Annotated in this window: 44 protein-coding genes and 4 tRNA genes; 30 read left to right on the top strand and 18 right to left on the bottom strand. The window is 62.1% G+C overall.

From position 1 onward, the window contains the following. Positions 1-544 precede the first annotated feature (544 nt). A complete protein-coding gene (locus VL598_RS03775; protein ID WP_325325364.1) occupies positions 545-769 on the top strand; it encodes a hypothetical protein in 225 nt (74 codons plus the stop codon). A 58-nt stretch (positions 770-827) separates the two neighbouring features. Then, the gene (locus tag VL598_RS03770) at positions 828-1,520 is read left to right on the top strand and encodes a GntR family transcriptional regulator (RefSeq protein ID WP_325325363.1); all 693 of its coding nucleotides are present in this window, start codon (positions 828-830) and stop codon (positions 1,518-1,520) included. 51 nt (positions 1,521-1,571) lie between these two features. On the opposite strand, the gene VL598_RS03765 is transcribed toward VL598_RS03770, so the two are convergent. Next, on the bottom strand, positions 1,572-2,519 hold the full coding sequence (locus VL598_RS03765) for a LysR family transcriptional regulator (protein WP_325325362.1): 948 nt from the start codon (positions 2,517-2,519) through the stop codon (positions 1,572-1,574). Between the two features lie 552 nt (positions 2,520-3,071). Between VL598_RS03765 and oxlT the strand changes: the two genes are divergently transcribed. Further along, complete coding sequence (oxlT, locus tag VL598_RS03760) at positions 3,072-4,385, top strand: oxalate/formate MFS antiporter (protein WP_325325361.1); 1,314 nt, start codon at positions 3,072-3,074, stop codon at positions 4,383-4,385. 400 nt (positions 4,386-4,785) lie between these two features. Here the strand turns inward: oxlT and VL598_RS03755 are convergent, their stop codons facing one another. Beyond that, positions 4,786-5,178 carry a hypothetical protein gene (locus VL598_RS03755; protein WP_325325360.1) on the bottom strand — a complete coding sequence of 131 codons (393 nt, stop codon included), beginning with the start codon at positions 5,176-5,178 and terminating at the stop codon, positions 4,786-4,788. Between the two features lie 228 nt (positions 5,179-5,406). Between VL598_RS03755 and VL598_RS03750 the strand changes: the two genes are divergently transcribed. The 15 genes from VL598_RS03750 to VL598_RS03680 all read left to right on the top strand — a co-directional run bounded on the left by VL598_RS03750 (position 5,407) and on the right by VL598_RS03680 (position 18,032). Further along, complete coding sequence (locus VL598_RS03750; protein WP_325325359.1) at positions 5,407-6,126, top strand: GntR family transcriptional regulator; 720 nt, start codon at positions 5,407-5,409, stop codon at positions 6,124-6,126. Between the two features lie 228 nt (positions 6,127-6,354). Beyond that, the gene (gene oxc, locus VL598_RS03745; protein ID WP_325325358.1) at positions 6,355-8,076 is read left to right on the top strand and encodes an oxalyl-CoA decarboxylase; all 1,722 of its coding nucleotides are present in this window, start codon (positions 6,355-6,357) and stop codon (positions 8,074-8,076) included. Positions 8,077-8,122: 46 nt separating this feature from the next. Further along, a complete protein-coding gene (gene frc / locus VL598_RS03740) occupies positions 8,123-9,376 on the top strand; it encodes a formyl-CoA transferase (RefSeq protein ID WP_325325357.1) in 1,254 nt (417 codons plus the stop codon). 145 nt (positions 9,377-9,521) lie between these two features. Next, the gene (locus tag VL598_RS03735; protein ID WP_325325356.1) at positions 9,522-9,959 is read left to right on the top strand and encodes a PAS domain S-box protein; all 438 of its coding nucleotides are present in this window, start codon (positions 9,522-9,524) and stop codon (positions 9,957-9,959) included. A 74-nt stretch (positions 9,960-10,033) separates the two neighbouring features. After that, positions 10,034-10,282, top strand: coding sequence for a hypothetical protein (locus VL598_RS03730; protein ID WP_325325355.1), 249 nt, complete (start codon positions 10,034-10,036; stop codon positions 10,280-10,282). A gap of 159 nt (positions 10,283-10,441) precedes the next feature. Further along, positions 10,442-11,689: a formyl-CoA transferase gene (gene frc, locus VL598_RS03725; RefSeq protein ID WP_325325354.1), complete on the top strand. Its 1,248-nt coding sequence runs from the start codon at positions 10,442-10,444 to the stop codon at positions 11,687-11,689. Between the two features lie 229 nt (positions 11,690-11,918). Next, positions 11,919-12,704 (top strand): fumarylacetoacetate hydrolase family protein, encoded by a 786-nt coding sequence (locus VL598_RS03720; RefSeq protein WP_325325353.1) that lies wholly within the window; start codon positions 11,919-11,921, stop codon positions 12,702-12,704. Position 12,705: 1 nt separating this feature from the next. Next, positions 12,706-14,271, top strand: coding sequence for a Re/Si-specific NAD(P)(+) transhydrogenase subunit alpha (locus tag VL598_RS03715; RefSeq protein WP_325325352.1), 1,566 nt, complete (start codon positions 12,706-12,708; stop codon positions 14,269-14,271). 9 nt (positions 14,272-14,280) lie between these two features. Beyond that, positions 14,281-15,672 (top strand): NAD(P)(+) transhydrogenase (Re/Si-specific) subunit beta, encoded by a 1,392-nt coding sequence (locus VL598_RS03710; RefSeq protein WP_325325351.1) that lies wholly within the window; start codon positions 14,281-14,283, stop codon positions 15,670-15,672. A 536-nt stretch (positions 15,673-16,208) separates the two neighbouring features. Continuing rightward, positions 16,209-16,284 (top strand) — tRNA-Glu (locus VL598_RS03705). 84 nt (positions 16,285-16,368) lie between these two features. Continuing rightward, positions 16,369-16,445, top strand: a tRNA-Asp gene (locus VL598_RS03700). A gap of 59 nt (positions 16,446-16,504) precedes the next feature. Then, positions 16,505-16,580 (top strand) — tRNA-Glu (locus VL598_RS03695). A 107-nt stretch (positions 16,581-16,687) separates the two neighbouring features. Continuing rightward, positions 16,688-16,764, top strand: a tRNA-Asp gene (locus VL598_RS03690). Positions 16,765-16,952: 188 nt separating this feature from the next. Then, positions 16,953-17,417: a GNAT family N-acetyltransferase gene (locus VL598_RS03685; RefSeq protein WP_325325350.1), complete on the top strand. Its 465-nt coding sequence runs from the start codon at positions 16,953-16,955 to the stop codon at positions 17,415-17,417. A 195-nt stretch (positions 17,418-17,612) separates the two neighbouring features. After that, positions 17,613-18,032 carry a gamma-glutamylcyclotransferase family protein gene (locus VL598_RS03680; RefSeq protein ID WP_325325349.1) on the top strand — a complete coding sequence of 140 codons (420 nt, stop codon included), beginning with the start codon at positions 17,613-17,615 and terminating at the stop codon, positions 18,030-18,032. Between the two features lie 63 nt (positions 18,033-18,095). Here the strand turns inward: VL598_RS03680 and aceB are convergent, their stop codons facing one another. After that, on the bottom strand, positions 18,096-19,688 hold the full coding sequence (aceB, locus tag VL598_RS03675; protein WP_325325348.1) for a malate synthase A: 1,593 nt from the start codon (positions 19,686-19,688) through the stop codon (positions 18,096-18,098). 255 nt (positions 19,689-19,943) lie between these two features. Between aceB and VL598_RS03670 the strand changes: the two genes are divergently transcribed. Then, positions 19,944-20,378 carry a universal stress protein gene (locus VL598_RS03670; protein WP_325325347.1) on the top strand — a complete coding sequence of 145 codons (435 nt, stop codon included), beginning with the start codon at positions 19,944-19,946 and terminating at the stop codon, positions 20,376-20,378. Positions 20,379-20,396: 18 nt separating this feature from the next. Here VL598_RS03670 and aceA read toward each other — a convergent pair whose 3' ends face one another. The 3 genes from aceA to VL598_RS03655 form a co-directional block, all read right to left on the bottom strand. Beyond that, entirely contained in the window at positions 20,397-21,704 is a 1,308-nt protein-coding gene (gene aceA / locus VL598_RS03665) for an isocitrate lyase (protein ID WP_325325346.1), read from the bottom strand. Between the two features lie 543 nt (positions 21,705-22,247). After that, complete coding sequence (locus tag VL598_RS03660) at positions 22,248-23,840, bottom strand: DEAD/DEAH box helicase (protein ID WP_325325345.1); 1,593 nt, start codon at positions 23,838-23,840, stop codon at positions 22,248-22,250. Positions 23,841-24,274: 434 nt separating this feature from the next. Further along, complete coding sequence (locus VL598_RS03655) at positions 24,275-24,544, bottom strand: acyl-CoA-binding protein (protein WP_325325344.1); 270 nt, start codon at positions 24,542-24,544, stop codon at positions 24,275-24,277. Positions 24,545-24,714: 170 nt separating this feature from the next. On the opposite strand from VL598_RS03655, the gene tsaB reads away from it, so the two are divergent. From tsaB to VL598_RS03635, 4 genes are read left to right on the top strand one after another with little or no spacing between them, the layout of a single operon-like run. Continuing rightward, on the top strand, positions 24,715-25,470 hold the full coding sequence (gene tsaB, locus VL598_RS03650) for a tRNA (adenosine(37)-N6)-threonylcarbamoyltransferase complex dimerization subunit type 1 TsaB (protein ID WP_325325343.1): 756 nt from the start codon (positions 24,715-24,717) through the stop codon (positions 25,468-25,470). Continuing rightward, a complete protein-coding gene (gene rimI / locus VL598_RS03645; protein ID WP_325325342.1) occupies positions 25,467-25,961 on the top strand; it encodes a ribosomal protein S18-alanine N-acetyltransferase in 495 nt (164 codons plus the stop codon). Before tsaB ends, rimI begins: the two co-directional genes overlap by 4 nt. Continuing rightward, entirely contained in the window at positions 25,948-26,946 is a 999-nt protein-coding gene (locus tag VL598_RS03640) for a uracil-DNA glycosylase (protein WP_325325341.1), read from the top strand. Before rimI ends, VL598_RS03640 begins: the two co-directional genes overlap by 14 nt. Further along, positions 26,943-28,019, top strand: a complete 1,077-nt coding sequence (locus tag VL598_RS03635) for a DUF1853 family protein (protein ID WP_325325340.1) — start codon at positions 26,943-26,945, stop codon at positions 28,017-28,019. The genes VL598_RS03640 and VL598_RS03635 overlap by 4 nt, the downstream gene beginning before the upstream one ends. Here the strand turns inward: VL598_RS03635 and thiD are convergent. Together thiD and lplT are read right to left on the bottom strand one after the other, a co-directional pair. Beyond that, entirely contained in the window at positions 28,004-28,810 is an 807-nt protein-coding gene (gene thiD / locus VL598_RS03630) for a bifunctional hydroxymethylpyrimidine kinase/phosphomethylpyrimidine kinase (RefSeq protein ID WP_325325339.1), read from the bottom strand. The two genes, VL598_RS03635 and thiD, sit on opposite strands and share 16 nt — an antisense overlap. A 68-nt stretch (positions 28,811-28,878) precedes the next feature. Next, complete coding sequence (lplT, locus tag VL598_RS03625; RefSeq protein WP_325325338.1) at positions 28,879-30,186, bottom strand: lysophospholipid transporter LplT; 1,308 nt, start codon at positions 30,184-30,186, stop codon at positions 28,879-28,881. A 239-nt stretch (positions 30,187-30,425) separates the two neighbouring features. Between lplT and alr the strand changes: the two genes are divergently transcribed. Together alr and radA are read left to right on the top strand one after the other, a co-directional pair. Beyond that, entirely contained in the window at positions 30,426-31,496 is a 1,071-nt protein-coding gene (gene alr, locus VL598_RS03620; RefSeq protein ID WP_325325337.1) for an alanine racemase, read from the top strand. Between the two features lie 72 nt (positions 31,497-31,568). Then, positions 31,569-32,945: a DNA repair protein RadA gene (gene radA, locus VL598_RS03615; RefSeq protein ID WP_325325336.1), complete on the top strand. Its 1,377-nt coding sequence runs from the start codon at positions 31,569-31,571 to the stop codon at positions 32,943-32,945. A 98-nt stretch (positions 32,946-33,043) separates the two neighbouring features. On the opposite strand, the gene VL598_RS03610 is transcribed toward radA, so the two are convergent. Together VL598_RS03610 and VL598_RS03605 are read right to left on the bottom strand one after the other, a co-directional pair. After that, positions 33,044-34,159, bottom strand: coding sequence for a CaiB/BaiF CoA-transferase family protein (locus VL598_RS03610; RefSeq protein ID WP_325325335.1), 1,116 nt, complete (start codon positions 34,157-34,159; stop codon positions 33,044-33,046). Between the two features lie 130 nt (positions 34,160-34,289). After that, positions 34,290-36,257, bottom strand: a complete 1,968-nt coding sequence (locus tag VL598_RS03605; protein ID WP_325325334.1) for an ATP-binding cassette domain-containing protein — start codon at positions 36,255-36,257, stop codon at positions 34,290-34,292. A gap of 169 nt (positions 36,258-36,426) precedes the next feature. On the opposite strand from VL598_RS03605, the gene VL598_RS03600 reads away from it, so the two are divergent. Beyond that, the gene (locus VL598_RS03600; RefSeq protein ID WP_325325333.1) at positions 36,427-36,906 is read left to right on the top strand and encodes a glutathione peroxidase; all 480 of its coding nucleotides are present in this window, start codon (positions 36,427-36,429) and stop codon (positions 36,904-36,906) included. A gap of 221 nt (positions 36,907-37,127) precedes the next feature. Here VL598_RS03600 and cls read toward each other — a convergent pair whose 3' ends face one another. The 7 genes from cls to dapC all read right to left on the bottom strand — a co-directional run bounded on the left by cls (position 37,128) and on the right by dapC (position 44,326). Next, positions 37,128-38,588, bottom strand: a complete 1,461-nt coding sequence (gene cls, locus VL598_RS03595; RefSeq protein WP_325325332.1) for a cardiolipin synthase — start codon at positions 38,586-38,588, stop codon at positions 37,128-37,130. 141 nt (positions 38,589-38,729) lie between these two features. Further along, positions 38,730-39,401, bottom strand: coding sequence for a lysoplasmalogenase (locus tag VL598_RS03590; protein WP_325325331.1), 672 nt, complete (start codon positions 39,399-39,401; stop codon positions 38,730-38,732). 142 nt (positions 39,402-39,543) lie between these two features. Next, a complete protein-coding gene (prmB, locus tag VL598_RS03585) occupies positions 39,544-40,437 on the bottom strand; it encodes a 50S ribosomal protein L3 N(5)-glutamine methyltransferase (protein WP_325325330.1) in 894 nt (297 codons plus the stop codon). Positions 40,438-40,476: 39 nt separating this feature from the next. After that, positions 40,477-41,616 carry a succinyl-diaminopimelate desuccinylase gene (gene dapE, locus VL598_RS03580; protein ID WP_325325329.1) on the bottom strand — a complete coding sequence of 380 codons (1,140 nt, stop codon included), beginning with the start codon at positions 41,614-41,616 and terminating at the stop codon, positions 40,477-40,479. A 237-nt stretch (positions 41,617-41,853) separates the two neighbouring features. Beyond that, positions 41,854-42,213: an ArsC family reductase gene (locus VL598_RS03575; RefSeq protein ID WP_325325328.1), complete on the bottom strand. Its 360-nt coding sequence runs from the start codon at positions 42,211-42,213 to the stop codon at positions 41,854-41,856. A gap of 3 nt (positions 42,214-42,216) precedes the next feature. Next, complete coding sequence (dapD, locus tag VL598_RS03570) at positions 42,217-43,044, bottom strand: 2,3,4,5-tetrahydropyridine-2,6-dicarboxylate N-succinyltransferase (protein ID WP_325325327.1); 828 nt, start codon at positions 43,042-43,044, stop codon at positions 42,217-42,219. Positions 43,045-43,120: 76 nt separating this feature from the next. Then, a complete protein-coding gene (gene dapC / locus VL598_RS03565; RefSeq protein WP_325325326.1) occupies positions 43,121-44,326 on the bottom strand; it encodes a succinyldiaminopimelate transaminase in 1,206 nt (401 codons plus the stop codon). 643 nt (positions 44,327-44,969) lie between these two features. Between dapC and smc the strand changes: the two genes are divergently transcribed. From smc to def, 4 genes are all read left to right on the top strand, one after another. Beyond that, positions 44,970-48,488, top strand: coding sequence for a chromosome segregation protein SMC (gene smc, locus VL598_RS03560; RefSeq protein ID WP_325325365.1), 3,519 nt, complete (start codon positions 44,970-44,972; stop codon positions 48,486-48,488). An 88-nt stretch (positions 48,489-48,576) separates the two neighbouring features. After that, on the top strand, positions 48,577-49,845 hold the full coding sequence (locus tag VL598_RS03555; RefSeq protein WP_325325325.1) for a cell division protein ZipA C-terminal FtsZ-binding domain-containing protein: 1,269 nt from the start codon (positions 48,577-48,579) through the stop codon (positions 49,843-49,845). Between the two features lie 72 nt (positions 49,846-49,917). Next, a complete protein-coding gene (gene ligA, locus VL598_RS03550) occupies positions 49,918-51,957 on the top strand; it encodes an NAD-dependent DNA ligase LigA (protein ID WP_325325324.1) in 2,040 nt (679 codons plus the stop codon). Positions 51,958-51,962: 5 nt separating this feature from the next. Then, positions 51,963-52,496 (top strand): peptide deformylase, encoded by a 534-nt coding sequence (gene def / locus VL598_RS03545; protein ID WP_325325323.1) that lies wholly within the window; start codon positions 51,963-51,965, stop codon positions 52,494-52,496. A gap of 77 nt (positions 52,497-52,573) precedes the next feature. Here def and VL598_RS03540 read toward each other — a convergent pair. Next, the coding region (locus VL598_RS03540) for a pseudouridine synthase (protein WP_325325322.1) at positions 52,574-53,405 on the bottom strand (832 nt) is incomplete at its 5' end.

Here is a 53,405-nt window from a genome sequence, read left to right as displayed (position 1 = left end):
ACCGTGCTGCCGTTGATCAAGCTGCGGGAGCAAATCTTGCAGTCGCCGGCGCCGGTAGCCAGCGCGGTAGTCAAAGCCGCAGCATAAAGCGCATTCCCCCAAAAAGCGCGTCTTTAACGATGGCCGCCGTTGTGCGGCCATCGCACTGATTTCTCTCGACGGCGAGTGTGTCGCTCGCGGCGCTCAGCCGCGCATGTTCCGCCGCTGCATCCCCCCATTTCGCGGACTTGCATAGAGCGCTGCCGATCCTGGCTGCGCAGGTCCATTCCCGTCCCCTTCAACTGGCGTGAGCCAAATTGTCGCTGCCATTGCGTCACCAATGGGCCGAAATGTCGCGCCCATTGCGTCGCTGCCGGCGGTATTCTGTATTTCACCTGATGCACTTGATCCTTCCCTTTATGCATGGCGGGGTCAATCGTCGTGGCTAAACCGCACTTCCTGTAATGATTTCCGTGAAATATCACATACAGTATATTGACGTTTACCGCGACGCAGCATAACATGGTGGTTATGCAAGCGATTGGTAATTTTTGAGGGAGGAATAATGGAACTCGATACTTTGGCCTGGATGAGTATTGCCGCCGTTGGGCTCGGTGCCTTCGTGACTTACACGGTAGGCAAGTGCATTTCCGCACCGTTGGCTGATATGGCCGCCAAACACGGCCGCTTCGCCGGCCTCGGTGAAACGAAGGCACAGCGTCCGGCTTCGGGCTTGGGCCAAGGGCACTCCGGACGCGAGGTCATGCATGTCGCCAGGATTGCTCACTAATAGTAACGCGGCGTTCTCGTCAGAAAAGAACGGGGCGCCTACATCGGGCAGAAGCGGCGTGGCGTCATCGCTCGCGCTGTCGCTCGAATCGATCGGGGGTAGTGCGAGTCTTCGCGATCGCGCCTATGCGGCGTTGCGCAAAGCCGTCGCCGATGCCGATATTTATTCCACGCGGGAACCCGTGCGTCTCGACGAGCGCATGCTCAGTGAAACGTTGGGCGTGAGCCGAACGCCGATTCGCGAAGCGATGACGCTACTCGAGCAGGAGGGGTTTTTGCGCACCGTGCCGCGCCGCGGCATCTACATCGTGCGCAAAAGCAAGCGCGAGATCGTCGAAATGATCCAGATGTGGGCGGCGCTCGAGAGCATGGCGGCGCGGCTAGCCACGCTGCATGCGACTGACGCGGAGATCGCGCAGTTGCGGCATATGTTCGACAACTTCCGCGATACCACGCCGGCCGAGCACATCGCCGAGTATTCCGACGCGAACATTGCGTTTCATCAGGCGATCGTCGATCTGTCGAAATCCAAGGTGATCCGCGACACGATCAAGAACATCTTTGTGCACGTGCGTGCGATCCGTCGGTTGACGATATCGCAGAGCGACCGAGCCGCGCGCTCGATCGTCGATCATCTGCGTATCGTCGAAGCGCTCGAGGCGCGCGATACCGAGCTTGCAGAGCGGCTCGTGCGTCAGCACTCGCTCGATTTGGCGGCGCACGTCGAGGCGAGCTGCGACTTTCTCGATTGACGGGAACAGCACGCCATCGGCGGGCGAATCGGTGGCCAAAACGTGCAGCGCTCAAGCCCGCACGGCCGTCAACGTGTTGATCTGCGTGATTTTCTCGATCAGCCCCGCACCGTCGTCGATCAGAAACTGCTTGAATGCCTCGGCGACGGGCGGGAGCCGCTTGTTCTTCCGATGCACAACGTACCAGTTGAGCATGACAGGGAAGCCTTCGACATCGAGCACGACGAGATGTCCGAGCTGCAGCTCAAGGCTGATCGTATGGGCAGACAGAAAAGCGATGCCCATGCCGGCAATGACCGCCTGCTTGATCGTCTCTGTGCTTTTGATCTCCATCGCGATCTTGGGGTTGTCGAGCCGGCCCGCAAGACCTTCCTTCATTGAATTCCAAGTATCGGAGCCTCGTTCTCTCACGATGAACGGCTCTTCGGCCAACTGCGCCATCGGAATGAACCGCTTGTCCGCCAACGGGTGGTTGGGCGCAGCGACGATGACGTAGGGGTGCGGCGCGAACGGTTCTGTCGTCACATCCATGCCAACCGGGGGACGAACCATGATGGCGAGATCAGTCTGGTTGGTCGCAAGCCGATGGAGCAGCTCCTCTCGATTGTGGACCGCCAAGTTGAAGACCACGCCCGAATACCGTCGAATGAATTCGGCGAGCAGCCGCGGAAAGAAGTAGTCGCCGGCACTGATGACCGCCACATTGAGCGTGCCGCCTGAAATGCCTTTGAGCTGGCTCATCGCTTCGTCCTCCTGCTGGAATTGCTGGAGGATGTTGCGACTGAACTGCAGCATTTCGGCGCCTGCCGGCGTCAGATAGATCTTTTTTCCAAGTTGCTCGAAAAGCGGTAGGCCGGCATGTTCTTCCAGCTGAGCGACTTGGGTCGAGACGGCGGGTTGAGTCAGATGAAGTTCTTCGGCGGCTCGCGAGAAGCTGAGCAGCCGCGCGACCGTCTCAAAGACTTTCAATTGCCGCAGTGTTGCATTTCGGATTGTCATGGCTGATGCATAACGAATAGTTTATCGTTATCGTAACAAAGTTCAGCTTTAAATTAAGGTAGCAATGACCCTAACTCGTCCCACGCTGGCGAACGAACCCCGGGAATAACCCTTAATCGTCTGCCGGAATCGGTCGCCGATGGCCTACCGACGCGGGTTTGCGAGCGCTAACCAATTTTGCCGCTATGGGGTCCGCACCGTTGTCCGGCCAAGGGGCACGCCGGTCAGCGCACGCCGCCATTATCTCAAATATAACGAATTCGTAATCGACACTGTAACAAAGTTTGATTATCGATAACCGATGCTCCCCGCATAGGATGGCAGGGATGCGTTCAAACAGATTCCAAAATGCGGCGGCGCGTCCTGGTGTGAAGAATCGAGCGGCGATGTCCAGTTTCGCGCTCATGTCAGGTTCCGTCCGCTGCTTGACGCACGGTGGCGCATTTTTTTTGGCTCTCGCGGGCATCTCGATTGATGCGTCGCAGGGTTCGATCGGCGATGGTGGAGCCGGCGCCCCTTTTTTAAAACGAGATAGATGGAGACAAGGCACATATGGACGGAACCGTTCAACAACCGCCTGTGTTTTGGAAAAACAGGTGGTTCCAACTCGTAATCGGCATGCTCTGCATGGCGCTCGTTGCCAACCTGCAGTACGCGTGGACGCTGTTCGTGGCACCCATGCAAGCGAGACATCATTGGGATCAAGCCTCGATCCAATTGGCGTTCTCCATTTTCATCGTCACCGAAACGTGGCTTGTGCCAGTGGAAGGCTGGCTCGTTGACAAGTTCGGCCCGCGGCCCGTGGTAGCGGTCGGCGCGATTTGTGCCGGCGTTGCCTGGATCATGAACTCGTTTGCAACGACCTTGCCCGAACTCTATATTGCAGCCGTCATAGCGGGCGTGGGTGCGGGCGGCGTCTACGGCACGTGCGTCGGTAACGCGCTCAAGTGGTTCCCGGACCGTCGCGGTCTCGCAGCCGGCTTGACTGCAGCCGGGTTTGGCGCGGGTGCCGCTGTAACGGTCATTCCGATCGCGAACATGATCAACAGCGCAGGCTACGAGCACGCGTTCCTGGTTTTCGGCGCCTTGCAAGGCATCTTGATCTTCATTCTGGCGTTGTTGTTGACTCGGCCTGTTGCCCGTGCCGTCACGGCGCAAAAGCGCAAGTTTGCTGTTACGAAAGTCGACTACAACACGGCGCAGATGGTCCGCACGCCTGTGTTCTGGCTCATCTACGTGTGTTTCGTCGCAGTTGCTGCAGGCGGTTTGATGGCCACGGCTCAGATCGGACCGATTGCGAAGGATCTCGGTCACGCCAAGCTTCCCATCACCCTGTTCGGCATGACGCTGCCGCTGTTGACGATGACGCTGTCGATCGACAACGTGTGCAATGGGTTCACGCGGCCGCTGTGCGGTTTCCTTTCGGACAAGATCGGGCGTGAAAGCACGATGTTCCTCGTGTTCGTCGGTGAAGGCCTGGCATTGCTCGGTCTGATGCAGTTCGGCTCGAACCCCTACTTGTTCATGACCTTCGCGGCGCTCGTTTTCCTCTGCTGGGGTGAGATTTTCTCGATCTTCCCGGCCATCTGCGCGGATACCTTCGGCAGCAAGAATGCGGCTGCGAATGCCGGGATGCTCTACACGGCGAAAGGCACTGCGGCGTTGCTTGTTCCGCTCGCGTCGATCCTCGCTGCGATGGGGGGCTGGAACGCTGTGTTCATTGTGTCGGCCGTCATCTCGATCACTGCGGGCGTCAGTGCAAAGTTCGTGTTGGCACCGAAGCGCGCGCGTTGGATCGAGGCGCAGGGCGATGGTCACGCGTTCGTGAATCCGACTACTCAATCGTCGTCGCGCACTGCTCACTGATTAGCATGACACCCGAGCTGGCATGATGCCCAAAGCGGGGCGCCTTCTTCCCTACGGAACAAGGCGCCCCGTTTGCTTTGGGCTGGCGTTTTCGAGCGCTGGCTCGCGTGGACTGCCGATCCGCTCGCGTGTTGGTGAGTGGCTGAGCTTGCGTTTGACGGACCTGGCGGCGTGTGCCGCTGCCCATTGCCCGTGCCAGTGTGTAAAGGGAGTGGGAAGTAGGGGGCGAAAAGTGCGACCGCCCCTGAGCGTACGCTAGGGGCAACGCGCACGAGAGAGGTGGTTTGCTAAAGGATTCGCGGGCCGCGAAGAGTGGCCGTCTGATCGTGTTAAACGCGCTAAAAAGCAAAACGCCGCGTGTGCATCACGCGGCGTCGGCAGAGTGAGCGGGGCTTCGGTGTCAGGCGCCGCCGAGCATGGGTAATGCGAAGTCGCCCGAGAAACCGTCGGAGGCTCGCATTTCGCGCGTGCGGACCTGCACGGCCGAAGGGCGCTTGGTTTCCGCTGCGATGGTTTCGCGAATCGGCAGCGGTTCCGGCCGCTGCGCATTCTTCTTCGAAAGAATGGCTTGACTCAGGAATTCGGCGGTGTAGGCCGTCAAGAGGTGCGGGTGATGTGCTTCGATGTACGCAATGATGCGCTTGGCTTCGTCGGCGATCGACGCGAGGGCCGCGAGCGTTTTCGCATCCCAGCGAAAGCGCAGTCCCAGTTCCTCGAATGCCATGTTGTATGCGCTGACGTGTGCCTGCCAATCATGGCTGTTGCCGCGCTCGTCCAATGCTGTGTGGCTCATCTCTGCTCCTCCTTCCATCGTCAGTCGATGATGTGTCAAAGCATAGAACTGCATTTCAATAGGCGATAGTTAAAGTTTTATTTGAAAATCATTACCTATCGGTTATGATACGCCGCAGCCACTAACATGCGCCACTCCTATCTGCAACGGCCATTTTCTAAAAAGTGCTTTGGTGCGCCCTGGTATCTGATATACAGTATTAGAAATATGCAGTTGGAGAGAGGGCAGATGCCTGAGGAAAGAGAACTCAATGCTGAACGGGTGCCCGTGGCGCTCACGCTGGCGCCTATCGGTGCGTCGGCGTCGTTGCGGGACCGGGCCTACGCGAGTTTGAAGCGGGCCATCGCGGAAACTGATATCTATCGGTCGCGCGAGGACATTCGGCTAGACGAGAAGGAACTGGCGGAGGCGCTCGGCGTGAGCCGCACGCCGGTTCGTGAGGCGATGACGCTGCTTGAGCAAGAAGGGTTCTTGCGCACAGTTCCGCGACGCGGGGTCTACATCCAGCGCAAGACCCGGCGCGAGATCGTCGAGATGATCTACATGTGGGCCGCGCTCGAGAGCATGGCGGCGCGCCTTGCGACGCTGCGTGCCTCCGACGAGGACATCGCCGGCCTGCGCCGGATCTTCGACGATTTCTCCGGGGCGACGCCCGGCGACCACCTCGACGAGTACTCCGACGCGAACATCGCGTTCCACCAGTCCGTTGTCGAGCTGTCGAAGTCGCCGTTGCTGGTCGAAACGATCAAGAACATCTTCATGCACGTGCGGGCGATACGCAGGATGACGATCGCACGCAATGATCGGGCGGAGCGTTCCATTGGCGATCACATGCGCATCATCGAGGCGCTCGAGGCGCGCGATACCGAGCGCGCAGAACAGTTGGTGCGGCAGCATTCGCTCGATTTGGCCATGTTCGTCGAAATGAACTGCGATTTCCTCGAGTGAGGCGTTGCACCACAGATTTCTATGAAGTAACCAACATCATCGCGCGACACGTGTCACGCGGTTTTGCAATGCAAACTGGGAGGCTCGCGCCGCCAAGTTTGTTGAGGGTCCAAGGCGGATTGCACTGCAGCATGGTGCGGCAGACCGCAAAAAAGCCTTGACTAATACTGTGTGTGGAATATTGTATATCACCAGCCACACCAATCTCTGCGCCCAAGGAGCAAACACATGGCAGAAGTAGTTGGGACGATCTCCCCGGAAGAGTCCCCGATGACCGATGGTTTCCACCTCGTCATCGACGCACTGAAGTTGAACGGTATCGAGAACATCTACGGCTTGCCCGGTATTCCGGTCACCGACTTGGCGCGTCTCGCCCAAGCCGAAGGAATGCGCGTCATCAGCTTCCGTCACGAGCAGAACGCAGGTCACGCGGCTGCAATCGCTGGCTACCTGACGCAAAAGCCTGGCATTTGCTTGACGGTTTCGGCGCCTGGCTTCCTGAACGGCCTCACCGCGCTGGCTAACGCGACGACGAACTGCTTCCCGATGATCCTGATCAGCGGCTCGAGCGAGCGCGAGATCGTCGATCTCCAGCAAGGCGATTACGAAGAGATGGATCAGCTCGCCATCGCTAAGCCGCACGCTAAGGCTGCCTTCCGCGTGCTGCACGCTGAAGACATCGGTGTCGGCGTCGCACGCGCGATTCGCGCTGCTGTGTCGGGCCGTCCGGGCGGTGTTTACCTCGACCTCCCGGCGAAGCTGCTGGCCGAAGCGATCGACGCCGCAAAGGGTGCCAAGTCGCTGATCAAGGTTGTCGATCCGGCGCCGCGCCAAATCCCTGCACCGGATGCAGTCAAGCGCGCAGTCGATCTTCTGAAGAACGCCAAGCGTCCGCTGATTCTCCTCGGCAAGGGTGCGTCGTACGCGCAAGCCGACAAGGAAGTGCGCGACCTCATCGAAAAGACGGGTATCCCGTACCTGCCGATGTCGATGGCCAAGGGTCTCTTGCCCGACACGCATCCGCAATCGGCATCGGCCGCGCGCTCGTTCGTGCTGGCTGAGTCCGACGTCGTCATGCTCGTCGGCGCGCGCCTGAACTGGCTGCTCGCACACGGCAAGGGCAAGACCTGGGGCAAGCCGAAGCAGTTCATCCAGATCGACATCGCACCGACGGAAATCGACAGCAACGTCGCGATCGCCGCACCGGTGATCGGCGATATCGGTTCGTGCGTTTCGGCGATGCTCGGCGAGATCGGCTCGAGCTTCACGAAGCCGGGCGCAGAGTGGCTGGACGCAGTGGCCGAGCGCAAGAACAAGAACCTCGGCAAGATGGCCGAGACGCTGGCTAAGGATCCGACGCCGATGAGCTTCCACAGCGCGCTGCGCGTGCTGAAGGACGTCGTCAAGGCAAATCCGGACATGCTGTTCGTCAACGAAGGCGCCAACACGCTCGACTACGCACGTGCAGTCATCGACATGTACGAGCCGCGCAAGCGCCTCGACGTCGGCACGTGGGGCGTCATGGGCATCGGTATGGGCTTCGCAGTTGGCGCAGCGGTCGAAAGCGGCAAGCAAGTGCTGGCAGTTTGCGGCGATAGCGCGTTCGGCTTCAGCGGCATGGAAGTGGAAACGATCTGCCGTTACAACCTCCCGATTTGCACCGTCGTGTTCAACAACAACGGTGTGTATCGCGGCACGGACGTGAATCCGTCGGGCGGCGCAGACGTTGCACCGACCGTGTTCGTCAAGGACTCGCGTTACGACAAGCTGATCGAGGCATTCGGCGGCGTTGGCTACCACGTCACGACGACTGCAGAACTCGAGAAGGCTGTGAACGAAGCGATCAAGCTCGGCAAGCCGACCCTCATCAACGCAGTCATCGATGAAACGGCAGGCACCGAAAGCGGCCGTTTGACGAACCTCAATCCGCAAAGCACGGCGAAGAAGTAATCTCGTCTTGCGCAATATGCCCGGATATTTTTAGGAGAGAAACGAAGTGAGTAATCTTCCGCTTAAGGGAATTAAGATCATCGACTTCACGCACGTGCAGGCTGGCCCCGCCTGTACGCAGCTGCTGGCATGGTTCGGCGCTGATGTGGTCAAGGTCGAGCGTCCCGGCTCAGGCGATGTGACGCGTAGCCAGTTGCGCGACATCCCCGACGCTGACGCGCTGTACTTCACGATGCTCAACAGCAACAAGCGTTCGCTGACGCTCGACACGAAGACGCAGCAAGGCAAGGAAGTGCTCGAAAAGCTGATCCAAGAGTCGGACGTGCTCGTCGAGAACTTTGGTCCTGGCGCGCTCGACCGCATGGGCTTCTCGTGGGAGCGAATCAACGAGATCAACCCGAAGATGATCGTGGCGTCGGTGAAGGGCTTCTCGGAAGGCCATCACTACTCCGACCTGAAGGTCTATGAAAACGTGGCGCAGTGTGCAGGCGGCGCGGCTTCGACGACGGGTTTCTGGGACGGTCCCCCGACCGTCAGCGCGGCAGCTCTCGGCGACAGCAACACGGGTATGCACCTTGCGATCGGTATTCTGACGGCCATCATCGGCCGTGAGCAGACGGGCAAGGGCCAGAAGGTGGCGGTGTCGATGCAAGACTCCGTGCTGAACCTGTGCCGCGTGAAGCTGCGCGACCAGCAGCGTCTGGACCGCGTCGGTTACCTCGAAGAGTACCCGCAGTACCCGCACGGTGAGTTCACCGACGTGGTGCCGCGTGGCGGTAACGCAGGCGGCGGCGGCCAGCCGGGCTGGGTGTTGAAGTGCAAGGGCTGGGAAACCGATCCGAACGCGTACATCTACTTCACGATCCAGGGTCATGCTTGGGAGCCGATCTGCCGCGCAATCGGCAAGCCGGAATGGATCAACGATCCGGACTACGCGACGGCCGAAGCACGCCAGCCGCATATCTTCGACATTTTCGCGACGATCGAAACGTGGCTCGCCGAAAAGACGAAGTACGAAGCGGTCGACATCCTGCGCAAGTTCGACATTCCTTGCGCACCGGTGTTGAGCATGAAGGAACTCGCTAACGATGAATCGCTGCGCAAGACTGGCTCGATCGTCGAAGTGGATCACCCGGTCCGCGGCAAGTACCTGACGGTTGGCAGCCCGATCAAGTTCTCGGACTTGCAGCCGGAAATCACGGCTTCGCCGACGCTGGGTCAGCATACGGACGACGTGCTCGCTGAGCTGGGCTACAGCGCTGAGCAAATCGCCGCAATGCGCGATTCGAAGTCGGTTTAACGGTGGCAATTCGGGCGGGCGCGTCGGGCCCGTCCGAATGTACCGAATGAACCTTTGAAGTTGTCCGTTGTGGCGCCCGAAAGGCGTTGCAACGGATTTTTGATGAGCCCCGCCCACGAGGCAACGAGTGGCCAGGAGCAACGACATGCAAACGACCATCGATTTAGACCAGCTGGTCGCGGCCGTCGGTGATGCGATCATCGTTTCCGATTCAGAGGGCAAGATCACGCTCTGGAATCCGGCGGCGGAACGCATATTTGGCTTTACCGAGGAAGAGGCGCTGGGCAAGTCGCTCGACCTCATCATTCCTCAACGTCTGCAAGCTCGTCACTGGGAAGGCTATGAGAAGACGATGCAGACGGGGCAGACGCGTTACGGCAATGACGTGCTGAAAGTGCCTGCTGTGCACAAGGATGGGCGCGCCCTATCGATTGCCTTTACCGTGGCGCTGCTTCATTCCGATTCGGCTCCCGAACAGGTGAGCGGAATCGTTGCTGTCATTCGCGATGAAACGAGCCGCTTTCAGGAAGAGCGCAATTTGCGCAAGCGGATCGCTGAACTGGAGGCTCGCACTGGGGCGTAAGTCGTAAGCCCTGCAAGTGTTACCGGCTGGCGTCCTTCGCCAGAGACTCGACCATTAATCAGGAGGGGCATCCCATGCACGTTGAAATTTTGGGGCCTTACCGGCTCGAGGTAACTGCCAGGCAGCATATCGACAACGGTGGATGGACCGCATTTGCGGCGGTTCACAACGCAGAAGACGACGGCGATACGAAGACGGATTTGTTGCCCGACCGTATCGTTGACGACGCGGTATTCGAAAGCAAGGCGGCTGCTATTGCAGCGGCACGGCGAGCGGCAATCGAGCTCGTCAGTGCGGCCGGCGGACAGGTTTCTGATCACTGAGGCAGCATGTAGTGGTCGGTGATCTGGAATTTATTTAGTAGTGCAAAAAAAAATTATTGAGACTGGTTTCAAGTGGCCGATCCGCTCGATACGAGCGCCTCGTAGAGGCTCGAAGCGGATGCGGCCTCGGCGCAGATAAACGAGTTTAGGAGACTTCAATTGACACAGGCATTAAAGGGTGTGCGCGTTCTCGATTTCACGCACGTGCAGTCCGGACCGACTTGCACACAGTTGCTGGCGTGGTTCGGCGCGGACGTGATCAAGGTTGAACGGGCGGGGGCGGGCGACATCACGCGTGAGCAACTGCGTGACATTCCCGATGCCGACAGTCTCTACTTCACGATGCTCAATCACAACAAGCGCTCGGTGACGGTCGACGCGAAGCATCCTGAAGGCAAGAAGGTGTTGGAGTCCCTGATTCGCCAATGCGACGTGATGGTCGAGAACTTCGCGCCTGGTGCGCTTGACCGGATGGGGCTCAGCTGGGAGCGCATCCAGGAGTTGAACCCACGCATGATCCTTGCATCGGTCAAAGGGTTTGGGCCTGGGCCATTCGAGGACTGCAAAGTCTATGAGAACGTCGCGCAGTGCGTGGGCGGTGCGGCTTCTACAACCGGCTTCGACGACGGCCCCCCCGTCGTGAGCGGCGCGCAGATCGGCGATAGCGGCACCGGGCTCCATCTCGCGCTCGGCATCGTCACGGCGCTCTATCAGCGCACGATGACGGGCCGTGGGCAATATGTTCTCGCGGCGATGCAAGACGCTGTGCTGAACCTGTGCCGCGTGAAGCTGCGCGACCAGCAGCGCTTGGAGCGCACGGGCGTCATGCGCGAGTACCCGCAGTATCCGAACGGGACGTTCGGGACCGCTGTGCCGCGCGCGGGCAATGCATCGGGCGGCGGGCAGCCGGGCTGGGTCTTGCGCTGCAAGGGTTGGGAATCCGACTACAACGCCTACATCTACTTCATTGCCCAGGCGCCCGTGTGGGCGAAGATCTGCAACGTCATCGGCAAGGAAGAGTGGATCACCGATCCCGACTACGCGACCATCGAAGCGCGTTTGCCGCGCCTGAAGGAAATCTTCGCCGAAGTCGAACGTTGGACGATGTCCAAGACGAAGTTCGAGGCGATGGAGATTCTCAATAAGTACGACATCCCCTGTGGGCCGGTGCTGTCGATGAAGGAGATCGCTGAGGACGAATCGCTGCGCAAGACGGGCACGATCGTCGAAGTCGATCATCCGGTGCGGGGCTCCTATCTGACGGTTGGCAATCCGATCAAGCTCTCGGACAGTCCGACTGTTGTCACACGCTCGCCGCTGCTCGGCGAGCACACCGAAGAGGTCATGGCCGAGTTTGGTTTCACGGCCGAGCAAGTGGCGCACTTGCGCTCGGTCGGCGCGATCTGACCTCGGTTCGACGTCGTTCTGACGTCGGTCTGACCACCTAGGCAACTTTTCCTGGCGTTTTCCCCTGATACGGCCGCACGGCGGCTCGATGACCGATTGTCTCGAGCTGCCGTGCGAGCCGTTGTCGTTGGATTGTCAGGCGTTGTCCGGCTTGACCGGTTTGCCGGATAGGCAATTCCCGCATTCGCAGCAATCAGTCACTCACTTTTCTAATCGAGGAGATATCCCGATGACATCGTGGATACGCTTTCAATCGAGCGAGGGGGGCGTCGGCTTCGGCGTACTCGAAGACGACAGCATCGCAGAGTACACGGGCGACATGTTCGGTGACGCGCAGCCGACTGGCGCGCGCCGAAACCTGAAGGATGTGAAGCTTTTGAGTCCATGCGTGCCGAGCAAGGTCGTCGCGTTGTGGAACAACTTTTATGCGCTTGCCGAAAAGCTCGGCAAGGCGCCGCCGACGCATCCGCTTTTCCTTATCAAGCCGCCGATGTCGGTAATCGGTCCTGACGAGCCGATTCGTCGCCCGAAGGCTTATAGCGGCAAGATCGCCTATGAGGGCGAACTCGGCATCGTGATCGGCAAGCGTTGCAGCGACGTCTCGGAGGACGAGGCCGAGCAATACATCTTCGGCTACACCTGCATCAACGATGTCACCGCCATCGAGCTGCTGAACGAAGACCCGAATTTTGCGCAATGGTGCCGCGCGAAGGGCTTCGACACGTTCAGCTGCATCGGTCCCGTGATCCGGCCGCGAGCCGACTTCGACTGGCGCGCCGCGCATGTCAAGACGCACCTCGATGAGACGGAGCGGCAGAACTATCCGCTGTCGGACATGATTTTTACACCTGCTCAGCAGGTGAGCCTGATCTCCCAGGACATGACGCTCATGCCCGGCGACGTCATCGCGATCGGAACGTCTGTCGGCGTCGGCTCGATCAAGGATGGCTCGAGCGTGACCGTGTCGATCGACGGCATCGGCTCGCTCTCGAATGTTCTTTCGGCAAGGGTGTGAGATGACAACAATAATTGCAGTGCCACGCGAGGTCTACGCGGGGGAGCGCCGCGTGGCGGCAACGCCCGATACGGTCGGCCAACTGAAGAAGCTCGGGTATGCCGTGAGAATCGAGGCGGGCGCCGGTGCAGCCGCCTCGTTCGATGACGAAGCCTATCGCGCCGCGGGCGCGGAAGTCGTCGCTGATGCGAGCGCCTTATGGGCCGAGGCGGATGTCGTCATCAAGGTGCGTCCGCCTGCCGTCGAAGAGACAACGCTTTTGAAGCCGGGTGCGACGCTGATCGGTTTCGTCTGGCCGGCACAGAACCCCGCATTGATGACGCAGCTGGCCGAGCGCCGGGTGAACGTGCTGGCGATGGATTGCGTGCCGCGCATTTCGCGTGCGCAAAAGGCCGACGCGTTGAGCTCGATGGCGAACATGGCCGGTTATCGCGCTGTCATCGAGGCCGCGCATCACTTCGGCCGTTTGTTCACCGGACAGATCACTGCCGCGGGCAAGATGCCGCCGGCCAAGATGCTGGTCATCGGTGCGGGTGTCGCGGGCCTGGCCGCCATTGGGGCGGCTCGCGGGCTCGGCGCCATCGTTCGCGCATTCGATACGCGTCCGGAAGTCGAACAGCAGGTCCAGAGCATGGGCGCTGACTTCCTGACGGTCGACATCGAAGAGGAAGGCGGCGGCGGTGGCGGCTACGCGAAGCAAATGAGCGCGGCGTTCATCGAAGCCGAAATGGCGCTTTTCGCCGCGCAGGCGAAAGAGATCGACATCATCGTCACGACGGCGCTCATTCCTGGCAAGCCGGCGCCGAAGCTGATTACGGCCGACATGGTGGCGTCGATGCGGCCGGGCAGCGTGATCGTCGACATGGCTGCCGAGCAGGGCGGCAACTGTGAACTCACGAAACCCAACGAAGTGGTCACGGTCAACGGCGTGACGATCGTCGGCTACACCGATCTGCCGAGCCGGATGGCGACGCAATCGAGCCAGCTCTATGGGACCAACATCCGTCATCTGCTGACCGATCTCACGCCTAACAAAGACGGCGCATTGCGGATCGACATGGAGGATGACGTCATGCGCGGCGCGACGGTCATTCACCAGGGCACTGTCACGTGGCCGCCGCCGCCCCCGAAGCAAGCTGCGATTGCTGTGCACGTCCCGAAGGCGAAGTCGGCCGGGCATGGGGAAAAGGCCGACGAAGAGGCGAATGCGTCGCGCGGGCCGGGCGTCGGGACGTTCGCGTTCGTCGTCATCGCGGCACTGGCATTGCTTGCCCTGGGCGCGGTAGCGCCGCCGGCTTTCGTTGCGCATCTGACGGTGTTCGTGCTGGCCGTGTTCATCGGATACCAGGTGATCTGGAACGTGACGCCTGCACTGCATACCCCGCTCATGAGCGTGACCAACGCCATCAGCGGCATCATCGTTATCGGTGCACTGCTTCAGCTTGGCTCGTCGAATGCGCTGGTGGCGACGCTGGGCGGTATTGCACTCTTCGTTGCCACCATCAACATCGCGGGCGGGTTCCTCGTCACGCAGCGCATGTTGAAGATGTTTCAGCGTAATCAATAAGGAGACATCATGTTGAACGGAATTGGCAACGTCGCGTATCTCGGCGCGAGCACGCTGTTCATCTTGAGCTTGCGCGGACTCAGTCATCCGCTCACCGCACGCAGGGGCAACTTCTACGGCATGCTCGGCATGGTGATTGCGGTGGCGGCCACGCTCGTGATCGCACCGGGTGTCAGTCTCCCGGTCGTGCTGGGCTGTGCTGTAGCGGGAGCGGCGATCGGTGCGCTCCTCGCGCAGCGTGTGGAAATGACGCAGATGCCGCAGCTCGTGGCGATCCTGCACAGCTTCGTGGGTCTTGCCGCGGTGTTGACAGGCGTCAACAGCTATCTTGCGCCGGCAGCGGGCGAGAGTAGCGTGCAGCAGGTGATTCACGAGTGCGAAGTCTATCTTGGCGCGCTGATCGGCATGGTGACCTTCTCGGGTTCGATCATCGCGTTCCTGAAGCTGCAAGGCACGATCGGCGGCAAGCCGCTCGTGCTGCCTGCTCGGCACCTGCTCAACCTCATCGTCGTCGCGGTGTGTATCGTGCTCGGCTACCGCTTCCTGAGCGCGTCGTCGACCGCGGACGGTTTGATCGCGCTCATCTCGATGATCGTGCTCGCCGGCTTGCTGGGCGTGCATCTCGTCATGGCAATCGGCGGCGCGGATATGCCTGTCGTCGTCTCGATGCTGAACAGCTACTCCGGCTGGGCCGCTGCGGCGACGGGCTTCATGCTCGACAACGATCTGCTGATTACGACGGGCGCGCTAGTCGGTTCGAGCGGTGCGATTCTGAGCTACATCATGTGCCGTGCGATGAACCGCAGCTTCTTGTCGGTCATTCTCGGCGGGTTCGGTACAACGAGCGGCGCGAGCGCAGCCCAGATCGAGGGCGAGGTGGTTGCCTCGAGCGTCGATGAAGTCGCTGCGATGCTGCGTGAAGCGTCGGACGTCATCATTGTGCCGGGCTATGGCATGGCCGTCGCGCAGGCGCAATCGACGATCAGCGAAATCACGCGCAAGCTCTCCGCGATGGGTGTACGGGTGCGCTTTGGCATTCATCCTGTCGCGGGCCGGTTGCCGGGGCATATGAACGTCTTGCTTGCTGAAGCGAAGGTGCCCTACGACATCGTGCTCGAGATGGACGAAATCAACGACGACTTCTCCCATGCGGATGTTGTGCTCGTGATCGGGGCGAACGACATCGTCAATCCGGGTGCGCTGGAGGATCCGGCGAGCCCGATCGCAGGGATGCCGGTGCTCGAGGTATGGAAGGCGCGTACGGTCATCGTGTCCAAGCGCAGCATGGCGTCCGGTTATGCCGGCGTCGACAATCCGCTCTTTTACAAGGACAACACGCGCATGCTGTTCGGCGACGCGAAGAAGAGCGTCGACGCCTTGTTGCAGTCCTTGGCCGCCTGACGCCTGGCGATGGCGGTCGCTTGCAGCCGCATGGGTTGCTGCAAGCGACGGCCGGAAGCTGTGGCCGGTTCATGGGCAGTTGGCTCTCCATTGCTTCGTAGTGCGTTCGATCGCGGCTGCATGCCGTGATCGAACGATCAGGATGGTCGAAAACCCGCTGAGTAGATAGATCCGCAGAATGCACTTGCAAAGAGGCGAGAAGGGTGCGTATAATCGCTGGCTCTGCACTTCTCACAGTGTTTTGTTACAAAACGCTGATGAGGGGCGGTAAGAGTAGGTAGGAAGCGGGTAGGTAGGAAGTAAGCGTAGGTAGTAAGAGTTGCTTCAGGGCAGCGGGCAGCTGTGAAAGTTGCCGGCGAGGTTGGCAGAAGAAGTAGTGATTGCCGAACTGCCCTGTGAGTTGAATGTGACGAAAGAAAATACTTCACAAACGACTAGCAACCAGATAGAATATCGTTCTTCGCTTTTGAGGCAAAGGCCGAAACGAAAGCGAAGAACAGCAGTAGAAGTTGAGCAGTAGTAACGACGAAATTTTTGTCCCCTTCGTCTAGAGGCCTAGGACATCACCCTTTCACGGTGAGTACAGGGGTTCGAATCCCCTAGGGGACGCCAGACATCGGTGGATTTCTTGCGTTAGGCAAGAGGTTCGCAGCTCGAGAGACGAGACCGACGCTCTCGAGTATGATGTGGAAGCATGGAGTGGTAGTTCAGTCGGTTAGAATACCGGCCTGTCACGCCGGGGGTCGCGGGTTCGAGTCCCGTCCACTCCGCCAGACAAAGCCCGTTCAGTATTGAGCGAGCTTTTAGAGTAGAAGTTGTAAGCAGTAATTTTGTCCCCTTCGTCTAGAGGCCTAGGACATCACCCTTTCACGGTGAGTACAGGGGTTCGAATCCCCTAGGGGACGCCAGACATCAGCGGTGTTGATGCCTGACGTGCACAAGAGAGCACGAAAGCGCGTGAGACACTGCGTGCAGCGAGACTAACCGACGCTCGCTGCATAGGATGTGAAAGACTGGAGTGGTAGTTCAGTCGGTTAGAATACCGGCCTGTCACGCCGGGGGTCGCGGGTTCGAGTCCCGTCCACTCCGCCAAACGAAAAGCCCGTCGAGCGAAAGTTCGTACGGGCTTTTTTCATAGCTTGTCTTTTATCGCTCCTCGTGAAATGCTGACGGCGCAAGCCCTCATGCATCAGGCCGTCGCCAAGCGGCAGGGCAAATCTCGGTTGCAAGCTGCAGCTTGGTGCCGTACCGTCATTCCGAAATATCCTCTTCGCGCTGCGATGTTCGCTCCGACCGAAGCCCCATCTCCGTTTCACCTGCGTAGTGCCGCGCCCGGTGATTTTCCCTTCGCCGAGGCGCTGACTCGCAACAACATGAACGGCTATTACCAACGTCACGACCTCGTCTGGCGCGCCGATCTGTTTTTCGCGAGCTGGCAGGAGTCTGAAAACTTCATTCTCGAGGCTGGCGACCAAGCAATTGGACTCCTGCGTCTCACCGAGGAGGGCAATTCCCTGCATATTCGCGATGTTCAAATCGCGCCTGGCTATCGGCGTCAGGGGGCGGGCACCTATCTGCTCGAGACGTCGCATCGCTGGGCCCGCGAGCGCGGATTGAGCGAGCTGCAGCTTCGCGTCTTTGTCGATAACCCCGCCGCGCGTCTCTATTTGCGCATGGGCTACCGTGTCGCGGGCCCGCGGCTCACGCAATTCGGTGCGATCCGTCATATGACGCGGCACGTTTGAACGCGGGACAGGCACGTCGCTGGGCACCGAAGGCAACGTCCATCATTCGATCGTATCGACTAGGTAGTGCCCACGCGGCGTGCCGGCATGCATAATTTGCGTTCGGCGAGCGTGACGCGAAGACGGGGAAGGTGCGGGAGAACGCGGTAACGTGCTGCATTTCGTCGATCGAGGCAATATCGGGGGACGAGATTAATGCGACATGTGTTCGTGTACGGCACTTTACGCTCAGGCGAAATCAACGACATAGCGTGCGCCGCAGCGCGCCATCGGATCGATGCGCCGCATTGGATCGGCAGCGCCACGGTGTCCGGGCGGCTCTACGATTTCGGGGCTTATCCGGGGCTCGTGCCCGACGCCGGCGGCCCTGTGCGTGGAGAGGTTTATGCGATTGACGACACCCTCGTGCCCGTGCTCGATGAAATCGAGGAGATTTATCCCGGCGTCGATAGCCTGTTCCAGTCGAGCGAAGTGATCGTCGCGTTGGGGGGCGGCGAGGTGCTGTGCTTGCTTTACGTTGTCGCCGGCGATTCGGTGCAAGGCCTGCCGCGGATCGAGAGTGGCGACTGGGTCCTCCACCGGCTAGCACGCGATGTGGAGCCGGCGATCGACTGAGGCGGCGAAGTGATGAGAACGAAGCGCGGCAGCACGTAGGTGCGCTCGCCGCGCTTGCAGTCTTTAAAGCGCCTCGTAAAGCGGAAGCGTCAGAAACTCGGTGTACTGCTCCGAGGTGGACATCTGCTCGATGATCTGCGCGGCTCGCTCGTAAGTGGCCGTATTACCTCCGACGGCTTTCTTGACGTTGCCCAACTCCTCTTGGATCATCGCGCGCACAAGGTCGACTGTGACCTTCCTGCCGTCGTCGAGCTTACCCTTGGGCGAGCGGATCCATTGCCAGATCTGTGAGCGCGATATTTCGGCGGTTGCGGCGTCCTCCATCAAGTTGTGGATCGGCACGCAGCCATTGCCTGCTAGCCACGAGCCGAGGTAATGAATGCCGACGTTCACGTTGTTGCGCAAGCCGGCCTCTGTAATAGGGGCTTCCGGTCGGAAGTCGAGCAAATCTGCCGCGCTGACGTGCACATCGTCGCGTTGCTTGGCGATCTGATTCGGCCGGTCGCCGAGCACCTTGCGAAACTCTTCCATAGCAACCGCAACGAGCCCTGGATGGGCGACCCAGCTTCCGTCGTAGCCGTCGGACGCTTCGCGAGCTTTGTCGGCACGTACTCCGGCCATCGCCTTTTCGTTCGCTTGTTCATCATGCTTGATCGGGATCAGCGCGCTCATGCCGCCGATCGCCGGCGCGTTGCGTCTGTGGCAGGTCTTCAGCAGATGAAGTGCATAGTTGCGCATGAACGGCACGGTCATCGTGATGCGGGAACGATCGGCAAGGCAAAAGCCCGTGTCGTTCCTGAATTTCTTGATGGCTGAAAAGATGTAGTCCCAGCGGCCCGCGTTGAGCCCCGCGCTGTGCTCGCGCAGCTCATAGAGGATTTCGTCCATTTCGAACGAAGCAAGAATCGTCTCGATCAGCACGGTTGCGCGTATCGTGCCGCGTGCGATCCCGAGCGCTTCCTCAGCCGCGACGAACACGTCGTTCCAAAGGCGCGCCTCGAGATGACTTTCAAGCTTCGGGAGATAGAAGTAAGGGCCGCTGCCCCGCGCGAGCAATGCCTTGGCGTTGTGAAAGAAATAAAGCGCGAAATCGAAGATGCCGCCCGACACGCGCGCGCCATCGACTTTCACATGCTTTTCGTCGAGATGCCAGCCGCGCGGACGCACGATGAGCGTAGCCACCTGATCGTTGAGGTGGTAGCGCTTGCCGTTCTGTTCGAAAGAGAGAGTACGGCGCACCGCCTCCATTAGGTACAGTTGCCCGGTGATCTGGTTGTGCCAGCGTGGGCTGTGTGAGTCTTCAAAATCGCTCATGTACGCGTCGGCACCCGAGTTCAACGCGTTGATGATCATCTTGCGTTCCGCCGGGCCGGTGATTTCGACGCGTCGGCATTCGAGGTCTTTGGGAAGCTGTGCGATTTTCCAGTCGCCCTCGCGAATGGCGCGGGTCTCGGGAAGGAAGTTGGGGCGAAGGCCTGCGGCGAGCAGCTCGGCGCGCGCTGCGCGAGCCCGCAGCAGTTCGCGTCGGCGTGGCTCGAATGTGCGATGAAGATCGGCTACGAATTCGAGCGCTGCGGGCGTCAAGACGGTCTCAAAGCCAGGCTCGATCTCGCCGGCCACTTCGACGCCGGTGGGCAAGGACAGAAGCGGGGTCATCAGTGTCTCCTGGTGCGGTCGGATGCTGCATCGTCGGTTGGGTCACTGCGTCATCGGAGGGTGTTCTGATATGACTACGGGCAAGGCGGCAACAAGGGCATCGGGCGGGTTTTCCATATGCGGGCTGTCCCGTATTTCGAGCGGAAGCGGCGCAGCCGCGCACTACAATCGGAGCTGAAGGCGCGGGCGGTGCGCGCGGGTCGCTGGCGACAACGCGCTCTCGCACAACGCAGTCGACAAGGAGGGCATGGCACTATGTTTAAGCACATCCTCATCCCGACCGATGGTTCGGAACTGTCGCGAAAAGCAGTTGACGGCGCGATTGATCTGGCGCAATCGGTCGGCGCGCGCGTGACGGCCTACGCGTGCCTGCCGCAGTACCCCTACGCAACGTATGCCGACGTCGTTATCGAGCAGCCCGAAGACTTCCTCGCACGTAGCGAGCGCGAGGCCCGCTTGCATCTGCGCGAGGTCGAGGATGCGGCCCGACAAGCGGGCGTCGTCTGCACCTCCCAAACCAGCGTCCACCCGTCTCCTTACTTGGGCATCATCGAGGTGGCCGAGCACGCCGGCTGCGACGTCATCTTCATGGCGTCGCATGGCCGGCGCGGGCTCGGCGGCCTGCTCATCGGTAGCGAGACGCAGCGGGTGCTCACGCACTCGAAGATCCCCGTTCTCGTTTACCGATGAATGACGCCTTGCCCTCGCTCATGCGACCTTCTTGCCGTCGAAGAACTGCTCGTCTTCGGTTGAGCCGTGAAGGGCCGTTGTCGACGCTTCGCGCTCGACCGTCTGCGTGACGGCGTCGAAGTAGCCCGTGCCGACTTCTCGCTGATGCTTGACCGCCGTGAAGCCCTGGTCGGTTGCGGCGAACTCCGCTTCTTGAAGCTCGACGAACGCGCTCATTTGCGTGCGCGCATAGCCGTGGGCGAGGTGGAACATCGCGTAGTTGAGCGCGTGGAATCCGGCGAGTGTGATGAACTGGAACTTGTAGCCCATTGCGCCGAGCTCCTTTTGGAACTTGGCGATCGTCGCGTCGTCGAGGTTTTTCTTCCAGTTGAACGACGGCGAGCAGTTGTAGGCAAGCATTTTGTCCGGGAACTGCTTATGAATCGCCTCGGCGAACTTCTTGGCGAATCCGAGATCCGGCTTGCCCGTTTCGCACCAGAGCATGTCGACATAGGGGGCGTAGGCGAGGCCGCGCGAGACGGCCTGCTGCAGCCCTGGCTTCGTGCGGAAAAAGCCTTCGACGGTGCGCTCTCCAGTCAAAAACGGGCGGTCGTTGTCATCGACGTCGGACGTGATGAGGTCGGCCGCCTCGGCATCCGTGCGCGCGATCAGCACGGTGGGAACGCCGCAGACATCGGCTGCAAGCCGCGCGGCGATCAGTTTCGCGATGTTTTCACGCGTGGGCACGAGCACCTTGCCGCCCATATGACCGCACTTCTTGACCGACGCCAACTGATCTTCGAAGTGCACGCCCGCGGCGCCGGCTTCGATCATCGCCTTCATCAGCTCAAACGCGTTGAGCACGCCGCCGAAGCCCGCTTCCGCGTCGGCGACAATCGGTGCGAAGTAATCGATGTAGCCTTCGTCGCCGGGGTTTTTACCTTCGCACCATTGGATCTGATCGGCCCGTGCAAAGGTATTGTTGATACGCTTGACGACGAGCGGCACCGAGTTGGCCGGGTAGAGCGATTGGTCGGGATACATCTCGCCGGCGACGTTGGCGTCGCCCGCCACCTGCCAGCCCGATAGGTAGATGGCTTTGAGACCGGCCTTCACCTGCTGCATCGCCTGATTGCCCGTCAGCGCACCGAGCGCATTGACGAACGGCTCGGTGTGAACATGTTTCCATAGCTGCTCGGCGCCGCGCCGCGCGAGCGTGTATTCGGGTTGCAACGAGCCGCGCAGACGGACCACATCCTCCGCGCTGAAGCCGCGCTTGACACCTTTCCAACGCGCGTCCGTTTCCCATTGCCGCTGAAGTGCCTGGATCTGCTCTTGACGGGTCATGATGTGCTCCTGGTTGCCTAAGAGGAAACTAAGTCTGCTTGTCGGCCGGTGGTCGACGTGTCTTATATAAGAGTCTAGGCAAACTCGAGGCACGGCAATAGCTGTCTTTGTGGCCTTTATCGGATCAGAAAAGCGTTAAAAATCAGTGGTTTGATTCGATTGTTTTGCAATGTGAAACGTGCTTTTCTATCGCGCAACGCAAATCCTTGTGCCACGCAGCATGCTTTTTGCGACGCAAAAGAAATTTCCGCAATGTGAAATATCGGGAGGGAAAGCGATGGAGGCGAGCTGACCTTGGCGAATTTGGGCAGCGGGCGTGGAAGCGGGAAGTATGCCGACGGAAGCTGGCTTGAGCCAGGGTGTCGGTGCTGGACGGGAGAGGGGGGGCGCAACGCTGCCTGGAATCCGACCGTGGATCAGAGCGCCGACTTTCATCGGCGGCAGCGTTGCTGGGGGGACCTGCCTGGCGCTGACGCGCTCGATCGTTGCAAGGGGCTCGTCGCCGCGTCATTTTCGTCGCAGCGATGAGCCCCATAACATCGATCAGTTGCCACGCCGTGGGCCGCGATCGTTGTCACTGCGACGGCCGCCTGTAGGGGTGCCGCGCGAATTGCCAGACGGCCGGCCGCCCCATCCATTGGCGCTGCGACCGTCACCGCCCGCATGGCTCTTCCCGCGATACTCGCCCGAAGTGCCATTGCCGCGCGTGTTGCTCGAGCCCGTATTCGAGCCGAAGCGCCGACCGCCGCTGCCGTTACCGCCGCCGCTGCCGCTGCCGCGGCGGTTGTTGCCGGGACGCGCTTTGGCGGCCGGTGCCCTGCGCGGTTCGAAGCCTTCGATCACGTTGACGGGAAGCGGCGAGCGCACGAAGCGCTCGATGCGCTTGAGCGCCCCTTGCTCGGCGTGATGGACCAGACTGACCGCCGTGCCCGAACGGCCCGCGCGGCCTGTGCGACCGATGCGGTGAACATAATCCTCGGCAAATTTCGGCAAGTCGTAGTTGAACACGTGCGTGATGCCGGGGATGTCGATGCCGCGCGCCGCGACGTCGGTCGCGACCAGGACCCTCACGCGGCGCTCGCGCAGCGCCTTGATCGTCCGGTTGCGCGCGCCTTGCGGGAGGTCGCCATGCAGTGCCGCAGAGGCGAAACCCGCATCGGCGAGACGACCGGCGATCACATCCGCGTCGTTTTTGGTCGCGGTGAAGATGATGGCCTGATCGAGGGCGGTGTCGCGCAGCAAGTGGTCGAGCAGGCGGTCCTTGTGATCGCGGTCATCCACGTAGTGAACGGTCTGCGCAATATTGGCGCGCGATTCGGGGCGCTGCTGGATCTCGATGCGCTCGGGATCGCGGAGCAGACGGCCCGTGAGCGAACCGATCTTGCCGTCGAGCGTGGCCGAGAAGAGCATCGTCTGGCGTGAGGCAGGCGTAGCGGCGACGATCGCATCGATGTCGTCGATAAAGCCCATGTCGAGCATGCGGTCGGCTTCGTCGAGCACGAGAATCGACAATTCCGACAGGTCGATGCGCCCGCGCTGCAGGTGATCGAGGAGGCGGCCCGGCGTGGCCACCAGAATCTCCGGATTTTTTGCGAGCAACATCAATTGCTGGCCATAGGCGACGCCGCCCAGAATGCTGACCGTGCGCAGGCGGCGCAGATGCTTTCCGTAGGTCGACGCCGCGGTTGTCACCTGCATCGCGAGCTCGCGTGTCGGCGTGAGCACCAACAGGCCCGGCTTGGCGACAGGCGGGCCACGGCGTGCGCGGCGATCCCCGCCCGCTTCGCGCGGGGCTGCCGGCGCTTTTTGCATTTGAGCGAAGCGCTCGATCGCGGGCAGCATAAATGCGGCCGTCTTGCCCGAACCGGTCGGACTCGAAACGAGCAGATCTCGTCCCGCAATGCCTGCCGGGATGGCCTGCTGCTGGACCGGAGTCGGCGTGACATAGCCGGCGGCCGTCAGTGCTGAAACGATCGCGGGTGACAGGCCAAGGCTCGTGAAGCCCGATTCGGCGGTCGCGGGATCAGCCTGTTCATCGGCTGCGGCGGCTGCCGGGGCGTTATCGAGACCCAGTGCGCGTTCAGCGATTGCGTCCAGCATAGAGGCGCTAGGGGAGGTTGAGCTGCTCGAAGTCATGCAAGTCCTTAAGACATTGGGAAACAACGTCGGCGCCAATCGACATCACCCGAGTCGTGGGATTCGGCATGCAAGCGTACAGCGAGCAAATCGAAAAAACGGGGGCAGCCCGCTGACAGCGGCGAGCTATGCATTAGAAGCTGTATCGAAGCGGAATACCTTGAAAGTATTGCCGCAGCCTGAACAAGACGGTCCGTAGGACCTAGGCGGAAGGGACAGGTTCTAAACTGGATTGGAGCGAAACGTACTGAGCGTCCGGCGCAGTGCAAGTCGACGACGACCTGCGCTTTGACGAAACGCAAGGCGCGAGTATATCGGCTTCTGCCGCGGCGCGCCACAGCGACTTGACTTCACCGGCAATTTTCGCGTCTCGCGCGGGAATAGCGCTCTACACGCGCAGTCGCATACCCTTGAAGCAGAATTCCGGTTCGTCTTCAATGACTCGCGCCGCTTTTGAGCGACTGGACGAGTTCGACGTACTGCTCCTTGGCCTGCTCTTGGCCCATGCCTTTGAGCGAGGCCCAAGCCTCGTACTTGTATTTGCCGACGATGTCCGCAAAGCCCGGTTTTTCGCCGTGCGCGTCGCCGTGTGTGGCTTGCTTGAACAGGGCATAAAGCCGCAGCAGCGTCATGTTGCCCGGCTTTTCCGCTAGCGCTTTGACGTCGATCTGGGCCGATTCAAACCGTGCATCGAGCGTGCTCATGAGATTGTCCAGATTGGAGCGATAAGACGGCCGATCATACAGGTCGCTGCCGTGGAAAGCCTGGAGCAGTGCCTCCAAACCGACAACCGCCGGCGCGCACAGGGTCGCGCTTCGCTGTGCGTGTTGGCAGACAGTGAGTAGAGCGCGGGCGCCGCATTACAATAGCGTCCATGACCCGGACTGTCTTGCTTGCTATTGATACCTCGACCGAGTATTGCTCGGTCGCGTTGCTTTCCTCGGACGAACGCCACGCTTCGGCGTCGCCGCCCATCTGGAGCCGTCACGACGCCACTGGCGCCGTTTCGAGCGCGCGCGTGCTGCCCGCCGTGCGCGAATTGTTCGACGAAGCGGGGCTCTCGCTCGCCGATTGTTCCGCCGTTGCATTTGGCGCCGGGCCCGGCTCGTTTACCGGCTTGCGTACCGCAGCGGGTGTCGCGCAGGGGCTCGCGTTCGGGCTCGGTGTGCCGGTCGTGCCGGTCGGCACACTGCTGGTATGCGCGGAAAGCGCCCGCCTGCGCGATACGACGGCCTCGCGAGTGCTCGCCGTGCTCGATGCGCGCATGGATGAAGTCTATTGGGCCGATTACGGATGGGATGCTGTTCAAGGCGAATGGGCGGTGTTGTCTCGACCGTCACTGGCGGCGCCGGATGCGCTCGTCGCTCCGCCGTCAGCCTTTACGCTGGCGGGCAATGCCGCTGCGGCGTTTGGCGAGCGCCTACCCGTCGCCTCGGCTGCCCACGTTGTCGACCATGAGGCCGTTCCGCACGCCGTGCCGCTTGCACACGTCGCATTGCGTGCCTATCGCGCCGGCCGAACGGCGCCGGCCGAGCAGGCCGCGCCCGAGTACATCCGCGACAAGGTGGCGCAGACGACGGCAGAGCGGCTCGCTGCGCGCACGGTCTCTAACGGAGAGTTGGCCCGATGAGCGGTGTTTTGCTGGCCGACCGGTACCTGTCGCCGATGACGGAGATTGACCTCGACGAAGTCGCGATCGTCGAGCGTGACGCCTACGAATTTCCATGGAGCCGCAACAACTTCGAGGATTCGCTGCGCAACGGCTATTTCGGTGTCTGTCTGCGGCATGTGACCGGCGCGCTGATGGGCTATTGCGTATTGATGCCCGTCGTCGACGAAATGCATTTGCTCAATTTGTGCGTCGCACCGCGAGCGCAGCGTACGGGCGCGGGCCTTGCGCTCTTGCGAGAAGCGGTGCGTATTGCGCGCGGCGAGGGGCTCTGCGGCATGCTGCTCGAGGTGCGACCGTCGAACTTGCGTGCTGTGCATCTCTATCAGCGCTTCGGCTTCGTCACGATCGGCTGCCGCAAGAACTACTATCCGGCACGGCACCGGGGCCGCGAAGACGCGCTCGTCATGCGATTCGGATTTGAAATGGAGGGGCAGCATGGCGCTCGATGAAGCCGTCCTCGAAACGTTGGGACTGGCACCGTTGTGGGTGCGGCGCGGCTCGAGCGAGACCGTGACTGCACACGCGGACGCCCCGCTGCAGGACGGCACGAGTGCCGCGGGCGCTTCTAATGCCGCTCATGCTGCTCGTATCTTTGAGCAATCCGGGGCGGCCGCTGACGGGGCGCATACGCCTTCGTCAAGCAAGCCGGCAAGTCTCGACACAGGCGGCAGGAAAGAAGACGCTGATTCAACCGACGCGAGGCGCGTCGCGGTGGCGCGAGATGCCGTACTGCCCGATGTCGCAGCAGATGTGCCGAGCTCGACGCATATCGACGTTGATCGCGCGCTCACATCGGCACCTGCCGCCGCAATCGAACCTGCGCCGCCAAGCAACGTCGACAGGGCACAGTCCGTCGAGGCGCTCGATTGGGCGGCGCTCGAAGCGCGCGTCGCCGGCTGCGAACGCTGCCGCCTTTGCGAGAATCGGACGAAGACGGTGTTTGGCGTGGGCGATCGCGAGGCCGACTGGATGTTGATCGGCGAAGCACCCGGTGAGAACGAGGATAAGCAGGGCGAGCCCTTCGTGGGGCAAGCTGGCAAGCTGCTCGACGGCATGCTGCATGCGCTGGGTCTTGCGCGCGGCAACAACGTCTACATCGCGAATGTCGTCAAATGCAGGCCGCCGGGCAACCGCAATCCCGAACCCGATGAAGCGGCGAGCTGCGAACCCTACTTGCAGCGCCAAGTGGCACTCGTCAAGCCGAAGCTGATCGTGGCGCTGGGACGTGTCGCCGCCCAGAATCTGCTGAAGACGGACGCCAGCATTTCTTCGTTGCGCGGGCGTGTTCACCGGTACGAGGACGTGCCCGTCGTCGTCACCTATCATCCCGCGTATTTGCTGCGTAGCTTGCCTGACAAAGCCAAGGCGTGGGTCGACCTGTGCCTCGCGCGTGAGGCGTACCGGCAGTCGCTCGCGCAACGGGCCGGCCAATGAATCAGCACGAGCCGGCCGCGCAGACAGCCGCGCTCGAAACGTTGCTTGACAACGTCCGCGACAGTACGGTGCGCGACCTTGCGTGGCTCCTTTTCAGTCGGTCGCTGCTACGCGAGCAGCCGCCGCTCGGCAAAGTCGCCCGCCCCTTCGAAACCGCAGACGAGGCGGCTGCCGTAGAGGCGTGGCTCTTGGCCCTCGATCGCGACGCACAGCCGCTGCGAGAAGCGATGGCTGCCTCCCGGCCGACGAGGCTCGGCCGCTACGCCGAGTGCCTGTTGGCGTACTTCCTCACCCAGGGTCCGGCGCCGCGGCTGATCGCGGCCAATGTGGCATTGCGCTCGGCGGGCCGAACCATCGGGGAATGCGACTTTCTTGTCGAGTCGGCGCTCGGGCGTCGAATGCATTGGGAGCTTGCCGTCAAATGCTATCTGCACGTGGGCGGCGATCGAGGGGCGCTTGCCGACTATGTCGGGCCAAACCTGCAAGACCGGTTCGACGTCAAGCTCGCCCGTCTGCTCGACCATCAGCTGCCGCTGTCGGCACGCGACGAATTTGCTTCACTCGGCCATGCCGGCCCGTGGGAGGCGCAGATGTTCGTCAAAGGCTGGCTCTTTTACCGATGGGAGGAAGGGCGAAGCCATTCGCTGCGCGGTGCGCCCGATGCCGTTGATCCGCTTCATGCACGCGGTTTCTGGGTGACACAGGGGCAATGGCTGAGCTTCGCTGAATCGGTGCGCCTATCGGCGGCGCAGTCGGCGCCGCAATCGCGGGCGCAATGCGGACCGGCTGTTGCATGGTCTGTGCTGCCGCGCCTTGCGTGGCTCGCGCCGCGGCGGCTCGCCATGGGCGGTGATGACGGAGAGGTCGACCTCAATGCGGCGCACTCGCTTGCCGAGCGTTTAGCGCTAAGTGGTCCGACGATGGTCGCGGCGTTCTTGCCTGAGGAGGGCGAGGGCGGCGAAGGCGACGGCGCCCCAGCGACTTGGCGAGAATACGCACGCGGCTTCGTGGTTCCCGACGATTGGCCGCAGCACGCCGAGGCCTTCGCGACGGGCGCCTACCACCAACGGTGAAAGTGATGGAGCGGCCCGACGCCGCTGCCCACTTGGAGCCGCTCGCTTTGCTTCAAGGCGTCGAGCAGGTAAGCCTTGGCATCGCTAATGGCGCTAGGGAGATCGGCGCGCTGTGGCGTGAGTGCGGCGATGGCCGACGAGAGCGTGCACCCGGTGCCGTGCGTGTTCGAGACGGCAATGCGCGGCCCATCGAAGCGCCGCGCGCCGCTGCCGTCGATGAGCCAATCCGGGCTGTCGGATGCAGCAAGGTGGCCGCCTTTCATCAGCACCGCGCGTGCCCCGAGCGCGCGCAGCGCCTCGCCTTGGCGCAACATGTCGGCCTCATCGCCCGCCGGTGCCACGCCGAGCAGCGCACCGGCCTCCGGCAAATTCGGGGTGACGAGCGTGGCGAGCGGGAGCAGCTCCTCGCGCAGGGCGGCGATCGCATCGGGCTCGAGCAGCGCATGCTGGCTCTTGGAGAGCATCACCGTGTCGAGCACGATACAAGGCGGCTGGTAGCGCGCTAACGCGGCGGCGACCGCACGCACGACAGCGGCGTTGGCCAGCATGCCGATCTTGACCGCGTCGATGCGGATATCGCTGAGCACAGCGTCGAGCTGCGCCGCGACGAACGCCGCATCGGGGGTGTGAATGGCTGTCACGCCGCGCGTGTTTTGCGCGGTGAGCGCGGTGATGACGCTCGCGCCATAAGCGCCGAGTGCTGAAAACGTCTTGAGATCGGCCTGGATACCGGCGCCGCCACCTGAATCGGATCCGGCGATCGTGAGGACGTTGGGAATAGAACGGGGCATGGCACGGCCTGCAAAAGAACGAAAGGTGTCGAAGCGGTAAAGCTGCTTAATAGTTACTTTGTGGCTGCTTAGTGCTTGACTTCGCCGATGAGGGCGACGGCGTCGAACGCGCGCTGATTCGCTTGATGCCGGCGCATGACCATCCACATCATCAGGCATACGAACGTGCCGAACAGCACGATGACGACCGACACGGGGACGTCGAGCCAGACGAGCACCGCATAAAGGCAAAGCATGACGAGGACCGAGAGATTCTCGTTGAAGTTTTGCACGGCGATGGAGTGACCGGCCGAGAGCAGCACATGTCCGCGGTGCTGCAGTAGCGCATTCATCGGCACGACGAAGAATCCCGAAAGCGCACCGACAATCATGAGGAACAGATACGCGATGATGAGATAGCCGGGCACATGCATGCGCCCAAAGTACACGCCCCAGTTTGCGGGAATGAGATCGCGTGTATAGAAAGCCATCACCATGACGGCGATGCCCATCGCGACACCAACGGGCAGCACACTCAGCGATTTCTTCAGCGGTACTTTCGCCGCTGCGAGCACGGCACCGAGCGCCACGCCGAGCGCGACGATGGCTTGCAAGATGGCGCCCTCCGAAAGCGACATGCCGAGCGAGACCTCGGCCCATTTGAGAACGATGAATTGCAGCGTGGCGCCTGCACCCCAAAAAAGGGTCGTCACGGCCAGCGAAATTTGCCCTAGCTTGTCATGCCACAGAGCCAGAAAGCAATCGGCGAACTCGGTGACGAGCCTGATCGGGCCATGCGCCTGTCTCGGATAGCGTGCGCCGGTATCGGGAATGCGCAAGTTGAAGACAGCCGCGACGATGTAGATGCCGACGATGATGAGCATCGCCGCCTCGGCGGGCGTGGCGACGAACGGGATTTTGTGCCGGACGATATGGGCTGCGATATGCGGGCTGATCAGCGCGCCGCCGAGCACGGTACCGAGGATGATCGACGCGACGGTGGTGCCTTCGATCCAGCCGTTGGCGGCGACAAGCCGCTCGGGCGGCAGCAGCTCCGTCAGGATGCCGTACTTCGCGGGCGAGTAGGCGGCGGCGCCGAAGCCGACGACGCCGTACGCGGCGAGCGGGTGCGCGCCGAACAGCATGAAGAGGCACCCCGCGATTTTGATCGTATTCGTGATAAACATGACGCGTCCTTTCGGGCGCGAATCGGCAAATGCGCCGACGAATGCGGCCAGGACGACGTACGACAGCACAAAAAAGAGCTTGAGCAGCGGCGTCATCCAGTTCGGGGCGTGGAGGTCTTTCAGCAGGGCAATGGCAGCGATGAGAAGGGCGCTATCGGCCAGCGACGAGAAGAACTGCGCGGCCATGATGGAGTAAAAACCTTTTTTCATCTGATGCGATGTTGTCCTCGCTGCGGTCGTCCGCCGCGCGAGTGAGGCGTTCGGGACCTATGCCGTTCGAAATGGGTTGTGCGCACGGCTTTATATCACGAAAATAGGTAGCTTCGGACTGCCGCAGCGCCGCCGACAGCGCGCGCGCTGACAGTTCATTCTATTTTGCGTGAAAGGGCGCCGCACGTCCTTGTGCACGGCTATCGCCCTTGACGCCCTTTACCCAGACGAAAACGCCTATGCCGCGCCCGTTGCTCGCCACCATCCATACTGCCGCATTAGCCAACAACCTTGCTGTCGCCCGCCGTCACGCACCGCATTCGAAGGTCTGGGCCGTCGTCAAGGCCAATGCGTATGGACACGGGCTCGCGCGTGCTTTCCCCGGATTGCGCGCGACCGACGGATTCGGCCTGCTCGATCTCGAAGAGGCGGTCAAGCTGCGCGAGCTGGGCTGGGCTGGGCCGATTCTTCTGTTGGAGGGCTTCTTCCGGCCGACGGACATCGACGTCATCGACCGCTACAGCCTCACGACGACAGTGCATAGCGACGAGCAGCTGCGCATGCTGGAAATGGCGCGCCTGTCCAAGCCTGTCAACATTCAGCTCAAGATGAACACCGGCATGAACCGGTTAGGCTACACGCCCGAGAAGTTCCGCGCGGGCTGGGAACGCGCGCGCACTTGCTCCGGCATCGGTCAGATTGTGTTGATGACGCATTTTTCGGATGCCGATAGCGAACGGGGCATTGGCGACCAGATGGCGGCGTTCGAGCGTGGGGCGGAAGGGATAGCGGGCGCGCGCAGCCTTGCGAACTCGGCTGCGACACTGTGGCACCCCGAGTCGCATTTCGACTGGGTTCGGCCCGGGATCATGCTGTATGGTGCGTCCCCATCGGGGGTGACGGCGGCCATCGAGGGGATTGGGCTGCAGCCGGCGATGACGCTCGCCTCGGAATTGATCGGCGTGCAGGCTATCGCCTCGGGGCAGTCGGTCGGCTATGGCGCGAAGTTTGTCGCGCAGGGGCCGATGCGCATCGGCGTAGTGGCTTGCGGCTATGCCGACGGCTATCCGCGCTCAGCGCCCGAAGGCACGCCGATTGTCGTCGATGGCGTGCGCACACGCGTCGTGGGGCGTGTGTCGATGGACATGATCACCGTCGATCTGACGCCTTGCCCCACCGCAGGTGTCGGCTCGCGCGTCGAGTTGTGGGGCACGCAGCTGCCCATTGACGATGTCGCCCGCGAGTGCGGCACAATCGGCTACGAGCTAATGTGCGCGGTGGCGCAACGGGTGCCTGTGCGCGCGGAGTAGGCCGATTCCCGGTTTTTGACGCTGGCTGCGCACAGCGCGCACCAGCACCACAACGACAAAGAGCAAAGGCGCGTGGCAAAACAGAAGACGACGTACAACTGCACGGAATGCGGGGGACAAGCCCCGAAATGGCAAGGGCAATGCCCAGCGTGCGGGGCGTGGAACACACTGGTGGAAACGGTCGAGCAGGCCGCAAGCGGCCATCGATTTCAATCGCTCGCCAAAAGCGCGCCGATACAGCGCCTGGCGGATATCGAGGCGGCTGACGTTCCGCGTTTTTCGACCGGCATCGGAGAGTTCGACCGCGTGCTGGGAGGCGGTTTCGTCGCAGGCGGCGTCGTGCTGATCGGGGGCGACCCTGGCATCGGAAAATCGACGCTGCTGTTGCAATCGCTCGCAACGCTTGCCGACGACCGCCGTGCGCTATATATCAGCGGGGAGGAATCGGCGGCGCAAATCGGGTTGCGCGCACAGCGTCTCGCGTTGCTGGAGCCGGGCTCGAAGGCCGCTGAGCTCAAGCTGCTTGCGGAAATCCAACTCGAGAAAATCCAGGCGGCCATCGAGACTGAGCGGCCTGACGTGGCCGTTGTCGATTCGATTCAAACCATTTATTCGGAAGCGCTGACCTCGGCTCCGGGATCGGTCGCGCAGGTGCGCGAGTGCGCGGCGCAACTGACGCGCGTTGCCAAGCAATCGGGGACGACCGTCGTCATGGTCGGGCATGTGACGAAAGAAGGCAGCCTCGCCGGCCCGCGTGTGCTGGAGCATATCGTCGACACTGTGCTCTATTTCGAAGGGGATACACACTCGTCGTTTCGCCTCGTGCGTGCGTTCAAGAACCGCTTCGGGGCGGTCAACGAGCTCGGCGTTTTCGCAATGACGGAGCGCGGCTTGCGCGGCGTCGCCAATCCGTCGGCGCTTTTTCTGTCGCAGCACGAGCAAATCGTGCCCGGCTCTTGCGTGCTCGTGACGCAGGAGGGCTCGCGGCCCCTGCTTGTAGAGATTCAGGCGCTCGTCGACACCGCCCATGTACCCAACCCGCGGCGCCTGGCGGTCGGGCTCGAGCAAAACCGTCTCGCCATGCTGCTGGCCGTGTTGCACCGGCACGCCGGCATCGCCTGTTTCGATCAGGACGTGTTTCTCAACGCCGTTGGCGGCGTCAAGATCGCCGAGCCGGCGGCCGATCTGGCCGTGCTGCTCGCGATCCATTCGTCGATGCGCAATAAGCCGCTGCCGAAGGGACTGATTGTGTTCGGGGAAGTGGGCCTTGCGGGCGAAATCCGACCGTCGCCGCGCGGCCAGGAACGCCTCAAAGAGGCGGCCAAGCTCGGCTTCACCGCCGCGCTGATCCCGAAAGCGAATGCGCCCAAGCAAGGCATCGATGGCCTGCAGGTGCTGGCCGTCGAGCGCCTCGAGGAAGCGATCAGTCGCGTCAAAGAGCTCGAGTAGCGGGGCGCTGCTACCGCGCGGCGTTTTGGGATGCTCTCATGGGGACAGCCTTTGACGTGCCTGGGCGTCGCGCGGTGAACCCTTTCCCCTTGACCCTCTTACAGGTCGACTGCTTCAGAGCCGTCAGACCACCCCACCTCATCGCCACAAAACAGCACGTGACGACGAGCCTCTTCCAACGTCAAGACCGGCGAGACGCAGCAATCGAGTGGTTCCAGTAATTCGAGCCAATCCGCGAGCGGTTGCGTCGCGATTCGCTCGGCGAACTCGCGCGTGAGCGCGGCTGCGTCGGGGCCACCGATCGCCTGCCCGAGGCTCCAATGGCGGCTCGCCCAGTCTTCGCGGCCGAGCGTACGGCATAGGCGTTCCCAGAATTTCAGTTCGAGCGCGCCAACCGCAAGCCATCGCCCGTCGGCCGTACGGTAGACGTTGTAGCAAGGTACCCCGCCGTTGAGCAGACCGACGCCAATGTCAGTGAGTTGGGGACTGGGACTCTCGCTGTCGTCAGCAGGTATGCCTGCCGCGCTTGCCTCCGTTTCCTTGTCCTCGAGCATGGCTCGCGCGACGACATCGTTGTCGTGTAGGGCATGCGTCATCGAGATGTCGACAAACGTGCCGTCGCCGCCGCGAGCGACCTGCCAGAGTGCCGCCAGGATCTGCGTGGTGGCCGTCGCGGCACCGCCGAGCAGATCGGCGATCGGGATAGTCGGGATGACGGGTTTGCCGTCGGCGGCCCGCATCGCGTCGAGTACACCCGCATAGCTCAGGTAGTTGAGGTCGTGTCCGGGCCGATGCGAAAGGGGGCCGTGTGAGCCGTACCCGGTGATGGCGCAGTAGACGAGCTTGGGATTGATCGCGGCGAGGCTCGCATAATCGAGCCCGAGGCGTGCCATGACGCCCGGCCGAAAGCTTTCGACGAGTACGTGCGACTCGCGTACGAGCGCGCGCAGCACCGTACAACCTGTTTCTGTCTTCAGATCGAGCCGCGTTTCGCGCTTGCCGCGATTGGCGATCCGGTAAAGGGCGCTCGGTCGGCCCGCGGCGCGGTCGGCGGCGCCTTGCATCATTGTGCGCGCGCCGTCTCCGTTACCTGGCTCCTCGATCTTGAGCACATCGGCTCCCAGCTCTGCGAGCCGCAGTGTGGCGAGCGGGCCGGGCAAAAGGCGCGTGAGGTCGAGCACGCGTAGACCTCGCAACGGGGCATGCGTCGTCAAAAGTCACCTCCCATTGAGAGCAGTGTCGTTCAGAATGAGCGCCCGAGCGCTGACTCTCGTCCCTGCGAAAGCAGCGCATCGTACCCAGGGCCGTATGAAAGAGGGCCGGGGCAATGGCGTCCGTTGAATACTAGCCAATCTGCTCCAATTCCTCTTGCGCCTCTAGCCATTCGGCTTCCAGCGTTTCGAGGCGCGCGTGCACATCCGCCTGCTGCCTGATGGCCTGCGTGAGCTTTGCTTTCATTTCAGGCGCATAGCTGGCGGTATCGGCAACGAAGGCATCGAGCGTGGCCTTTTCCGCGTTTAATGCGTCCATCTCCTTTTCGAGCCGTGCGATGCGTGTTTGAAGCGGCTTCTTCAGGTGCGAGAGCTTTTGCCGCGCCTGTGCTTCCAGGCGCCGCTGGTCTTTGCGGTTCGCACTCGCGTCTGCCTCCGCGTCTGTGCTGCCGAGCGCGGCGGATGCATTCGTGCGGCCACCGGCGCTGGCCGCTTTGGCCTCTTCGCGGGCTTGCGCGGCGTGCGCGAGGAGCCAGTCGCGGTAATCGTCGAGGTCGCCGTCGAAGGGCTGCACGCGACCGTTGGCTACGAGCATGAACTGGTCCGTGCTCGCGCGCAGCAAATGGCGGTCGTGAGACACGAGGATCAGCGTGCCTTCGAACTGCGCGAGCGCCATCGTCAGAGCATGACGCGTTTCGAGATCGAGGTGGTTAGTAGGCTCGTCGAGCAGCAGCAGGTTCGGCTTTTGCCAGATGATGAGCGCGAGTGCGAGTCGTGCTTTCTCGCCGCCCGAAAACGGCGCGATGGGCGAGCTGGCCATGTCGCCCGAGAAGTTGAAGCTGCCCAGGTAATCACGCAGCTCTTGCTCGCGGGCGTCAGGCGCGATGCGGGCGAGATGCGCGAGCGCTGAATCTTCGGCCCGCAGCGTTTCCAACTGGTGCTGAGCGAAGTAGCCGATTGCGAGCCCACGGCCTTGCCGCATTGCGCCGGCCAGGGGCGCAAGCGTGTCGGCCAACGTTTTCACGAGCGTCGACTTGCCTTGCCCATTCGCGCCGAGCAATCCGATGCGCTGACCGCCCTGGATCGAGAGCGAGACGCCGTGGACGATCGGGATTTCTCGGCCGTCCTCGGCGAGGTAGCCGCACCGGACGTCCTCCATGACGAGCATGGGGTTGGGTGCGGCATCGGGCGTGCGGAACTCGAACGTGAAGGGCGATGCGCTATGCGCAGGCGCAATGAGTTCCATCTTCTCGAGCGCCTTCATGCGGCTTTGCGCTTGCCGCGCCTTGGTGGCCTTGGCCTTGAAGCGGTCGATAAAGCTTTGCAGGTGCGCAATCGTCTTCTGCTGCTTCTCGTAGGAGCTTTGCTGGAGCATCAATTGCTGCCCACGCAGTATCTCGAACTGCGAGTAGTTGCCGCCGTAACGCTTGACTTGCTGGTTCTCGAGGTGAAGTGTGACGTTGCAGATCGAATCGAGAAATTCGCGATCGTGCGAGATCACGAGGAGCGTGCCCGTGTAGCGGTGCAGCCAGTCTTCGAGCCAGACGATGGCGTCGAGATCGAGGTGGTTCGTCGGCTCGTCGAGCAGCAGTAGATCCGAGCGGCACATGAGCGCCTGGGCGAGATTGAGCCGCATGCGCCAGCCACCCGAGAAGCTGGCGACGCTTTCGCGCGTTTGCGCGAGCGTGAAGCCGAGCCCGAGCAGCAGTGCTTGGGCACGTGCCGGTGCCGTGTAGCCGTCGGCATCCGCAAACGCGGCGTGGGCATGGGCGAGCGCCTCGCCGTCATGCGCGGCATCGGCTTTGGCCATTTGCGTTTCGATTTCGCGCAGGGCGGCGTCGCCGTCGAGCGTGTATTCGAGTGCAGACCGCTCGACCGCGGGCGTTTCTTGTGCGACATGCGCGATCTGCCACGAGGGCGGCAGCGAGACGTCCCCGCCATCGGGGTGCAATTCGCCGCGCAGGACGGAGAAAAGCGTCGTTTTGCCGGCCCCGTTTGCGCCCACGAGCCCGGCTTTCTCGCCGGGGTTGAGTGCAAACGTGGTGGATTCGAAAAGCGGCTTGACGCCGCGCGCGAGACTGAACTGATTGAACCGGATCACGACGGAGTTGGGCCGTTGGAAGCGAAAAGCGCTATTTTAGACGGCTCTCGCGGCGCGAACGTGAGAGAAGTGGCATCGCTTGGTCAGGCAGGCACGGAGAGAGACGCAGATGCCATGGTCACCCTGTCCCTGTTTCGCATAGACTGCGTGTTTTATTGCGGAGGCGTCGATGGACTCGGTCTACACTTTTTCGGCGCAGAGGCTGGGCGGCGAAACAATCGGCCTCGATGGCTATCGCGGCAAGGTGCTTTTGATCGTGAACACCGCAAGCGAGTGTGGCTTCACGCCGCAGTACGCGGGGCTGCAGAAGCTTCATGAGCAGTACGGTGCGCGCGGTTTTGCGGTGCTCGGGTTTCCATGCAACCAATTTGGCAAGCAGGAACCGGGCGATGCTGCGCAGATCGGCAGCTTCTGCGAAAAGAACTTCGGCGTGACATTTCCGATGTTCGACAAGATCGACGTTAAAGGGCCGAACGCCCATCCGCTCTATCGTTACTTGACGAGTGCGGCACCGGGGCTTTTGTGGACCAAAGCGGTCAAGTGGAATTTCACCAAGTTTCTCGTCGACCGCAATGGCGAGGTGGTGAAGCGGTACGCGCCTCGGACGAAGCCTGAAGCTTTGCACCGCAGTATCGAAGCGTTACTTTAGCGATGGCAGAGGAGGAGACCCTGGTGGTTCCTTACACTACGCCTGGACGTCGGAAAGTGGGGCGCACAAAAAATTGATAGCCAAGCGTTTGTTTGTTTCCTGGGAAGGAAGAGTCGCTCTGCTACAAGACTGAGATCGAGCGGTCTTTCTGCCTCGTACTCTTGGCGGATCCAATTCAGCGCTCGCGAGCCAGAGTAGCGCTCGCAGAGCGTCGCGAATGGTCAAAGAATCGGTGAAAAAAGCCGCGCCAGATGCATGACAACGCGTCGCATCGCCGGCGCCTCACGGTAGTGCCTTGGTTCGACTTGATCCGCTTGTGCGAAGTCTTTGGCGAGCATCCGCTCGACTTCGGCTGCGAATTGACGATCCACCGTCAACACCATAATTTCGAAGTTGAGCCGAAATGAACGATTGTCGAGATTGGCGCTGCCGATGGCCGCTGCAACGTCGTCAATAAGGATGACTTTCTGGTGCAAAAAGCCCGGCCGGTATCGAAAGACGCGCACGCCGGCGCGCACCAGATCGTAGGCATAAAGCTTGGACGCTTCGAAAACGACGTAATGATCGCGCCGGCTTGGAATCAGGATCCTCACGTCGACCCCCCGCATGACGGCTAGTCGAAGCGCCGCAACTACGGCTTCGTCAGGAATCAAGTAGGGCGTGGTGATCCAGATTCGCTCTTGTGCCGCGTTGATGGCCTCGACGAAGAACAGCGAGCCCGTTTCGGCCTTGTCGGCAGGGCTCGGCGCGACGACGAGACAATGCATATCGTGCGTGCTGCCCACCGCCTTGGGCGCTTCGGCTTGCGGGGGCTCGAGATGCGGCAGCCGTTGCGTTGCCCAATGCCAATCTTCGAGAAACACGAACTGCACGCTCGCCACGACGGGCCCACGCATTTCAATGTGCGTGTCGCGCCAGGGCGAAAGACGCGGATCGCCTCCCATATATTCGATACCGACGTTGTGACCGCCGACGAACGCGCGTTCGCCGTCGACGACCACGATCTTGCGATGGTTGCGAAAGTTGAGCTGGAAGCGGTTGACAAAGCGCTCGTCGGTCGCGAAGGGGTGAACATCGACGCCGCCCGTCAGCAGTTCTGAGACGTAGCGCGTCGGCAAATCAAAGCAGCCGATGCTGTCGTAAAGAAAATACACGTGCACACCTTCGGCGGCCTTGGCGATCAGAAGATCCTTCAACATCCTGCCAAGCGGGTCGTCGCGCACGATAAAGAACTGTACGAGCACGTAACGGCGCGCGTCCTCAATGGCGTCGAGGATCGCGGCGAACGTCGCGTCCCCGTCGACGAGCGTGCGCACGGCGTTGCCGGGCAAGAACGGCATGCCGCTCAAGCCTGTCAACGCTCGGACAACGTGGAGCCCGAGTGCCTCGGAGGGCCATGACGACGAGGAGGCGCGAACCTCCCAGTCGTGGGGCTGAGCGCGCGTGCGCAGCAACTCGTTTCCGAGCCGGCGCGCATCGACGTACCCCGAAAATTTGCTGCGCCCGAGAAAGAGATAAGGCACGAGCGTCAGGTAGGGCATCGCGACGAGCGAGACTGCCCAAGCCACTGCGCCCTGGGAGGTACGCGTGTTCAGAACGGCGTGAATCGCGGCCACCACGCCGAGCAGATGCGCGACGAAGATCAGGCTGCCGAGAGAAAGCCAGTTGAATTCAAAATGCATGCGCGCGTGAGATTCCCGGTTTGGTTCCGCAGGAAGGCGGACCACGTGTTGCTGCCCTTCTCGCATCTTACAGAACGCGTTCAATCAGGGGCAGATGCCTATTCGAATTGAGACACTCCGACGCTTAAGGTGGTGCGATGCTCAGTTGCCACGGCGCAGCACGATGCCGTCGACGAGCGAAAGCTGCGCAATCGCGTAGGTGGCCCAGATACCGTAGCCGCTGCCCGGGAACGTGCCGATGAAGCGATCGATGGCGATCATTGCGTCTGAAGAAACGAAGGCGAGGCCACCGAGCGCGACGGTGACGTGCGGCAGACGCGCGCTGACAGCGAGGCTCGCCATCGCACATAACACGAGCATATAAGCTGCGACGGGTGCCTTGAGTTCGCCCAAATGCGGCAGGAACCCAACGTAGGCGAGAAGCGCGGCGCCCCAGAGGAGTGGTAGCGCAATGCGTCGCCAGCCTCGCGGCTGCCCCGCGAGCGGTGCGAGCAGCGCGCAGTAAGCGACGTGTGCGATCAGAAACGCGGAGAGACCGCCGATAAACGAAAACGACAGCTGAGGCATCGCAAGCAGTGCGTCGCCCATTGTCGAGGCGGCGAGCGCTGCGCAGAGCCATGTTCGCTCGCGCGTCGATGCGTGATGTCTGCTGGTTAGCAGGAGCAGCACGGGCATCAGCACCTTCGCCGCAGCTTGGTCAGGGTAGGGCGCGTCCCGCAGCGATACGCCATAAGCCACCGCCGCTAACGCGGCGGCGAGCCAAAGGCGGCGTGCTTGCGACAGGGTTTCGGCGGCTTCGCGTTCGCGGGGCATTGTCGATGGCATGACCTGAGGCGATGAGCGACATGGCGCAATCGATGAGGCTGCCGAGGCGAGCTTGCCAAGCCCGTTCGCCTCGCGTGCACAAAGGCACGCCGCAAACGCGCTTATGAACGCACGCTAAAAACGCATGCGATCATCGGCTCGACGGCAAATCCTGCGCCTGAATCAAAAACACGCTGTTCTCGCCGGCGCTCGTGGGCAGCCAAACGAGCTCGAGCCCGCCGAGCGCAGCTTCCACGTTCGCCCGCTCGTTACCGATTTCGACGACGAGCACGCCGTTGTCTTCGAGCCAGTCGCGCGCCTGCCTGACGATACGGCGCACGACGTCCATGCCGTCCTCGCCGCCGGCGAGCGCAAGCTCGGGCTCGTGGCCGTATTCGGCGGGCAGGCTTTCCATCGACGCACGATTGACGTACGGCGGATTGGCGAGGATGACGTTGTAACGCCGTTCCGGTAGGGGTGCAAAGAGGTCACCCTCGAAAAGAGCGACGCGATCGTCGAGGCCGTGATCGGCGACATTGATCTGCGCAACTTCGAGCGCCTGTGGCGAAATGTCGACGGCATCGACATCGGCATTCTGAAACGCGTCGGCCGCAAGAATAGCGAGGCAGCCAGAGCCTGTGCAAAGCTCGAGTACCGCGCCGACTTCGTCGGGATCGGCGACGTACGGCTGCAGGCCGTCTTCGAGCAGCTCGCCGATGAACGAACGCGGCACGATTACGCGCTCGTCGACGTAGAAACGCCGTCCGTGCATCCATGCTTCGCGCGTGATGTAGGCCGCGGGCAACCGATCGGTCGCGCGGCGGTCGATTACCTTGACCACGTCTTCGATTTCAGTATCGAGGAGCCGTGCGTCGAGAAACGGCTCGAGCAGATCGAGCGGCAAATGCAGCGTGTGCAGGATGAGATACGCGGCTTCGTCGTAAGCGTTCGTCGTGCCGTGGCCAAAGGCAAGTTGTGCGGCAGTGAAGCGCGATACGGCATAGCGCAGTAGGTCGCGCACGGTGGCAAAGGGCGTGGTCGTCATGGATATCGTCATGGCTCGGAAAGGGGGCGGCGCGTTTTGCTACGCGATCAAGGCTTCAAGCACGCGCCGGTAAACGTTCTTCAGCGGATCGATGAAAGCCAGCTCGATGTGCTCGTCGATCTTGTGGATGCTGCCGTTGGGCGGCCCAAATTCGACCACCTGCTTGCAAATGCGCGCGATGAAGCGGCCGTCGGACGTGCCGCCCGTCGTCGAAAGCTCAGTGGCGACGCCCGTCTCGTCCTTGATCGCCTGCGCGAGGGCATCCGAGAGTTCGCCGCGCGGCGTGAGAAACGGCAGACCGCTCACTGTCCACGCGAGCTCGTAATCGAGGCCGTGTTTGTCGAGAATCGCGTGTACGCGCTGTTGCAGGCCTTCGACGGTGCTCGCCGTGGAGAACCGGAAGTTGAACAGCAGCTCTGCATGGCCGGGGATGATGTTGGACGCGCCCGTCCCGCTATGCATATTCGACACTTGCCAGGTGGTTGGCGGAAAGTACTCGTTGCCGCTGTCCCAATGTTCGGCGACGAGATCGGCCAGGGCGGGTGCCAGCAGGTGGATCGGGTTTTTTGCCAGATGCGGATAAGCGATGTGGCCTTGCAGCCCCTTGACCGTCAGTTTGCCCGACATCGAGCCGCGCCGGCCGTTTTTGACGACGTCGCCGAGCGTCGCAGTTGAGGTGGGCTCCCCGACGATGCAGTAATCGAGCGTCTCCCCCCGCGCCTGCAAGGCTTCGACGACCTTGACCGTGCCGTCCGTCGCGGGACCTTCCTCGTCGCTCGTGATGAGAAAGGCAATCGAGCCGCGATGGTCGGGATGCGCAGCGACGAATTCCTCGCTCGAGACGACGAAGGCGGCGATCGACGTCTTCATGTCCGCGGCCCCGCGACCATAGAGCTTGCCGTCACGCTGCGTCGGTGCGAAGGGCGGCGAGTTCCATTGCTCGAGCGGCCCGGTCGGCACCACATCGGTATGGCCCGCGAAGGTCAGCAGCTTGCCGCGTGCGCCTTCCGTGCCGCGCTTGACGGCCCATAAATTGGTGACGCCGTGAGAAGCGATCGTTTCGCAAGCGAAGCCGATCGCTTGGAGCCGTTCAATCAGAATCTGTTGGCAATGTTGATCGTCAGGCGTGACGGAGGCGCGCGCGATCAGCTGTTCGGTGAGGGCAAGGGTGCGGGACATGGATGCGAACCCGTTTCGTATAAAAAATAGCCGGCTCTACTGGCCGGCAAGTTCAAATAGCGTTGTTGCTGATCCGCGGTGCTCAGGCGCTTCTACCAGCGCTTCTACCAGCATTACGCCGAGCACACGCCGTCGTGCCAATCGTTCCACCAATCCGCTCGTCGCTCTTGCGATCGACGGATCGACCGCGGGGGGCGCTCAGACGGCCGAACGGTAGGCGGCTCGCGAATCGAGCAGTCAACCGAAAAGCGTCTCGTATTCCGTTGCCGAGAATCCGAGCGACTTCACGCGCCCGTCGACGACTACAACGGGCCGCTTCACGATGGAAGGCTTCTCGGTCATGAGCGCGATCGCGCCGTCCACGGTTTCCGCTGCGGCCTTGGCTTCGTCGGTCAGCCCGCGCCAGGTCGTGCCGCGCCGATTCACCAGGGCGTCGAGCGACACGTCGGCGAGCCATGTTTGCACAAGCGCCGCGCTCAATCCCGCCTTTTTGAAGTCGTGAAACTCGAACGGCACGCCGTGGGCTTCGAGCCAAGTGCGCGCCTTTTTCACGGTATCGCAGTTCGGAATGCCGTAGACGACAGTTCGCGCTTTCATCTGTCAGTCGCCTCGCAGCAGCTCGTTCAAGCCGACCTTCGCGCGCGTCTTCGCATCCACTTTCTTCACGATGACAGCGCAATAGAGGCTGTGCGAGCCGTCCTTCGAAGGCAGGTTGCCCGACACGACGACGGAGCCCGGCGGCACATAGCCGTAGCTGACTTCGCCCGTCTCGCGATCGAAGATCTTCGTGCTCTGGCCGAGGTAGACGCCCATCGAGATGACGGAGTTCTCACCGACGATCACCCCTTCAACGATCTCGGAGCGCGCGCCGATAAAGCAGTTGTCTTCGATGATGACGGGGTTCGCCTGGAGCGGCTCGAGCACGCCGCCGATGCCGACGCCGCCCGACAGGTGCACGTTCTTGCCGATCTGCGCGCAAGAACCGACGGTCGCCCATGTATCGACCATCGTCCCCTCATCCACATAGGCGCCGATGTTCGTGTACGACGGCATCAGCACGACGTTGCGTGCGATGAACGCACCGCGACGCGCGATAGCCGGGGGCACCACGCGAAAGCCGCCCGCGGCGAAATCTTCGGCCGTGTAGTTGGCGAACTTCGACGGCACCTTGTCATAAAACTGCGAGTAGCCGCCGGCGGGCATCGGGACGTTGTCCTCGAGGCGGAACGAAAGCAGCACCGCTTTTTTCAACCACTGGTTGACGACCCATTGGCCATTTTCTTTCTGCGCGACGCGCAAGAGGCCTTTGTCGAGCTGCTCGATCGCATGCGCGACTGCCTCGCGCACTTCCGCGGGCGCCGCCTTCGGCGACAGCTCGGCGCGGTTTTCCCATGCGTTATCGATGATTTGCTGAAGTTGTTGCGACATATTCGTGGTTTCGCTGAGTGGGGTACAGATGGGGGCAGGCGGCGCGCCTCACGCGATGCGCAAAGCGCTGGGCGGTTCAGGCTCCGAGAGCGCGGCAGAACTCGACGATGCGGCGGGCGCCTTCGACGCACTCGTCAACTTCTGCGACGAGCGCGATGCGGACGAAATCGCGGCCTGGGTTCGCACCATGCGCGGTGCGCGCGAGATACGACCCTGGCAAGACCGTCACATTATAGTCGGCGTAGAGCCGATGGGCGAATTCGGTATCGGAGAGGCCGGTGCGCGCCACGTTAGCCCAAAGGTAGAACGCCGCGTCCGGCAGGCGTACGTCGAGCACATCCGCGAGCATGGGCGTCACGGTGGCGAATTTCTGCGCGTACTTGGCGCGGTTCTCACGTACGTGTGCTTCGTCGTTCCATGCCGCAATGCTCGCCGCCTGATAGACGGGCGAAAGCGCCGCGCCGTGGTAGGTCCGGTACAACAGGAAGCGCTTCAGCAAGGCGGCATCGCCGGCGACAAAGCCCGAGCGCATCCCCGGCACATTTGATCGCTTCGACAAGCTCGAGAGCATAACGAGGCGCTCGAAGCCGCGGCCGAGCCGGTGCGCGGCCTCGAGCCCGCCGAGCGGGGGCTGCGCTTCGTCGAAGTAAATTTCCGAGTAGCACTCGTCCGAGGCGATGACGAAGCCGTACCGGTCCGACAGCGAGAAGAGCTCGCGCCAGTCCTCGAGCGTCAGCACGGCACCCGTCGGGTTGCCGGGCGAGCAGACGTAAAGCAGCTGCGTGCGCGCCCAGACGTCGTCGGGCACGGCGCTGTAGTCGCAGGCGAAGTTGCGCGCCGGATCGCTGTTGACGAAATAAGGCTCAGCGCCGGCGAGCAGCGCTGCGCCCTCGTAGATTTGGTAAAACGGGTTCGGGCAGAGCACGACAGCGCCTGCGCGTGTGCCGTCGACCACCGTCTGCGCGAGCGCAAAGAGCGCCTCACGGGAGCCTGCAACGGGCAGCACTTGCGTCGCGGGATCGAGTGCGGGCAGGCCATAGCGGTTCGTCGCCCAGCCTGCGATCGTTGCGCGCAGCGCGTCCGTGCCTGCCGTCGCCGGATAGCTCGCGAGCGCGCCCAGCGAGGCGGTTACGGCGTCGCGGATCAAGGCCGGCGTGGCGTGTTTCGGTTCGCCGATGCCGAAGCTGATGTGCGGTACATCGGCGGGCGGCGTCGCGTCTTTCAGCAGCGCACGCAGCTTCTCGAACGGATAGGGCTGAAGGAGGTCCAGTCTGGGATTCACTGAAGTCACTTTAAGGTTCTGCGGATGCGGACGATCAAGTACGGCGAGTCAATCCGGAGCGGGCCATTATAGCCCGATAGGCGGGCGGCCCGGCGCGGGCTTTCGCCTGTTGCTGGTGCGTGCCTGATGTATCGCCGGATGCTCGTTCGACGCTTATTGCGGGATCGATATCGACTGGGACCGACATCGGCGAAAACAAATGTCCCAAACGCTCAATGGGTCATTTTATCGGAGCCCTCGGCAAAGGAAGTCGCATCAATGCGCTAACTAGCCGGCGTTATCTGGCTTCGGGGCGCGCCGAGCAGGCGTCCCCGGCCAAGTAGAACTTTCGGCCGGTTTGAGTTCGGTAGAAAGCAATGCCCTAATTTGGCAAACCATGCCGTGAAAGCTCGACGCGCCTTCTTATGCGTTTAAAGCAAGCCGATTGCGATGGTATGATTGCCGCCTGTAAGCGAGCCGGACGTGGAATGCTTTGGGTACACGGCTCGCGTTTCAATTGGCCGGGATCGCGGCGATGGCCTGCGTCTTGAACCCGCGCGCAGCGTGAAACCTGTCTATGGCAGGCAGCCTGCGTTTCGGCGGCATGGGCGCCGGGATTGCCGCAATCCGTTCGATCATCTCGTTAAAAAACAGCGATATCGCCGTGCGTCTCACCTCGATCAAACTCGCTGGCTTCAAATCCTTCGTCGACCCCACGCATTTTCAGGTGCCCGGCCAGTTGGTGGGCGTCGTCGGGCCGAACGGGTGCGGCAAGTCCAACATCATCGATGCCGTGCGCTGGGTGCTCGGCGAGTCGCGGGCCTCGGAGCTGCGCGGTGAATCGATGCAGGACGTCATTTTCAACGGCTCGACCGCGCGCAAGCCGGGCAGCCGCGCGAGCGTCGAGCTCGTGTTTGACAACGCCGACGGCCGGGCGGCCGGCCAGTGGGGCCAATACGCCGAGATTGCCGTGAAGCGCGTGCTGACGCGCGACGGTACGTCAAGCTACTACATCAACAATCTGCCCGCGCGGCGGCGCGACATCCAGGACATCTTCCTCGGTACAGGCCTCGGGCCGCGCGCCTACGCGATCATCGGGCAGGGCATGATCGCGCGCATTATCGAAGCGAAGCCCGAGGAGCTGCGCGTGTTTCTCGAAGAGGCGGCCGGTGTCTCGAAGTACAAGGAGCGCCGCCGTGAAACCGAGAACCGGCTGCACGACACGCGGGAGAACCTGACGCGTGTCGAGGACATCGTGCGTGAGCTTGGCGCCAACCTCGAAAAGCTCGAAGCACAGGCTGTTGTCGCGACGAAATTCAAGGAGTTGCAGGCCGACGGCGAAGAAAAGCAGCGCCTTTTGTGGCTGCTGCGCAAGAACGAGGCCACAGCCGAGCAGGCGCGCCAGGAGCGCGCCATCGGCGAAGCGCAATTGGCGCTCGAAGCGCAGACGGCGAGACTCAGGGAAGTCGAAGCCGATCTGGAGACGCTGCGTGTTGCGCACTATGCAGCAAGCGATGCGATGCAAGGCGCGCAGGGCGGGCTTTACGAGGCGAATGCCGAGGTGAGTCGCCTCGAGGCCGAGATCAAGTTCATCATCGAATCGCGCAATCGCGTGCAGAGCCAGATCGCAGCGCTTACGGCCCAGCGGGAGCAATGGCAGGCGCAGGCTGAAAAGGCCCGTGGCGATCTTGAGGACGCCGAGACGCAGCTTGCCATCGCCGAGGAGAAAGCTGCGCTCACCGAAGACGACGCGGCGGCGAAGCAAGACGCGCTTCCGGCACTTGAGACGCGCTGGCGAGATGCGCAATCGCAGCTGAACGACGAGCGTGCGTCCATAGCTCGCACGGAGCAGGCGCTCAAGCTCGAGGCCGCGCATCAACGCAATGCGGACCAGCAGTTGCAGCAGTTGCAGCAACGCCATGAGCGCCTGAAGGCCGAGGCGGGCGGGCTGGACGCGCCCGACGAGGCGCAGCTTGAAGAGCAGCGGATGCAGCTGGCCGAGCAGGAAGCGATCGTCGCTGAAGCTCAGGAGCGGCTTGCCGACGCACAGGAGGCGCTGCCGGCGCTAGACGCAGCGCGGCGCACCGCGCAGGAGCGCGTACAGGCCGAGAGCGCGCAGATCCATCAGCTCGAGGCGAGGCAGCTCGCGCTCAGGCAACTGCAGGATAACGTTCAGACCGAGGGCAAGATCCAGCCCTGGCTCGATAAGCACGAGCTTGGCGCCCTGCCGCGCCTTTGGAAGAAGCTCCATGTCGAGGCAGGCTGGGAAACGGCACTCGAATCGATCTTGCGCGAGCGCCTTGCCGCGCTTGAAGTGTCGAACCTCGATTGGGTAAAGGCCTTCGCAAGCGATGCGCCGCCCGCCAAGCTCGCGTTCTACGCGCCGCCGGCGGCAGCGGTGCCGCGCGAGACGCCAGTGGGGTTCACGCCGCTTCTGTCGCTGGTTCGCATCGATGACGCGGGTTTGCGCGCCGTACTGACGGACTGGCTGGGCAATGTGTACATTGCCGACGATCTGACGCAGGCGCTCGCGACGCGTTCGCAGTTGCCCGAGGGCGGAGCGCTCGTCGTCAAGGCGGGTCACGTCGTGACGCGCGTTGGCGTCCAGCTTTACGCGGCCGACTCCGAGCAGGCCGGCATGCTCGCGCGCCAGCAGGAGATCGAAAATCTGGTGCGTCAGGTGCGCGCGCAGACGCTGCTTGCCGATGAGGCGAAGACGGCGGCGATTCGCACCGAGGCGGCGCATACGCAAGCGTCGCAAACGCTCGCCGACGCGCGCTCGCAACTCGAGCGCGCCACGCAGCGCGTGCATGCGTTGCAGATGGAAGTGCTCAAGCTCACGCAGGCTCATGAGCGCTATACGCAGCGCAGCACCCAGATTCGCGAGGAACTGGCGGAGATCGGGGCGCAAATCGAGGAGCAACGCGCCCAGCGTGCCGAATCGGAGGAGAACTTCGAGCGGTACGATGGCGAACTCGCCGAACTGCAGGCGCGGTTCGAAGATAACCAACTGGCATTCGAGGCGCTCGATGAAGCGCTGGGGGATGCGCGTACAACGGCGCGCGAACTCGAGCGCGCAGCCGCGGATGCACGTTTTGCCGCTCGCAACATGGCGAGCCGGATCGAGGAACTCAAGCGCAGCATCCAGGTTGCGCATGATCAGAGCGAACGCGTCGCCGTCTCGCTTGAGGACGCACGCGCCGAGCTCGAGACGATCAATGAGCAGACAGCGCATACCGGCCTGCAAGACGCACTCGAGGTACGCGCGGCCAAGGAGGCCGCACTGGGGGCCGCGCGAGCGGAGCTCGATGATTTGACGACCAAGCTGCGCCAGGCCGACGAGACGCGGCTCGCGGCCGAGCGCTCGCTTCAGCCGCTGCGCGACCGAATCACTGAGCTGCAGCTGAAGGAGCAGGCCGCGCGCATCGCCGGTGAGCAGTTCATCGAGCAATTGACAGAGGCTGGCGTCGACGAGGCGCGCTTGCAGGAAAAGCTGACGCCCGATATGAAGCCGTCGTACCTGCAGGGCGAAGTGACGCGCATCAACAACGCGATCAACGCCCTCGGTCCGGTGAACATGGCGGCGCTCGACGAGCTCGCCGCTGCGAGCGAGCGCAAGACGTTCCTCGACGCACAATCGGCCGATCTCACGCGTGCGATCGAGACGCTCGAGGATGCGATTCGCAAGATCGACCAGGAAACCCGCACGCTGTTGCAGGGCACGTTCGAGGAGGTCAACCGGCACTTTGGCGAGCTTTTCCCGCGCCTCTTTGGCGGCGGGCAGGCGAAGCTGATCATGACCGGCGACGAGATTCTCGATGCCGGCGTGCAAGTGATGGCACAGCCGCCGGGCAAGAAAAACTCGACGATTCATTTGCTCTCGGGCGGAGAGAAGGCACTCACCGCGACGGCGTTGGTCTTCGCAATGTTCCAGCTCAACCCGGCGCCGTTTTGCCTGCTCGACGAGGTTGATGCACCGCTCGATGATGCCAACACCGAGCGCTTTGCCAATCTCGTTCGGGCCATGTCGGACAAGACTCAGTTTCTCTTCATCTCGCATAACAAGATCGCAATGGAAATGGCGCAGCAGCTCATTGGCGTGACGATGCAAGAGCAAGGCGTGTCGCGTATCGTCGCGGTCGACATGGAAACGGCTGCGGGTTTCGCCCAGAATACGGCTTGAGGGAGTAAGCCGTACGAGGCAGCGTGCGTTTGTGCCTCACGTGCGGCGAACGGCAGTCGCCAATAAAAGAATGCTTGATGGAGCGTGCATGGACGAGTTGACACTCGGGTTGATCGGCGCAGGCGCCGTGGTCGTAGCGGGAGTGGTCGCATATAACGCGTGGCAGGCAGCGAAGCTGCGGCGCCGGATGCCGAGGCCTATGCCGTCGGAGACAGCCGATTCGCAGCAGCGTCACGATCAAGAGGAAGAACCGCCGTTTATCGAGCCGGCGCGCTCGAACGTGCGCCGCGAGCCCGCGATAACCGATGAGGCGCACGCAGCCGAGCGAGCGCGCATCGAACCGAGCTTTGGGGGACCGGCACCGGCGGATACACCGGTCGACATCCAGGCTGAAGCGACGACACCGAATGGCTATCGGGTCGAGACTGAGGAAGATGGCGCGGGCGAGTCCGACGAAAAGTCTGGTGAGCGCGAGCGCGCCGAGTCCGGCGAGGATTCGATCGCCCCTGCCGCGACGACTATCTCGGCCCAGCCGCCGCATTGGGTCGACCGTCGCATCGATTGCGTCGTACCGATCCGCCTCGGCGCTCCCATTGCGGGTGACAAGGTCGTGCCGCTCGCGCAGCGGCTGCGGCGAGCGGGTAGCAAGCCCGTCCATATCGAAGGCAAGCCGGAGGGCAGCGCCGAGGGTTGGGAGCTGCTGCACAACGGGCGACGTTACGAGGAGTTGCGCGCGGCCGTCCAGTTGGCCAATCGGGGCGGCCCGCTCAATGAGCTCGAGTTTTCCGAGTTCGTGTCGGGCGTCCAGCAGCTCGCAGACGCCGTGGATGGCGCGCCGGAGATTCCGGACATGCTCGAGACGGTTTCGATGGCGCGCGAGCTCGATGCATTCGCGGCGCAATGCGACGCGCAGCTGTCGATCAACGTGCTTGCGGACGGCGTGCCGTGGTCGGCTAACTACGTGCAGGCAGTGGCGTCGCAAGATGGACTGTTGCTCTCACGTGACGGCATGCGTTTCGTCAAGCTCGATGCCAAGCAAAGCCCCATCTTCATGCTGCAGTTTGGCGACACCAATTTCCTGCGCGACGATCTGACCTACAAGGGCGGCGAGATGATCTCGCTGATTCTTGACGTGCCCGTTGCCGAGGAAGACATCCTGCCTTTCCGGCTCATGTGCGACTACGCGAAGTCGCTTGCGGAGCGTATCGGCGGGCGCGTCGTCGACGATCAGCGGCGGCCGCTGCCTGAATCTGCGTTGCTCGCCATCGACAAGCAGCTCATGACACTGTACGGGAAGCTTGAAGCGGCGGGCATTCCCGCAGGTTCGTCCGCCACGCGTCGGCTTTTCAGCCAATGATGCGGTGCGCTTGAGCGCACCCAGGGCCTCGCCTGCGATAATGCCGGGATTTCCCGACCATCGAACGCCGACATGGCCCCCAAGACAGTTGAACCGCCTGCGGACAAGCCGGCCGAGCGCGCAGCGTGGCTGCGCAACGAAATCGAGCGCGCGAATCATGCGTACTACGTGCTCGATCAGCCTGAATTGCCCGATGCCGAATACGACCGCATGTTCCTTGAACTGCAGGGCATCGAGAGCGAGCATCCCGACCTGATTACACCGGATTCGCCGACGCAGCGCGTCGGCGGGCAGGCGGCGAGCGGATTCGCGCCCGTTGTGCATTCCGTGCCGATGCTTTCGCTGAACAACGGCTTTTCTGACGACGATATCGTCGCATTCGATCGGCGCTCCTCGGAAGGGCTGGGTCGTGCATCGATCGAGTATGCCTGCGAGCTCAAGTTCGACGGGCTTGCCATCGCACTGCGTTACGAAGAGGGCCGCCTCGTTCAGGCCGCGACACGTGGAGATGGCGCAACGGGCGAGGACGTGACGCAGAACGTCCGCACCATTCGTTCGATTCCCTTGAAATTGACCGGCATGCAGTTGCCACGCGTTATCGAAGTACGCGGCGAAGTACTGATGTTCAAACGCGACTTCGAGCGGCTCAACGCACGCCAGCGCGAGGGCGGTCAGCGCGAGTTCGCGAATCCGCGCAACGCCGCCGCCGGGAGCCTGCGTCAGCTCGATTCGCGCATCACGGCGCAGCGGCCCTTGTCGTTTTTCTCCTACGGTATCGGGCAGTTGGAGGGTGTCGAGATGCCCGAAACGCATAGCGGGCTGCTCGACTGGTACGCGGAGCTCGGGCTGCCAGTCTGTGCCGAGCGGGCCGTCGTGACAGGGTCGCAGGGGCTGCTCGAATTTTTCCGTCGCATCGGCGAGAAGCGCACGTCGCTGCCCTACGAAATCGACGGTGTTGTCTACAAAGTCAATCGGCGTGACGATCAGGACAAGCTGGGCTTCGTTTCGCGTGCGCCCCGCTTCGCGCTTGCCCACAAGTTTCCGGCGCAAGAAGCCATGACGGAGCTCGTCGACATCTTTGTGAACGTGGGCCGAACCGGCGCCATCACGCCGGTTGCCCGCTTGAAGCCCGTATTCGTCGGCGGCGTGACAGTGACGAACGCGACGCTGCACAACGAAGACGAAGTGCGGCGCAAGGACGTGCGCATCGGCGACACCGTTGTCGTGCGGCGCGCGGGTGACGTGATTCCCGAGCTTGTCTCAGTGGTGCTGGAGCGGCGCCCGGAGCACGCTCGCGAGTTCGTCATGCCGACGCATTGCCCGGATTGCGGCTCGCACGTCGAGCGGTTGCCGGACGAGGCCATCGCGCGCTGCACGGGCGGGCTTTTTTGCCCCGCGCAGCGCAAGCAGGCCCTGTGGCACTTCGCTCAGCGACGCGCGTTGGATATCGACGGACTCGGAGAAAAGATCATCGATCAGCTCGTCGAGCAAAATCTCGTACGCACGCCGGCCGATCTTTTCAACCTCGGGTTTGCCACGCTGGCCGAACTTGACCGGTTTGCGGAAAAATCGGCGCAAAACCTGCTTAGTTCGATCGAAAAAGCGAAGCACACGACGCTAGCGCGTTTCATTTACGCGCTCGGTATTCGGCATGTCGGCGAGTCGACTGCAAAGGACTTGGCGCGTCACTTCGGTTCCTTAGACGCGCTGATGGATGCCTCGCTCGAGGAACTGCTTGAAGTCAACGATGTCGGCCCCGTCGTGGCCGAATCGATTCACCAGTTCTTTGCGGAAGAGCACAATCGGACTGTCATCGAGCAAATGCGGGCGCCGGGGAAGGTGACTTGGCCTGAGGGGCCGCCCGCGCCGCGCGAGCCGCAAGGCGTGCTCGCAGGCAAGACGGTCGTGCTGACCGGCACCCTGCCGACGTTATCGCGCGACGAAGCGAAGGCATTGCTTGAAGCCGCCGGTGCCAAAGTGGCCGGCTCAGTCTCGAAAAAAACCGATTATGTGGTGGCGGGAACCGAAGCAGGAACCAAGCTGGCGAAAGCTGAGGAACTTGGCATCCCGATACTCGACGAAGATGGTATGCGCAAGCTCTTGGAGGGTTAGAACGCATGATCCGAGAAATTATCAAGATGGGCGATCCGCGACTCTTGCGCATCGCTCAACCCGTCGACCGTTTCGATACGCCCGAACTTCACGAGCTGATTGCGGACATGTTCGACACCATGCACGCGGCAAACGGCGCTGGTCTGGCGGCACCGCAGATCGGCATCGATCTGCAGCTTGTCATCTTTGGTTTCGGCCGCAATGAGCGTTACCCGGAAGCGCCGCCCGTCCCGCAGACGGTCCTCATCAATCCGACAATCACGCCGGTCTCGCAGGACATGGAGGAGGGCTGGGAGGGATGCCTATCGGTGCCGGGGCTGCGCGGGGTCGTCAGTCGCTACTCGATGGTCCGCTATCACGGCTTGGATCAGTACGGCAAGCCGATCGACCGCATCGCGGAGGGCTTTCATGCACGCGTAGTTCAGCACGAGTGCGATCACCTGATCGGCAAGCTCTATCCGATGCGGGTTACGGATTTTTCGAATTTCGGATTTACTGAAGTCCTGTTTCCGGACCTCGAGCCCAATAGCGACGATTGAGTCCGAGCGCTGCTTCAGTGAAAGCAGCGCAACGGGATCAAATTAATCGACCGCGATCGAACTAAACTGCCTGACGCTTAGAACACCTCGTCGGGCAGCAGGTAGCGCCATTTCCCGGGCGGCAGAGCGCCGAGCGGCACACGGCCCATGCGAATGCGCTTGAGGCCGACCACCTGCAATCCGACCAGCTCGCACATGCGGCGAATCTGCCGCTTTTTGCCCTCGCGCAGCACAAAGCGCAGCTGCTCGCCGTTCTGCCAGCTGACCTTCGCCGGCTTGAGCTGCGCATCGTCGAGAGACAGGCCGTGCCGCAGCAATGCCAGCTTCTCGGCGGGGAAATGCTCCGTGATGTCGCTCGTGTGCTCGCCATAAGAGACGCGTACGAGGTACTCCTTTTCGACGCTGGAGTTCTCCCCGATCAACAGCTTGGCGACACGGCCATCCTGTGTCAGTACGAGCAGTCCAGTTGAATCGATGTCGAGCCGGCCGGCCGGTGCCAAAGCGCGCAATTGGGTTGGCGCGAAACGCAGCGGAGAGCGATCGTCGTCCCATCGGTTAGCAGCGGTGACGAGGGTGACAGCCGGCTCATAGCCGTCTTCGGCCTGGCCAGAAACGAAACCAACGGGCTTATGCAGCAGGATGGTGACCTGCCGTGCCTGGGCTGCCCGCGCATCGGCGCTGACCTCGACCAGCTGATCGGGCTTTACCCGCGCGCCGAGGGTATCGACGCATATTCCGTCGACGCTCACCCAGCCGTTCTCGATCCACTCGTCGGCTTCCCGCCGCGAACAGAGCCCGAGCTCGGACATGCGCTTGGAGAGGCGCATCGCGCCGTCGGCAGCCGCATCGGATTCGTCCGACTTGCGATGCGGCCGACGCTCGTCGACCCGCTGGCCAGCGCCGGGTGAT

Source organism: Trinickia sp. (genome assembly GCF_035492435.1).
GTDB lineage: Bacteria > Pseudomonadota > Gammaproteobacteria > Burkholderiales > Burkholderiaceae > Trinickia.
Note: the sequence above shows the minus strand (reverse complement) of the source record. Positions and strands in the feature narration are given on the sequence as shown.

Excerpts from the sequence above, each read along its gene's own strand:
- thiD (WP_325325339.1), bottom strand. The coding sequence starts at position 28,810 with ATGCCCCGTTCTATTCCCAACGTCCTCACGATCGCCGGATCCGATTCA.
- VL598_RS03660 (WP_325325345.1), bottom strand. The coding sequence starts at position 23,840 with ATGACTTCGAGCAGCTCAACCTCCCCTAGCGCCTCTATGCTGGACGCA.
- dapE (WP_325325329.1), bottom strand. The coding sequence starts at position 41,616 with ATGTCCCGCACCCTTGCCCTCACCGAACAGCTGATCGCGCGCGCCTCC.
- VL598_RS03555 (WP_325325325.1), top strand. The coding sequence starts at position 48,577 with ATGGACGAGTTGACACTCGGGTTGATCGGCGCAGGCGCCGTGGTCGTA.
- prmB (WP_325325330.1), bottom strand. The coding sequence starts at position 40,437 with ATGACGACCACGCCCTTTGCCACCGTGCGCGACCTACTGCGCTATGCC.
- VL598_RS03730 (WP_325325355.1), top strand. The coding sequence starts at position 10,034 with ATGCACGTTGAAATTTTGGGGCCTTACCGGCTCGAGGTAACTGCCAGG.
- lplT (WP_325325338.1), bottom strand. The coding sequence starts at position 30,186 with ATGAAAAAAGGTTTTTACTCCATCATGGCCGCGCAGTTCTTCTCGTCG.
- VL598_RS03655 (WP_325325344.1), bottom strand. The coding sequence starts at position 24,544 with ATGAGCACGCTCGATGCACGGTTTGAATCGGCCCAGATCGACGTCAAA.
- VL598_RS03600 (WP_325325333.1), top strand. The coding sequence starts at position 36,427 with ATGGACTCGGTCTACACTTTTTCGGCGCAGAGGCTGGGCGGCGAAACA.
- VL598_RS03680 (WP_325325349.1), top strand. The coding sequence starts at position 17,613 with ATGCGACATGTGTTCGTGTACGGCACTTTACGCTCAGGCGAAATCAAC.
- dapD (WP_325325327.1), bottom strand. The coding sequence starts at position 43,044 with ATGTCGCAACAACTTCAGCAAATCATCGATAACGCATGGGAAAACCGC.
- oxlT (WP_325325361.1), top strand. The coding sequence starts at position 3,072 with ATGGACGGAACCGTTCAACAACCGCCTGTGTTTTGGAAAAACAGGTGG.
- def (WP_325325323.1), top strand. The coding sequence starts at position 51,963 with ATGATCCGAGAAATTATCAAGATGGGCGATCCGCGACTCTTGCGCATC.
- cls (WP_325325332.1), bottom strand. The coding sequence starts at position 38,588 with ATGCATTTTGAATTCAACTGGCTTTCTCTCGGCAGCCTGATCTTCGTC.
- VL598_RS03715 (WP_325325352.1), top strand. The coding sequence starts at position 12,706 with ATGACAACAATAATTGCAGTGCCACGCGAGGTCTACGCGGGGGAGCGC.
- VL598_RS03635 (WP_325325340.1), top strand. The coding sequence starts at position 26,943 with ATGAATCAGCACGAGCCGGCCGCGCAGACAGCCGCGCTCGAAACGTTG.
- oxc (WP_325325358.1), top strand. The coding sequence starts at position 6,355 with ATGGCAGAAGTAGTTGGGACGATCTCCCCGGAAGAGTCCCCGATGACC.
- alr (WP_325325337.1), top strand. The coding sequence starts at position 30,426 with ATGCCGCGCCCGTTGCTCGCCACCATCCATACTGCCGCATTAGCCAAC.
- VL598_RS03670 (WP_325325347.1), top strand. The coding sequence starts at position 19,944 with ATGTTTAAGCACATCCTCATCCCGACCGATGGTTCGGAACTGTCGCGA.
- VL598_RS03640 (WP_325325341.1), top strand. The coding sequence starts at position 25,948 with ATGGCGCTCGATGAAGCCGTCCTCGAAACGTTGGGACTGGCACCGTTG.
- VL598_RS03685 (WP_325325350.1), top strand. The coding sequence starts at position 16,953 with ATGTTCGCTCCGACCGAAGCCCCATCTCCGTTTCACCTGCGTAGTGCC.
- ligA (WP_325325324.1), top strand. The coding sequence starts at position 49,918 with ATGGCCCCCAAGACAGTTGAACCGCCTGCGGACAAGCCGGCCGAGCGC.
- VL598_RS03750 (WP_325325359.1), top strand. The coding sequence starts at position 5,407 with ATGCCTGAGGAAAGAGAACTCAATGCTGAACGGGTGCCCGTGGCGCTC.
- VL598_RS03755 (WP_325325360.1), bottom strand. The coding sequence starts at position 5,178 with ATGAGCCACACAGCATTGGACGAGCGCGGCAACAGCCATGATTGGCAG.
- VL598_RS03735 (WP_325325356.1), top strand. The coding sequence starts at position 9,522 with ATGCAAACGACCATCGATTTAGACCAGCTGGTCGCGGCCGTCGGTGAT.
- VL598_RS03575 (WP_325325328.1), bottom strand. The coding sequence starts at position 42,213 with ATGAAAGCGCGAACTGTCGTCTACGGCATTCCGAACTGCGATACCGTG.
- rimI (WP_325325342.1), top strand. The coding sequence starts at position 25,467 with ATGAGCGGTGTTTTGCTGGCCGACCGGTACCTGTCGCCGATGACGGAG.
- VL598_RS03775 (WP_325325364.1), top strand. The coding sequence starts at position 545 with ATGGAACTCGATACTTTGGCCTGGATGAGTATTGCCGCCGTTGGGCTC.
- aceA (WP_325325346.1), bottom strand. The coding sequence starts at position 21,704 with ATGACCCGTCAAGAGCAGATCCAGGCACTTCAGCGGCAATGGGAAACG.
- VL598_RS03720 (WP_325325353.1), top strand. The coding sequence starts at position 11,919 with ATGACATCGTGGATACGCTTTCAATCGAGCGAGGGGGGCGTCGGCTTC.
- VL598_RS03765 (WP_325325362.1), bottom strand. The coding sequence starts at position 2,519 with ATGACAATCCGAAATGCAACACTGCGGCAATTGAAAGTCTTTGAGACG.
- aceB (WP_325325348.1), bottom strand. The coding sequence starts at position 19,688 with ATGACCCCGCTTCTGTCCTTGCCCACCGGCGTCGAAGTGGCCGGCGAG.
- VL598_RS03590 (WP_325325331.1), bottom strand. The coding sequence starts at position 39,401 with ATGCCCCGCGAACGCGAAGCCGCCGAAACCCTGTCGCAAGCACGCCGC.
- tsaB (WP_325325343.1), top strand. The coding sequence starts at position 24,715 with ATGACCCGGACTGTCTTGCTTGCTATTGATACCTCGACCGAGTATTGC.
- VL598_RS03710 (WP_325325351.1), top strand. The coding sequence starts at position 14,281 with ATGTTGAACGGAATTGGCAACGTCGCGTATCTCGGCGCGAGCACGCTG.